The 56,275-nt window shown below is 59.6% G+C and carries 55 protein-coding genes, 1 other RNA gene and 1 pseudogene (1 of these 57 cut by a window edge); 39 read left to right on the top strand and 18 right to left on the bottom strand.

The annotated features are described in order from the left end of the window. Positions 1-1,424: the 3' portion of a tRNA(Met) cytidine acetyltransferase TmcA gene (locus RRF55_RS12785; RefSeq protein ID WP_064153611.1), read on the top strand. 580 nt of this gene lie to the left of the window's left edge; only the last 1,424 of its 2,004 coding nucleotides appear in the window; its start codon lies beyond the left edge, outside the window; it ends in the stop codon at positions 1,422-1,424. A gap of 76 nt (positions 1,425-1,500) precedes the next feature. Continuing rightward, positions 1,501-2,196: an esterase gene (ypfH, locus tag RRF55_RS12780; RefSeq protein ID WP_002913770.1), complete on the top strand. Its 696-nt coding sequence runs from the start codon at positions 1,501-1,503 to the stop codon at positions 2,194-2,196. Positions 2,197-2,244: 48 nt separating this feature from the next. On the opposite strand, the gene RRF55_RS12775 is transcribed toward ypfH, so the two are convergent. The 3 genes from RRF55_RS12775 to RRF55_RS12765 are packed head-to-tail and all read right to left on the bottom strand — an operon-like array spanning position 2,245 to position 3,959. Next, a complete protein-coding gene (locus RRF55_RS12775) occupies positions 2,245-2,448 on the bottom strand; it encodes a YpfN family protein (protein WP_002913768.1) in 204 nt (67 codons plus the stop codon). A gap of 26 nt (positions 2,449-2,474) precedes the next feature. After that, on the bottom strand, positions 2,475-3,602 hold the full coding sequence (dapE, locus tag RRF55_RS12770; RefSeq protein WP_002913766.1) for a succinyl-diaminopimelate desuccinylase: 1,128 nt from the start codon (positions 3,600-3,602) through the stop codon (positions 2,475-2,477). A gap of 3 nt (positions 3,603-3,605) precedes the next feature. Then, positions 3,606-3,959: an ArsC family reductase gene (locus tag RRF55_RS12765; RefSeq protein WP_002913764.1), complete on the bottom strand. Its 354-nt coding sequence runs from the start codon at positions 3,957-3,959 to the stop codon at positions 3,606-3,608. A gap of 365 nt (positions 3,960-4,324) precedes the next feature. Between RRF55_RS12765 and ypfM the strand changes: the two genes are divergently transcribed. Then, on the top strand, positions 4,325-4,384 hold the full coding sequence (ypfM, locus tag RRF55_RS12760; protein ID WP_100181659.1) for a protein YpfM: 60 nt from the start codon (positions 4,325-4,327) through the stop codon (positions 4,382-4,384). 127 nt (positions 4,385-4,511) lie between these two features. Here ypfM and acrD read toward each other — a convergent pair whose 3' ends face one another. After that, the gene (acrD, locus tag RRF55_RS12755; RefSeq protein WP_032415298.1) at positions 4,512-7,625 is read right to left on the bottom strand and encodes a multidrug efflux RND transporter permease AcrD; all 3,114 of its coding nucleotides are present in this window, start codon (positions 7,623-7,625) and stop codon (positions 4,512-4,514) included. Positions 7,626-7,997: 372 nt separating this feature from the next. Here acrD and aegA point away from each other — a divergent pair, with 372 nt between their 5' ends. The 3 genes from aegA to RRF55_RS12740 all read left to right on the top strand — a co-directional run bounded on the left by aegA (position 7,998) and on the right by RRF55_RS12740 (position 11,745). Beyond that, positions 7,998-9,980: a formate-dependent uric acid utilization protein AegA gene (aegA, locus tag RRF55_RS12750; protein WP_004145639.1), complete on the top strand. Its 1,983-nt coding sequence runs from the start codon at positions 7,998-8,000 to the stop codon at positions 9,978-9,980. Between the two features lie 58 nt (positions 9,981-10,038). After that, entirely contained in the window at positions 10,039-10,635 is a 597-nt protein-coding gene (gene nudK / locus RRF55_RS12745; RefSeq protein ID WP_002913754.1) for a GDP-mannose pyrophosphatase NudK, read from the top strand. A gap of 63 nt (positions 10,636-10,698) precedes the next feature. After that, a complete protein-coding gene (locus tag RRF55_RS12740) occupies positions 10,699-11,745 on the top strand; it encodes a DUF1176 domain-containing protein (RefSeq protein ID WP_004149270.1) in 1,047 nt (348 codons plus the stop codon). Here the strand turns inward: RRF55_RS12740 and tkt are convergent. Together tkt and tal are read right to left on the bottom strand one after the other, a co-directional pair. Next, positions 11,735-13,729, bottom strand: coding sequence for a transketolase (gene tkt, locus RRF55_RS12735; RefSeq protein ID WP_004149269.1), 1,995 nt, complete (start codon positions 13,727-13,729; stop codon positions 11,735-11,737). The genes RRF55_RS12740 and tkt overlap by 11 nt on opposite strands. A gap of 16 nt (positions 13,730-13,745) precedes the next feature. Beyond that, the gene (gene tal / locus RRF55_RS12730) at positions 13,746-14,702 is read right to left on the bottom strand and encodes a transaldolase (protein ID WP_025862051.1); all 957 of its coding nucleotides are present in this window, start codon (positions 14,700-14,702) and stop codon (positions 13,746-13,748) included. Between the two features lie 294 nt (positions 14,703-14,996). Between tal and maeB the strand changes: the two genes are divergently transcribed. From maeB to eutR, 18 genes are all read left to right on the top strand, one after another. Then, the gene (gene maeB, locus RRF55_RS12725; protein ID WP_439419134.1) at positions 14,997-17,276 is read left to right on the top strand and encodes an NADP-dependent oxaloacetate-decarboxylating malate dehydrogenase; all 2,280 of its coding nucleotides are present in this window, start codon (positions 14,997-14,999) and stop codon (positions 17,274-17,276) included. Between the two features lie 218 nt (positions 17,277-17,494). Further along, positions 17,495-17,830, top strand: a complete 336-nt coding sequence (gene eutS / locus RRF55_RS12720) for an ethanolamine utilization microcompartment protein EutS (RefSeq protein ID WP_025862050.1) — start codon at positions 17,495-17,497, stop codon at positions 17,828-17,830. 12 nt (positions 17,831-17,842) lie between these two features. Next, the gene (eutP, locus tag RRF55_RS12715; RefSeq protein WP_002913727.1) at positions 17,843-18,322 is read left to right on the top strand and encodes an ethanolamine utilization acetate kinase EutP; all 480 of its coding nucleotides are present in this window, start codon (positions 17,843-17,845) and stop codon (positions 18,320-18,322) included. Next, on the top strand, positions 18,300-18,989 hold the full coding sequence (gene eutQ, locus RRF55_RS12710; RefSeq protein ID WP_004185056.1) for an ethanolamine utilization acetate kinase EutQ: 690 nt from the start codon (positions 18,300-18,302) through the stop codon (positions 18,987-18,989). Before eutP ends, eutQ begins: the two co-directional genes overlap by 23 nt. Further along, positions 18,986-19,792 carry an ethanolamine utilization cob(I)yrinic acid a,c-diamide adenosyltransferase EutT gene (gene eutT, locus RRF55_RS12705; RefSeq protein WP_002913723.1) on the top strand — a complete coding sequence of 269 codons (807 nt, stop codon included), beginning with the start codon at positions 18,986-18,988 and terminating at the stop codon, positions 19,790-19,792. The genes eutQ and eutT overlap by 4 nt, the downstream gene beginning before the upstream one ends. After that, positions 19,782-20,798, top strand: a complete 1,017-nt coding sequence (pta, locus tag RRF55_RS12700) for a phosphate acetyltransferase (protein WP_064153613.1) — start codon at positions 19,782-19,784, stop codon at positions 20,796-20,798. The genes eutT and pta overlap by 11 nt, the downstream gene beginning before the upstream one ends. Before the next feature lie 38 nt (positions 20,799-20,836). Then, on the top strand, positions 20,837-21,127 hold the full coding sequence (eutM, locus tag RRF55_RS12695) for an ethanolamine utilization microcompartment protein EutM (RefSeq protein WP_000387720.1): 291 nt from the start codon (positions 20,837-20,839) through the stop codon (positions 21,125-21,127). A 128-nt stretch (positions 21,128-21,255) separates the two neighbouring features. Then, positions 21,256-21,543: an ethanolamine utilization microcompartment protein EutN gene (gene eutN / locus RRF55_RS12690; protein WP_002913719.1), complete on the top strand. Its 288-nt coding sequence runs from the start codon at positions 21,256-21,258 to the stop codon at positions 21,541-21,543. Between the two features lie 11 nt (positions 21,544-21,554). After that, complete coding sequence (locus RRF55_RS12685) at positions 21,555-22,958, top strand: aldehyde dehydrogenase family protein (RefSeq protein WP_004152003.1); 1,404 nt, start codon at positions 21,555-21,557, stop codon at positions 22,956-22,958. 9 nt (positions 22,959-22,967) lie between these two features. Beyond that, a complete protein-coding gene (gene eutJ / locus RRF55_RS12680) occupies positions 22,968-23,807 on the top strand; it encodes an ethanolamine utilization protein EutJ (RefSeq protein ID WP_064153615.1) in 840 nt (279 codons plus the stop codon). Next, positions 23,797-24,984 carry an ethanolamine utilization ethanol dehydrogenase EutG gene (gene eutG / locus RRF55_RS12675; RefSeq protein ID WP_004174897.1) on the top strand — a complete coding sequence of 396 codons (1,188 nt, stop codon included), beginning with the start codon at positions 23,797-23,799 and terminating at the stop codon, positions 24,982-24,984. The genes eutJ and eutG overlap by 11 nt, the downstream gene beginning before the upstream one ends. Positions 24,985-25,183: 199 nt before the next feature. Further along, positions 25,184-26,416 carry an ethanolamine utilization protein EutH gene (gene eutH / locus RRF55_RS12670; protein WP_004180838.1) on the top strand — a complete coding sequence of 411 codons (1,233 nt, stop codon included), beginning with the start codon at positions 25,184-25,186 and terminating at the stop codon, positions 26,414-26,416. After that, positions 26,413-27,816, top strand: coding sequence for an ethanolamine ammonia-lyase reactivating factor EutA (gene eutA / locus RRF55_RS12665; RefSeq protein WP_021312790.1), 1,404 nt, complete (start codon positions 26,413-26,415; stop codon positions 27,814-27,816). Before eutH ends, eutA begins: the two co-directional genes overlap by 4 nt. A gap of 11 nt (positions 27,817-27,827) precedes the next feature. Then, a complete protein-coding gene (gene eutB, locus RRF55_RS12660) occupies positions 27,828-29,189 on the top strand; it encodes an ethanolamine ammonia-lyase subunit alpha (RefSeq protein WP_032438085.1) in 1,362 nt (453 codons plus the stop codon). Positions 29,190-29,209: 20 nt separating this feature from the next. After that, positions 29,210-30,109, top strand: coding sequence for an ethanolamine ammonia-lyase subunit EutC (gene eutC / locus RRF55_RS12655; protein ID WP_130974934.1), 900 nt, complete (start codon positions 29,210-29,212; stop codon positions 30,107-30,109). A gap of 9 nt (positions 30,110-30,118) precedes the next feature. Continuing rightward, the gene (eutL, locus tag RRF55_RS12650) at positions 30,119-30,778 is read left to right on the top strand and encodes an ethanolamine utilization microcompartment protein EutL (protein WP_004174905.1); all 660 of its coding nucleotides are present in this window, start codon (positions 30,119-30,121) and stop codon (positions 30,776-30,778) included. An 11-nt stretch (positions 30,779-30,789) separates the two neighbouring features. Then, the gene (gene eutK, locus RRF55_RS12645) at positions 30,790-31,275 is read left to right on the top strand and encodes an ethanolamine utilization microcompartment protein EutK (RefSeq protein ID WP_004151997.1); all 486 of its coding nucleotides are present in this window, start codon (positions 30,790-30,792) and stop codon (positions 31,273-31,275) included. A gap of 45 nt (positions 31,276-31,320) precedes the next feature. Continuing rightward, positions 31,321-32,373, top strand: a complete 1,053-nt coding sequence (eutR, locus tag RRF55_RS12640; RefSeq protein ID WP_040236055.1) for an HTH-type transcriptional regulator EutR — start codon at positions 31,321-31,323, stop codon at positions 32,371-32,373. A 43-nt stretch (positions 32,374-32,416) separates the two neighbouring features. Here eutR and hemF read toward each other — a convergent pair whose 3' ends face one another. Then, complete coding sequence (gene hemF / locus RRF55_RS12635) at positions 32,417-33,316, bottom strand: oxygen-dependent coproporphyrinogen oxidase (protein ID WP_002913641.1); 900 nt, start codon at positions 33,314-33,316, stop codon at positions 32,417-32,419. Continuing rightward, entirely contained in the window at positions 33,316-34,188 is an 873-nt protein-coding gene (gene amiA / locus RRF55_RS12630) for an N-acetylmuramoyl-L-alanine amidase AmiA (protein ID WP_439419133.1), read from the bottom strand. Before amiA ends, hemF begins: the two co-directional genes overlap by 1 nt. 211 nt (positions 34,189-34,399) lie before the next feature. On the opposite strand from amiA, the gene RRF55_RS12625 reads away from it, so the two are divergent. The 4 genes from RRF55_RS12625 (at position 34,400) to RRF55_RS12610 (ending at position 36,892) form a co-directional block, all read left to right on the top strand. Then, the gene (locus tag RRF55_RS12625; protein ID WP_439419132.1) at positions 34,400-34,825 is read left to right on the top strand and encodes a GNAT family acetyltransferase; all 426 of its coding nucleotides are present in this window, start codon (positions 34,400-34,402) and stop codon (positions 34,823-34,825) included. Next, positions 34,812-35,261 carry a DUF2919 domain-containing protein gene (locus RRF55_RS12620; protein WP_002913635.1) on the top strand — a complete coding sequence of 150 codons (450 nt, stop codon included), beginning with the start codon at positions 34,812-34,814 and terminating at the stop codon, positions 35,259-35,261. Before RRF55_RS12625 ends, RRF55_RS12620 begins: the two co-directional genes overlap by 14 nt. A 61-nt stretch (positions 35,262-35,322) precedes the next feature. After that, the gene (locus RRF55_RS12615) at positions 35,323-35,898 is read left to right on the top strand and encodes an RpoE-regulated lipoprotein (RefSeq protein WP_002913630.1); all 576 of its coding nucleotides are present in this window, start codon (positions 35,323-35,325) and stop codon (positions 35,896-35,898) included. 94 nt (positions 35,899-35,992) lie between these two features. Further along, the gene (locus tag RRF55_RS12610; protein WP_004145614.1) at positions 35,993-36,892 is read left to right on the top strand and encodes a Dyp-type peroxidase; all 900 of its coding nucleotides are present in this window, start codon (positions 35,993-35,995) and stop codon (positions 36,890-36,892) included. A gap of 95 nt (positions 36,893-36,987) precedes the next feature. Here RRF55_RS12610 and RRF55_RS12605 read toward each other — a convergent pair. Further along, a pseudogene (locus RRF55_RS12605) lies at positions 36,988-37,331 on the bottom strand (endonuclease domain-containing protein). A gap of 200 nt (positions 37,332-37,531) precedes the next feature. Here RRF55_RS12605 and cysP point away from each other — a divergent pair. The 5 genes from cysP (at position 37,532) to cysM (ending at position 42,370) form a co-directional block, all read left to right on the top strand. Beyond that, a complete protein-coding gene (cysP, locus tag RRF55_RS12600) occupies positions 37,532-38,548 on the top strand; it encodes a thiosulfate/sulfate ABC transporter substrate-binding protein CysP (protein ID WP_002913628.1) in 1,017 nt (338 codons plus the stop codon). Continuing rightward, a complete protein-coding gene (gene cysT / locus RRF55_RS12595) occupies positions 38,548-39,381 on the top strand; it encodes a sulfate/thiosulfate ABC transporter permease CysT (RefSeq protein WP_002913626.1) in 834 nt (277 codons plus the stop codon). Before cysP ends, cysT begins: the two co-directional genes overlap by 1 nt. Continuing rightward, positions 39,381-40,256 carry a sulfate/thiosulfate ABC transporter permease CysW gene (cysW, locus tag RRF55_RS12590; protein ID WP_002913625.1) on the top strand — a complete coding sequence of 292 codons (876 nt, stop codon included), beginning with the start codon at positions 39,381-39,383 and terminating at the stop codon, positions 40,254-40,256. The genes cysT and cysW overlap by 1 nt, the downstream gene beginning before the upstream one ends. Continuing rightward, on the top strand, positions 40,246-41,340 hold the full coding sequence (gene cysA, locus RRF55_RS12585) for a sulfate/thiosulfate ABC transporter ATP-binding protein CysA (protein ID WP_002913623.1): 1,095 nt from the start codon (positions 40,246-40,248) through the stop codon (positions 41,338-41,340). Before cysW ends, cysA begins: the two co-directional genes overlap by 11 nt. A 118-nt stretch (positions 41,341-41,458) precedes the next feature. Beyond that, positions 41,459-42,370 (top strand): cysteine synthase CysM, encoded by a 912-nt coding sequence (gene cysM, locus RRF55_RS12580; RefSeq protein ID WP_004145610.1) that lies wholly within the window; start codon positions 41,459-41,461, stop codon positions 42,368-42,370. Here cysM and RRF55_RS12575 read toward each other — a convergent pair. Both RRF55_RS12575 and ptsJ read right to left on the bottom strand, forming a co-directional pair. Beyond that, positions 42,367-42,762 carry a YybH family protein gene (locus RRF55_RS12575; RefSeq protein WP_004174913.1) on the bottom strand — a complete coding sequence of 132 codons (396 nt, stop codon included), beginning with the start codon at positions 42,760-42,762 and terminating at the stop codon, positions 42,367-42,369. The genes cysM and RRF55_RS12575 overlap by 4 nt on opposite strands. Before the next feature lie 140 nt (positions 42,763-42,902). Beyond that, positions 42,903-44,201: a transcriptional regulator PtsJ gene (gene ptsJ / locus RRF55_RS12570; RefSeq protein ID WP_016947274.1), complete on the bottom strand. Its 1,299-nt coding sequence runs from the start codon at positions 44,199-44,201 to the stop codon at positions 42,903-42,905. Positions 44,202-44,283: 82 nt separating this feature from the next. Between ptsJ and pdxK the strand changes: the two genes are divergently transcribed. Both pdxK and RRF55_RS12560 read left to right on the top strand, forming a co-directional pair. Beyond that, a complete protein-coding gene (gene pdxK, locus RRF55_RS12565; RefSeq protein WP_004174917.1) occupies positions 44,284-45,150 on the top strand; it encodes a pyridoxine/pyridoxal/pyridoxamine kinase in 867 nt (288 codons plus the stop codon). Beyond that, entirely contained in the window at positions 45,147-45,386 is a 240-nt protein-coding gene (locus tag RRF55_RS12560; protein ID WP_002913605.1) for a hypothetical protein, read from the top strand. The genes pdxK and RRF55_RS12560 overlap by 4 nt, the downstream gene beginning before the upstream one ends. Positions 45,387-45,426: 40 nt before the next feature. Here the strand turns inward: RRF55_RS12560 and crr are convergent, their stop codons facing one another. The 5 genes from crr to cysZ form a co-directional block, all read right to left on the bottom strand. Continuing rightward, positions 45,427-45,936 (bottom strand): PTS glucose transporter subunit IIA, encoded by a 510-nt coding sequence (gene crr / locus RRF55_RS12555; protein WP_000522253.1) that lies wholly within the window; start codon positions 45,934-45,936, stop codon positions 45,427-45,429. 42 nt (positions 45,937-45,978) lie between these two features. After that, positions 45,979-47,706: a phosphoenolpyruvate-protein phosphotransferase PtsI gene (ptsI, locus tag RRF55_RS12550; RefSeq protein WP_002913506.1), complete on the bottom strand. Its 1,728-nt coding sequence runs from the start codon at positions 47,704-47,706 to the stop codon at positions 45,979-45,981. A 44-nt stretch (positions 47,707-47,750) separates the two neighbouring features. Next, positions 47,751-48,008, bottom strand: a complete 258-nt coding sequence (gene ptsH, locus RRF55_RS12545) for a phosphocarrier protein Hpr (RefSeq protein WP_002913505.1) — start codon at positions 48,006-48,008, stop codon at positions 47,751-47,753. A 380-nt stretch (positions 48,009-48,388) separates the two neighbouring features. Next, entirely contained in the window at positions 48,389-49,360 is a 972-nt protein-coding gene (gene cysK / locus RRF55_RS12540) for a cysteine synthase A (RefSeq protein WP_002913498.1), read from the bottom strand. A gap of 176 nt (positions 49,361-49,536) precedes the next feature. After that, on the bottom strand, positions 49,537-50,298 hold the full coding sequence (gene cysZ / locus RRF55_RS12535) for a sulfate transporter CysZ (protein WP_004174922.1): 762 nt from the start codon (positions 50,296-50,298) through the stop codon (positions 49,537-49,539). A gap of 230 nt (positions 50,299-50,528) precedes the next feature. Between cysZ and zipA the strand changes: the two genes are divergently transcribed. The 3 genes from zipA to RRF55_RS12520 all read left to right on the top strand — a co-directional run bounded on the left by zipA (position 50,529) and on the right by RRF55_RS12520 (position 53,895). Then, on the top strand, positions 50,529-51,590 hold the full coding sequence (gene zipA / locus RRF55_RS12530; RefSeq protein WP_064153617.1) for a cell division protein ZipA: 1,062 nt from the start codon (positions 50,529-50,531) through the stop codon (positions 51,588-51,590). 69 nt (positions 51,591-51,659) lie between these two features. Continuing rightward, entirely contained in the window at positions 51,660-53,675 is a 2,016-nt protein-coding gene (ligA, locus tag RRF55_RS12525; RefSeq protein WP_004180820.1) for an NAD-dependent DNA ligase LigA, read from the top strand. 1 nt (position 53,676) lies between these two features. After that, on the top strand, positions 53,677-53,895 hold the full coding sequence (locus RRF55_RS12520) for a DUF3820 family protein (RefSeq protein WP_002913440.1): 219 nt from the start codon (positions 53,677-53,679) through the stop codon (positions 53,893-53,895). Here the strand turns inward: RRF55_RS12520 and RRF55_RS12515 are convergent. After that, complete coding sequence (locus RRF55_RS12515; protein ID WP_064153619.1) at positions 53,892-54,890, bottom strand: bile acid:sodium symporter family protein; 999 nt, start codon at positions 54,888-54,890, stop codon at positions 53,892-53,894. The genes RRF55_RS12520 and RRF55_RS12515 overlap by 4 nt on opposite strands. An 88-nt stretch (positions 54,891-54,978) precedes the next feature. Between RRF55_RS12515 and RRF55_RS12510 the strand changes: the two genes are divergently transcribed. Next, positions 54,979-55,905: a LysR family transcriptional regulator gene (locus RRF55_RS12510; RefSeq protein WP_002913438.1), complete on the top strand. Its 927-nt coding sequence runs from the start codon at positions 54,979-54,981 to the stop codon at positions 55,903-55,905. An 84-nt stretch (positions 55,906-55,989) separates the two neighbouring features. Here RRF55_RS12510 and RRF55_RS12505 read toward each other — a convergent pair. Further along, positions 55,990-56,127, bottom strand: a non-coding RNA gene (locus tag RRF55_RS12505) — RtT sRNA. Between the last annotated feature and the right edge of the window lie 148 nt (positions 56,128-56,275).

Genomic DNA, 56,275 nt, shown 5'->3' with positions numbered 1-56,275 from the left:
CGGTGACGGCGGAGCGTGGACGGGGGAAGTCTGCGCTGGCGGGCATGCTCCTGCGCCAGCTTGGGGGCGAGGCCATCGTCACCGCCCCAACGCGTAGCGCTGTCGAGGTGCTGGCCAGCTTTGCCGGGGAGACGTTGCGCTTTATGGCGCCCGATGCGCTGCTGGCGTCGAAAGAAAAGGCGGCGTGGCTGATAGTCGATGAGGCCGCGGCTATCCCGGCTCCGCTTCTCCGGCAGCTGGTGAGCCGTTTTCCCCGCACGCTACTCACCACGACGGTGCAAGGGTACGAGGGCACCGGTCGCGGGTTCCTGCTGAAATTTTGCGCCAGTCTGCCCCATCTGCAATCGTTCACCCTGAGCGCCCCGATCCGCTGGGCGGCGGGCTGTCCGCTGGAGTCAGCCATCAGTCAGTTGCTTATCTTTAATGATGAGGCATTTCGCGACGCGCCGATGGGGGAGTTAGCCCTGGAGGCGGTCAATCAGTCCTGCTGGCAAACGCAGCCAGCGCTACCGGAGGCGATGTACCAGCTATTGTCCGGGGCGCATTACCGAACTTCCCCGCTCGATCTGCGGCGCATGATGGATGCTCCGGGCCAGGCTTTCCGCTGCGCTCGCGCCGGCGGCGAGGTGGCGGGCGCCCTGTGGCTGGTGGCCGAGGGGGGGCTTTCTCGCGAACTGAGCCGGGCGGTATGGGCGGGTTTTCGCCGGCCGCGCGGGAATCTGGTCGCCCAGTCGCTGGCGGCGCACGGCGGCAGTCCCCTGGCGGCGACGCTGCGCGGGCTGCGGGTCAGTCGGATCGCTGTCCATCCCACCCGCCAGCGGGAAGGCCTTGGGCGGAGGATGATCGCCGATATCGCCGCCGATGCCGCTGGCTATGACTATCTCTCCGTCAGCTTCGGCTATACCGCTGAGCTGTGGCGCTTCTGGCAACGCTGCGGGTTTACCCTCGTACGGCTGGGTACCCATCGCGAGGCCAGCAGCGGCTGCTATACGGCGATGGCCCTCTATCCGTTGACCGCGGCAGGGCGCCAGCTGGCGCAGCGGGAGGCGCAGCGGCTGCAGCGCGATGAATACTGGCTTCGCCCGTGGCGAGAGGAATCCGCGCCGCTGCCGGCCGTCGCAGACGCTATGCTTAGTGATGAGGACTGGCTGGAAGCGGCGAGCTTTGCCTTCGCCCACCGCCCGCTGGCCGCGGCGCTGGGCTGCCTCAACCGCCTACAGATGCAGGCCGACATGCCGTTGCCGGCCCTGCGGGGACGACTGCAGGGCAAAGAGGAGGCCGCACTCTGCGCCGTGCTGCAGCTGACGGGGCGAAAAGCCTTGCAGGCGAGATGGCGTCGGGAGGCCGCTGACGCCTTGCGCTCCCTTGATGCAGCGCGCGCTGATGCGCTGCGTCAGCAGGTGGCGCATCTGCAATTTTTTTAACTAACTCATTCAGTTAAATGGCATGGTCATATCTGGCGAGCGGCGTACACTGCCCGCAAACACTAAGGAGACAGCCATGAAACACGATCATTTTATTGTTCAAAGTCCTGCGACGCCTGCGCAACAGCTGTTGCTGCTGTTTCATGGCGTAGGGGATAACCCGGTCTCCATGGGGCAAATCGGCAGCTGGTTCGCGCCGCAGTTTCCCGATGCGCTGATCGTCAGTATCGGCGGGGTGGAACCTTGCGGCCCCAACGGTCGGCAGTGGTTTTCACTGCAGGGGGTGACGGAAGAGAATCGTCAGCAGCGCATCGACGCCATTATGCCGACCTTTATTGAAATTGTACGCTACTGGCAGGAAAAGAGCGGCGTCAGTCCACTGGCCACCGCGCTGATCGGTTTCTCTCAGGGGGCGATTATGTCGCTGGAGAGTATCAAAGCGGCGCCGGATCTGGCTTCGCGGGTCATCGCCTTTAATGGCCGCTATGCGACGCTGCCGGAGACGGCAACGACGGCCACCACCATTCACCTGATCCACGGTGGTGAAGATCGGGTTATCGACCTGGCGTGGGCGGTGTCGGCCGAGGAGGCGTTACAGCAGGCGGGCGGCGACGTGACCTTAGATATTGTCGACGATCTCGGGCATGCCATTGACGATCGCAGTATGCAGTTGGCGATCGAGCGTCTGCGTTATACCGTGCCGAAGCACTATTTTGATGAGGCGCTGAGCGGCAGTACGCCAAAAGGGGATGATATCATCGAAATGCTGTAACCCCGGTGAGCGGGGTTACAGGCGGGCGGTACCGCGATAAAGGCAAACTTACGGTTTCTTCGACTGGTCGTGCTTCGGCCAGTCGTCGTCGTCGTCCCATTTATCGTTAAAATCACGGTGCGGCGGCAGATCGGGTTTGTTGTTGAGGAATTTTTTGTGGTCAACGCGATTCAGATCTTTAATCACGTTGATAATTACCCCCACCAAAAAGACCAGCACCAGAATCCACCAGTGTTTAATAAGCCATTCCATGCGCGCTTCCTCTTTACGTCAATTCGTCAGGCGACCAGCTGTTCCATGACGCGTTGATACATCCGCGCCAGCAGCTGCAGGTCGGCGGCGTTCACACATTCATTAATTTTGTGAATCGTTGCGTTTACGGGGCCCAGCTCAACCACCTGCGCCCCCATGCGCGCGATAAACCGTCCGTCTGAGGTGCCGCCGTTGGTTAACAGCTGCGGTTTGATCTCATTATAGTGCTCAATCGCGTTGACGACCGCATCCACCAGCTTGCCCCGTCCGGTGAGAAACGGCTGGCCGGAGAGCCACCACTCCACGCTGTAACGCAGCTGGTATTTTTCCAGCAGGGCGATCACCCGGGATTTGATCATCTCGTCCGTCAGCTCCGTACTGAAACGGAAGTTGAACTGGACGAACATATCGCCGGGGATCACGTTATTGCTGCCGGTGCCGGACTGCACGTTGGCGATCTGCATGCTGGTCGGCGGGAAGAACTCATTGCCTTTATCCCACTCGATATTGACCAGTTCCGCCAGCATCGGCGCCGCGCGGTGGACAGGGTTATCGGCAAGGTGCGGATAGGCGACATGCCCCTGCACGCCGTGAATAGTCAGGTTGCAGGTCAGCGAGCCGCGGCGGCCGTTTTTCACCACATCGCCGACCACTTCGGTACTGGAAGGTTCGCCGACCAGACAATAGTCCAGACGCTCGTTACGCGCCATCAGCGTCTCCACCACTTTGACGGTGCCGTTTTTGGCGCTGGCCTCTTCATCAGAGGTGATCAAAAACGCCAGTCGGCCCCTGTGGTTCGGGTACTGCGCGACAAAACGCTCTGCGGCAACCACCATCGCCGCCAGCGAGCCTTTCATATCCGCCGCTCCGCGGCCAAACAGCATCCCGTCGCGGATGGTCGGTTCGAACGGGGGATTGATCCAGCGGTCGGCGTCGCCTGCCGGGACTACGTCGGTGTGGCCGGCGAAGGCCAGCGTCTCGCCGTGGCCGCGCCAGGCCCAGAAATTCTGCGTATCGCCGAAATCCATCGGTTCAACGGTAAAGCCGATCGCACGCAGGCGTTCAATCATTAACGCCTGGCATCCCGCATCATCGGGGCTAAGGGAAGGGCGGCGAATAAGCTGCTGAGCCAGCTCAATGACCGGGCAAGACATAGACTATACCTCGTTAAACTGCTGATAACTTGCTTCACTAAAACCCAGCAGCATAGGACGACCGGGCGCGCAGAGCAATGGGCGTTTGATAATTGCCGGCATTTCCAGCATCAATGCGGCAGCGGCGTCGGCATTATCGATGCTGTTGCGCAGCGACTCGTCGAGTTTGCGCCAGGTGGTGCCACGGGTGTTCAGCAGCGCCTGCCAGCCCAGCTCGGCAATAAAGGTATCCAGTTGCGCGCGCTCAAGGCCATCGGCGCGGTAATCATGGAAGCGATACTCAATCTGATGCGCTTCCAGCCAGCGGCGGGCTTTTTTAATGGTATCGCAGTTTTTAATTCCGTACATGGTGAGCATAGATAAACCTTTTACATTCAATTAAGCGGTTAACTCAGATATTTCCGAATATATAAGTCTTACTGAAATAATACGTGATTCAGATGAATAAATATAACTTTTTACCGGGGATCTCATTCGATATATCGGGTGGTTAAATGTTGGCCACCTGTGGGCATGATGTGAGGGCTTTAACATTATTGCAAAAATGTTGTCTGAGGTTGCTCTACGTCACATTATGTTTACATACGAAGCGGCATAGTAGCGACAACCAGAGGTTTTATCTCTGTCAGCGGTCCATAAGACAATCAGAGCAATAGGGGAGCACAACTTCCCATCGGTAATGAAGTTATATAGAATCGACCATAATAATAAGAGAGGCTATTATGATTGAACATGAACTGGGGAACTGGAAAGACTTTATTGAAGGCATGCTTCGTAAATAAATTTCCGCAATGTGAGCAGGGGAATAACGCGAAGTAAATAAGCGCGCTAGGGTTCTGAACACATAAAGAAGGCGACCACCGTGGTCGCCTTTTCTGTTATTACGCCTCGCCGCCGAAGCTCGTCGGTTTATTGCGGACGCTCCTTTAGCGGAAAACGGCGACGCACCAGCACAAAGAACAGCGGCACGAAAAAGATCGCCAGCACGGTGGCGGAGATCATCCCGCCCATCACTCCGGTGCCGACCGCATGCTGGCTGCCGGAACCGGCGCCGGTGCTGGTCGCCATCGGCAGCACGCCGAAGATGAACGCCAGCGAGGTCATCAGGATGGGGCGCAGGCGCTGACGGCAAGCCGACAGCGTGGCGCTGAGCAGATCCTGGCCCTTCTCGTTGAGCTCATTGGCGAACTCGACGATCAGAATGGCGTTTTTCGCCGACAGGCCGATCACCGTCAACAGACCCACCTGGAAGTACACGTCATTCTCCAGCCCGCGCATCCAGGTCGCCAGCAGGGCGCCAATCACCCCCAGCGGCACCACCAGCATCACAGAGAACGGCACCGACCAGCTCTCGTACAGCGCCGCCAGGCACAGGAACACCACCAGCAGAGAAATCGCGTACAGGGCCGGCGCCTGAGCGCCAGAGAGGCGTTCCTGGTAGGACATGGCGGTCCATTCGAGGCCAAAGCCGGTGGGTAACTGCGCGGCCAGCTTCTCCATCATGTCCATCGCGGTACCGGTACTGATACCCGGCGCCGCCTCACCGACGATCTCCACCGCTGAGTAGCCATTGTAGCGCTCCAGCCGCGGCGAGCCGGTCTCCCAGCGCGAGGTGGCGAAGGCCGAGAATGGCACCATCGTACCGCTGCTGTTGCGCACGTACCAAAGATTGATATCGTCAGGCAGCATCCGGTATTTCGCCGCCGCCTGGACGTAGACTTTCTTTACCCGGCCGCGATCCATAAAGTCGTTGACGTAGCTCGACCCCCATGCGGTTTGCAGCGTATCGTTGATGTCGTCAATGGAGACGCCAAGCGCCTGCGCTTTACGCTGATCGATATCGACCTGCAGCTGCGGGCTGTCATCGAGCCCGTTATGCCGGACGCGGGTCAACAGCGGATTTTTCCCGGCCAGCTCAAGTAGCGTATCGCGCGCCGCCATCAGCGCATCGTGCCCCTTCCCGGCATGATCCTCCAGCTCCATATCGAAGCCTGCCGAACTGCCGAGGCCGCTGATCGCCGGCGGGCTGCTGGCGATAACCCGCGCTTCGTTAATCTGATTAAACGCTTTGGTGGCGCGTTCAATAATGGCAAAGGAGGTGCCGGTTTGCGGGTCGCGCTGGTCCCAGTCTTTGAGACGAACGAACATACGGGCCACGTTCTGCCCATTGCCGCCGGGGCCGGAGCCAACGGTAGCGAACACCGACTCGACGTTCTGCTTCTCGTTATTGAGGAAGTAATCTTCCGCCTTCTGCACCACCTTCAGCGTCTGCTGCTGGGTGCTGCCGCTCGGCAACTGGACCGAGGTGGTGAACATCCCGCGATCCTCCAGCGGCAGGAACGAGGTCGGCAAATGCAGAAACAGGAACACCATCCCGCCGAGCAGGAGGACGTAGATCAGCATCCAGCGCAGCGAGCGGTGCAGGATTTTGCCGACGAAGGTTTCGTAGCGGCTGGCGCTGCGGTTGAAGGTGCGGTTGAACCAGCCGAAGAAGCCTGTTCTTTCATGGGATTCACCTGGCTTAACCGGCTTAAGCAGCGTGGCGCAAAGGGCAGGGGTGAGGATCATGGCCACCAGCACCGAGAGGACCATCGCCGCGACGATAGTGATTGAGAACTGGCGATAGATGGCGCCGGTGGTGCCGCCGAAGAAGGCCATCGGCACAAATACCGCCGACAGCACCATCGCGATCCCTACCAGCGCGCCCTGAATTTGTCCCATCGATTTGCGGGTCGCCTCGCGTGGCGACAGGCCCTCCTCGCTCATGATGCGCTCGACGTTCTCCACCACCACGATGGCGTCATCCACCAGCAGGCCGATCGCCAACACCATCGCGAACATCGTCAGGGTGTTGATGCTGTAGCCACAGGCATACAGCACCGCGAAAGTGCCCATCAGCACCACCGGCACGGCGATGGTCGGGATCAGGGTGGCGCGGAAGTTCTGCAGGAACAGATACATCACGAGGAAGACCAGCAGGATCGCCTCCAGCAGGGTTTTCACCACGTCGGTGATGGAAGCCTTCACGAAGGAGGTGGTCTCGTAGGCGACCTTATATTCCAGACCGTGGGGGAAAAACTGCGCCAGCTCATTGAGGCGATTGATCACGCGCTCCGCGGTGGCCATTTCGTTGGCGCCGGAAGCCAGCTTGATCCCGAGGCCTGAGGCCGGCTGGCGGTTGTAGCGGCTAAGATAGTCGTACTTCTCCGCCCCCATCTCGACGGTGGCGACATCGCCCAGCGTCACCTCTGAACCATCCTGATTGACGCGCAGAGTGATATTGCGGAACTGCTCCGGGGTTTGCAGCAGAGATTGCGAGTTGATGGTGGCGTTCAGCGCTTGCTTATCGACCGAAGGCGTCCCGCCAAGCTGGCCGACGGCAATCTGGGCGTTCTGCGAACTGATGGCGTCGGTAACATCCTTGGTGGTCATCTGGTAGCTGTTGAGCTTCGCCGGGTCGAGCCAGATGCGCATTGAGTATTGCGAACCGTAGGCGTCGATATCCCCCACGCCGTTGACGCGGCTGAGCGGGTCCTGGATGTTACTGGCGACGTAGTCGGCGATATCTTGTTTATCCATACTGCCGTCAGTGGAGACGAAGGCGAGCGTCAGGATATTGGTATCACCGGTCTTGCGCACCGTCACCCCCTGGTTTTGCACCGCCTGCGGCAGCTTACGCATCGCCGACTGTAGCTGGTTCTGAACCTGCTGCACGGCTTCATCCGGGTCGGTACCGGCGGTAAAGCTGAGGGTGATCGTCGCCTGGCCGGTGGCGCTGCTCTGGGAGGACATATACATCAGGTTATCGAGGCCGGTCATATTCTGTTCGATAACCTGAGTGACGGTATTCTCCAGGGTTTGCGCGGAGGCGCCGGGATAGTTGGCGGTGATCCGCACATTCGGCGGGGCGAGGTCGGGATACTGTTCAACCGGCAGCGACAAAATGGCAAGGGTGCCCGTCAGGCATAACAGGATTGCCAGCACCCATGCAAAAATGGGGCGATCGATAAAGAAATTCGCCATCAGAATAAAAACCTCATATGCACATTTTCTTGTTATTGCACAGCCTGTGCCACTTTAGCGCCAGCCTCTCCGGCAATCGTGGAGAAATTAAGGAGATAGTGTAATTTATCATGTTGCTTTTGCCGTATCGTAAAGAAACCTCGAGCTTTCCTGCCAGCAGGTAGCGAGTCTGCTTCGTCACCGCAGACCGGCGCATTATCCCTTGCCGGTGTGAAACCTCATTTCATTTAAGTCAAAAAAATTGATCCAAAACGGATTCTCTCCAGAAAAAGTTTATCCTGGGCAATTGGACATTGTTCCGGCGTCATCTTGTCGGGTAATAAATAGGCATGCGCATTGAGGGGTTATTCACCAAGAAGACAAAAGGAAGCCATGAACCACTTTATTTTGAGCGATAGCCGAAAGTGCATCGGCTGCCAGGCCTGCGAAGTGGCCTGCGTGATGGCGCATAACGAGGAGCAACACGTGCTGACCCCGCAGCGCTTTTTGCCACGTATCACCGTGATCAAAGCGGAGGGCCAGCGTAACGCCATCACCTGCCGCCACTGCGAGGACGCCCCCTGCGTCCGCAGTTGTCCCAACGACGCCATCGCCCAGTCCGGCGACAGCGTTCAGGTCCGTCAGGAGAAATGCATTGGCTGTAAATCCTGCATGGTGGCCTGCCCGTTCGGGGTGATGCAGGTGGTGGTGACGCCGCAGGCCGCAGGCCTGGTGAAAGCCAGCGCGCACAAGTGCGATCTATGCCAGGGCCGCGAGGCGGGGCCGGCCTGTGTGGAAAACTGTCCCGCGCAGGCGCTGACCCTCGCCGACGATGAGACGTTGATCACCCTGGCGAAGCAGCGGCGACTGCGCTCGGCATGCCAGGAGGTACAGCCGTGGCAGCGCGCTACGCCGCTCTGCAGCCAGCCCAATGCTGGCGCGAAGGTCAGGCAAATGGCGATGACGCCCCCGCGCGGGGAGCCGGATAAGCTGGCGGCGGAGGTGCGTAAGAGCCACTTTGAGGAGATCTATCAGCCGTTCACCCCGCAGCAGGCGCAGCAGCAGGCCGCCCGCTGTCTCACGTGTGGGGAGCACAGTATTTGCGAATGGACCTGCCCGCTGCATAACCATATCCCGCAGTGGATCGAGCTGGTTAAAGCGGGGAATATCGCCGCCGCGGTCGCGCTTTCCCATCAGACCAACTGCCTGCCGGAGATCACCGGCCGCGTCTGTCCCCAGGACCGGCTGTGTGAAGGCGCCTGCACCCTGCGCGATGAAAGCGGGGCAGTCACCATCGGCAATATTGAGCGCTATATTTCCGACCAGGCGCTGGCCAGCGGCTGGCGTCCGGACCTTTCGCAGGTTAAGCCGAGCGGCAAGCGGGTGGCGATTATCGGCGCCGGGCCTGCCGGGCTGGCCTGCGCCGATATGCTGGTGCGCCACGGCGTCCAGCCGGTGGTCTTCGACCGTCATCCGGAGATTGGCGGTCTGCTGACCTTCGGCATTCCGGCGTTCAAGCTGGATAAATCGCTATTGGCCCGGCGGCGGGCGATCTTCAGCGAGATGGGTATCCGCTTTGAGCTCAATTGCGAGGTGGGGAAAGATATCTCCATGGCGACACTGCTGGCCGATTATGACGCAGTGTTCGTCGGCGCCGGAACCTATCGCTCCATGAAGGCGGGGCTACCGAACGAAGAGGCCCCCGGGGTCTACGATGCGCTGCCGTTCCTCATCGCCAACACCAAACAGGTGATGGGGCTGGCGGCATCGGCGCAAGAGCCTTATGTCAACACCGCCGGGCTGAACGTGGTGGTGCTGGGCGGCGGCGATACGGCGATGGACTGCGTGCGCACCGCGCTGCGCCACGGCGCCCGCCAGGTGACCTGCGCCTATCGGCGAGATGAAGCCAACATGCCGGGCTCGAAAAAAGAGGTCAAAAACGCCCGCGAAGAGGGGGCGCTCTTTGAGTTTAACGTCCAGCCGGTGACGCTTGAGCTGGACGAGAACGGGCGGGTTAACGGGGTACGCTTTTTGCGCACCGAGCTGGGCGCTCCGGACGCCGGGGGAAGACGCCGTCCGACGCCGATCCCCGGCAGCGAGTTTGTTATGCCGGCAGATGCGGTGATCATGGCCTTTGGCTTCCACCCGCACCGCATGCCCTGGCTGGAGGCGGCGGGGGTGGCGCTGGACAGCCAGGGGCGTATTAAAGCCGGAGTGGAGAGCCGTTACCGTTATCAGACCAGTCAGGAGAAGATCTTTGCCGGCGGCGATGCCGTGCGCGGCGCAGACCTTGTAGTGACGGCGATGGCGGAAGGCCGTCACGCGGCGCAGGGGATCCTGGACTATCTGGCGCGGAAAACGACGCCGCTTCACTGACGACAAACCCGGCTCCGCAGCGTAGTATGAGGGCGTCCTTTTACGCTGTGGGGTCGGTATGTCACTCAATATTCACGTCATTAAAGATAAAATCCTCTCTGAGAACTGGTTCGTACTACGCAACATGACCTATGAGCTGACGCGGGCGGACGGCAGCGTCGTGCGCCACAAGCGCGAGGTCTACGATCGCGGCAATGGCGCCACCGTGCTGCTGTATAACCGCCATAAGCAGACGGTGGTTCTGGTGCGTCAGTTCCGTGTCGCCACCTGGGTCAATGGCAATCATGACGGCATGCTGATTGAAACCTGCGCCGGGCTGCTGGACAACGACGAGCCGGAAGCCTGCATTCGTAAAGAGGCGGTGGAAGAGACCGGCTACGAAGTGGGCGAGGTGAGAAAGCTGTTTGAGCTGTTTATGTCGCCAGGGGGCGTCACCGAGGTAGTGCATTTCTTTATCGCCGAGTACAGCGACGCGCAGCGAACCACCAGCGGCGGCGGGGTGGATGATGAAGCCATCGAGGTGCTGGAGCTGCCTTTTAGCCAGGCGCTGCAGATGGTCGCTGACGGGGAGATCCGCGACGGTAAGGCGGTCATTCTGCTGCAATATCTGCAAACCTCCGGCCTGATGTCGGGGAACTCTGACAAATCCGATTGAGTAACCCGCTGCCGTTGTCCAGGATAGGCGCCGTGGTCGGGTTTATCTGGGGTCGGGCGGTTCATGCTTTTTCGCGTCATCTTTTTCCTTTTTCTGGCGGTGCTGCCTTGCTCGCAGGCATGGTCGGCACCGACGCAGCAGCGCTTCAACGACTGGCTGGTCACCTGTAACAACCAAAATTTCTGCGTCACCCGTAACGTGGGGCTGCATCATGGCCTGGTGATGACCCTCAGCCGCAGCGCTGGGGCAGTCACTGACGCCAGTCTGCGTATCGAGCTGGGCGGCACCGGCAATCCAGTGGCGACGCTCGCGCCGATAGCGCCGCGCCTGCTGCTGGATGGTAAACCGCTGTCCCTGACCGACAAGCGCTGGCACATTGAAGATAAGCTCATTAAAACCGCCGACAGCGTGACGATCGATGCGTTTCTCCAGCAGGTTCAGGAGGGTAAAGCGCTCTCGCTGGCCAATGGCCTGCAGACCATCTCCCTGCAGGGGTTGAAAGCGGCTCTGTTTTTTATCGACGATCGGCAAAAGCGGGTAGGTAGCGAAACGGCCTGGGTCGGCAAAGGGGAAGAGCCGCCGCTCAGCGTACCGCCGGCGCCGGCGCTGCGCGCGGTGGCGAGCGCGGAAACGGCGCAGTCGCCGCTGGGGCGTGAGGAGCTCAACGATCTGATGGACTACGGTAATGAGCGGATGACCAACAGCCACTGCTCCCTCGATCCCTTCCGCCGTGAAATTCGCGTTACTGCGCTGACGGATGACAAAGTGCTGCTGATGACCAGTTGCGAATCCGGCGCCTACAACACCGTCTGGCTGGCCTGGCTGGTCTCCCGCCAGCGCCCCTATGTCGCCCGTCAGGTGCGGCTAACGTTGCCATTCCAGCCGCCGGGCGAGGCGCCGCGTGAGATTGAGCTGATCAACGCCAGCTATGATGACCGCCGCCATGAGCTGGTGACCCTGGATAAAGGCCGCGGGGCCGGCGATTGCGGGATCCAAACCCGCTGGCGTTTTGACGGCCAGCGGTTCAGCCTCTCCCGCTACGCGCAGCAGCCGACGTGCGACAACTGGCAGGGGCCAGATGCCTGGCCCACGCTGTGGATCACCCGTTAAGCACCTGTTCGGCGGTGGCGACGATATGGTCGACCGTAAAGCCAAAGAACGGGAACAACTGCTCTGCCGGGGCGGATTCGCCATAGCCGGTCATGCCGACGATCTTGCCTTTTAAGCCGACATATTTATACCAGTAGTCCGCTATCCCGGCTTCGACCGCCACCCGGGCGCTGACGTCCGACGGCAGCACCGATTCGCGCCAGGCCTCATCCTGGGCGTCAAACACATCAGTGGAAGGGAGCGAGACGACCCGCACATTTACCCCTTTGGCCAACAGTTTTTCCGCGGCCAGGACGGTGATCTCCACTTCCGAGCCGGTGGCGATGAGGATCAGGTCGGGCTTGCCGCCGGCATCCTTCAGCACGTAGCCACCCCGGGCGATATCCTGCACCTGTTCCGGGGTACGCGGCATCTGCGCCAGGTTTTGTCGCGACAGGATCAGCGCCGTCGGCCCGCCCTGTCGCGCGATAGCCGCCTGCCAGGCGACGGCGGTCTCCACCTGGTCGCAGGGGCGCCAGGTGCTGAAGTTGGGCGTCAGCCGCAGACTGGCCAGCTGTTCCACCGCCTGGTGCGTCGGCCCGTCTTCCCCAAGACCGATCGAGTCATGGGTATAGACCATGATCTGCCGGGCCTTCATCAGGGCCGCCATGCGCGCGGCGTTGCGGGCGTACTCCACAAACATCAGGAAGGTCGAGGTATAAGGAATAAAGCCCCCGTGCAGGGCAATGCCGTTGGCCACCGCGGTCATGCCAAACTCGCGCACCCCGTAGTGGATATAATTGCCCGCAGGATCTTCTTTAATCGATGTCGATCCAGACCAGATGGTCAGGTTACTCGGCGCAAGATCCGCAGAACCGCCCAGCAGTTCCGGAAGGTGCGGGCCGTAGGCGTTCAGCGCGTTTTGCGAAGCCTTGCGGCTGGCGATTTTCGCCGGCTCGGCCTGCAGTTTCGCCACGTAGTCGCGGGCGGTCGCGGCAAAGTCTTCCGGCAGGGCGCCATTCATACGTCGGGTCAGCTCAGCGGCCAGCTCCGGGAACTGCTGCTGGTAGGCGGCGAATTTCTCGTTCCAGGCGTGCTCCGCTTTTTCCCCGCGCGGACGCGCATCCCAGCCCGCGTAGATCTCTTTCGGGATCTCGAACGGAGGATATTTCCAGCCAAGCTGCTGGCGGGCCAGCGCTACCTCTTTTTCGCCAAGCGCCGCCCCGTGAGACTCCTCTGAGCCGGCTTTGTTGGGCGAACCGAAGCCGATGATGGTCCGGCAGATAATCAGTGACGGCTTATCTTTCACCGCCTGCGCTTCCGTTATCGCCTGTTTGATAGCCTGCGGATCGTGGCCGTCGATATCGCCTATGACGTGCCAGTGATAGGCGCGGAAGCGTTCCGCCGTATCATCGGAAAACCAGCCTTCGGTTTTGCCGTCGATGGAGATGCCGTTGTGATCGTAAAAACCGATCAGCTTGCCCAGTCCGAGCGTGCCGGCCAGCGAACAGGCCTCATGGGAGATCCCCTCCATCAAACAGCCATCGCCCATGAACACCCAGGTGTGATGGTCAATGATCTCATGGCCAGGGCGATTAAATTGCGCCGCCAGCGTCCGTTCGGCGATGGCCATCCCAACGGCGTTCGCCAGCCCCTGGCCCAGCGGGCCGGTGGTGGTTTCCACCCCAGGGGTATAGCCATGCTCCGGGTGGCCGGGCGTTTTAGAGTGCAGCTGACGGAACTGCTTCAGTTCAGACAGCGGCAGATCGTAGCCGGTCAGGTGCAGCAGACTGTAGAGCAGCATCGACGCGTGGCCGTTGGACAAGATGAAACGGTCGCGGTCCACCCAGTCAGGGTTCTGCGGATTGTGCTTGAGAAAATCGTTCCACAGCACTTCGGCAATATCAGCCATCCCCATCGGCGCACCGGGATGGCCGGAGTTGGCTTTCTGCACGGCGTCCATACTCAGGGCGCGGATGGCGTTGGCAAGCTCTCTTCGGGACATATTTTTCTCCGTGAGACTAAAGTGACAGTTTGGCGGCAAGCAGATCTTCCAGTTTGCGCTGATCGACGGCGAACAGGCGGATCCCCTCCGCTAGCTTTTCGACCGCCATCGGATCCTGATTATGTTCCCAGCGGAACTCCGCTTCACTGAGCGGCACCGGACGCGGCAGGATCTGGCTGGCAGGGATCAGTTTGCGCACCACCGGGGTATCGCTGGCCTGCAGCTCTTTTAATAAAGGCGGGGCGATGGTCAACCGGTCGCAGCCGACCAGCGCCAGGATCTGCTCGGTGCGGCGGAAGCTGGCGCCCATCACGATGGTGTTGTATTTATGCTGTTTGAAATAGTCATAGATATTGCGCACCGATTTCACCCCCGGATCTTCCTCAACCACGTAAGGATCCAGCGGTTTGCGCGCCTGATACCAGTCATAAATACGCCCAACGAACGGGGAGATGAGATAAACCCCGGCCTCGGCGCAGGCCCGGGCCTGGGCGAAGGAAAACAGCAGCGTCAGGTTGCAGTGGATCCCCTCTTTCTCCAGCACCTCTGCGGCGCGGATCCCCTCCCAGGTGGATGCCAGCTTGATCAGGATCCGCGACTTATCAATGCCCATCTCCTGATACAGCGCCACCAGGTGGCGAGCCTTCTCGATACTTTTCTCGCGGTTGAAGGAGAGCCGGGCGTCCACCTCGGTGGAGACCCGCCCGGGAATGCTTTTGAGGATCTCCGCGCCAAAATTGACCGCCAGCTTATCGCAGGCGTGAGTCACCTGCGCTTCGCGGCCGCCACCCTGTTTTTTGGCCCAGGCGATAGCGTCGTCGATGAGGCCGCTATAGGACGCCAGGCCGGCGGCCTTCAGCAGCAGAGAGGGGTTGGTGGTGGCGTCTTCCGGATGGTAGTGGCGGATGGATTCGATGTCTCCGCTGTCGGCGACCACCGTGGTGAACTGCTTAATGCTGTCTAACTGATTCATGGATAAGTCCTCCTGGAACAAGGTGTTACATGAGTGCTTGCCGGTATACGGTATAAACATTGATGAGGTACATAACCAAAAAGCATAGCAGACAGGGCTATTATTGGCGGCGATTCCGGGTAACATAACCGCTATAAATTGATAACAACAAAATCATAACGATGGCCAGAGTTTGGCGGTGTTCAAAGTTTATCGCCCCGCCAGGAGGGATACTGTCTGCCACTGAAAGGTGAACGACAGGATGGTCATCACGCTTTTCCCCTACGAACGATACGTGAAAGAAAGGAATAGAAAATGGATGAGCAGTTAAAACAGAGCGCCCTCGACTTCCACGAATTTCCGGTTCCCGGAAAAATCCAGGTCTCGCCGACCAAACCTCTCGCCACCCAGCGCGATCTGGCGCTGGCCTACTCGCCGGGCGTCGCAGCCCCCTGCCTGGAAATCGAAAAAGATCCGCTGGCCGCCTACAAATACACTGCCCGTGGCAACCTGGTGGCGGTCGTCTCCAACGGCACCGCGGTGCTGGGGCTCGGCAACATCGGCGCGTTGGCCGGTAAGCCGGTAATGGAGGGCAAAGGCGTCCTGTTTAAGAAATTTGCCGGTATCGATGTGTTTGATATCGAAGTCGATGAGCTGGATCCGGACAAATTCATTAACGTCGTCGCCGCCCTCGAGCCGACCTTCGGCGGTATCAACCTGGAAGATATTAAAGCGCCGGAGTGTTTCTACATCGAGCAGCAGCTGCGCGAGCGGATGAATATCCCGGTCTTCCATGACGATCAGCACGGCACGGCGATCATCAGCACCGCGGCGATCCTCAACGGTCTGCGCGTCGTCGAGAAGAATCTGTCCGACGTGCGGATGGTGGTCTCCGGCGCGGGCGCGGCGGCGATCGCCTGTATGAATCTGCTGGTGGCGCTGGGGATGCAAAAGCACAACATCGTGGTCTGCGATTCGAAAGGCGTTATCTATAAAGACCGTGAGCCGAACATGGCGGAAACCAAAGCCGCCTATGCGGTGGAAGACGATGGCAAACGCACCCTCGATGACGTGATCGACGGCGCCGACATTTTCCTCGGCTGCTCTGGCCCGAAAGTGCTGACTCAGGAGATGGTGAAGAAGATGGCGCGGGCGCCGCTGATCCTCGCCCTGGCCAACCCGGAGCCGGAAATCCTGCCGCCGCTGGCGAAGCAGGTCCGCGATGACGCCATCATCTGTACCGGCCGCTCCGACTACCCTAACCAGGTCAACAACGTACTTTGCTTCCCGTTCATCTTCCGCGGCGCGCTGGACGTCGGCGCGACGGCGATCAACGAAGAGATGAAGCTGGCGGCGGTGCATGCGATTGCCGAGCTGGCCCATGCCGAGCAGAGCGAAGTGGTGGCCTCCGCCTACGGCGATCAGGATTTAAGCTTTGGTCCGGAGTACATCATTCCGAAACCATTCGACCCGCGGCTGATCGTCAAGATCGCCCCCGCGGTGGCGAAGGCGGCGATGGACTCCGGTGTGGCGACGCGCTCGATCGCTGATTTTGACGCCTATATCGAGAAACTGAGCGAGTTCGTCTATAAAACCAACCTGTTTATGAAGCCTATCTTCTCTCAGGCGCGCAAAGAGCCGAAGCGCGTGGTGCTGGCGGAAGGGGAGGAGACTCGGGTGCTGCACGCCACCCAGGAGCTGGTGTCTCTGGGACTGGCCAAACCGATTCTGGTGGGGCGCCCGAGCGTGATTGAAATGCGCATCCAGAAGCTGGGCCTGCAGATCAAGGCCGGCGTTGACTTTGAGATCGTCAATAATGAATCCGACCCGCGGTTTAAAGAGTACTGGAGCGAGTACTACCAGCTGATGAAGCGCCGCGGCATTACCCAGGAGCAGGCGCAGCGGGCGGTGATTAGCAACACCACGGTGATTGGCGCCATCATGGTGCATCGCGGTGAAGCGGATGCGATGATCTGCGGGACTATTGGCGAGTACCACGATCACTACCGCGTGGTGCAGCCGCTGTTTGGCTATCGCGACGGCGTCAGCACCGCCGGGGCGATGAATGCGCTGCTGCTGCCGAGCGGCAACACCTTTATCGCCGATACCTATGTCAATCACGATCCGTCGCCGGAAGAGCTGGCGGAGATCACCCTGATGGCGGCGGAAAGCGTGCGACGCTTTGGTATTGAACCGCGCGTGGCGTTGCTGTCGCACTCCAACTTTGGCTCTGCCGACTGTCCGTCAGCCAGCAAAATGCGTAAAACCCTGGAGCTGGTGAAGGCCCGCGCCCCGGAGCTGATGATCGATGGCGAAATGCATGGCGACGCCGCGCTGGTGGAAAGCATCCGCAACGATCGCATGCCGGACAGCCCGCTGAAGGGGGCGGCCAATATTCTGGTGATGCCGAATATGGAAGCCGCCCGGATCAGCTATAACCTGCTGCGCGTCTCCAGTTCGGAAGGGGTGACCGTCGGGCCGGTGCTGATGGGGGTGGCGAAGCCGGTGCATATCCTGACGCCGATCGCCTCCGTACGCCGGATCGTTAATATGGTGGCGCTGGCGGTTGTTGAAGCGCAAACCGAACCGCTGTAATTTTCTATTTCCCCCGTTAACGCGCGGATCCGTTTCCGCGCGCAATATCAGGCAGGCCGGTGAGTAAAAAACGCTGAGCCTGCCTTTTTAATTCCGCCGCAATATTATTTTCTCTCCTGAGTGATCCACTTCACCTTTTAACCCCACTTGCCGAAATTTGTTATTTGCCGCGCTGAAATGTCGTCACCATGAGGACAGATTTCAGGGGGCAATCAGTCATGGATAAAGAACGCATTATTCAGGAATTCGTACCAGGCAAACAGGTCACGCTGGCGCATCTGATTGCCCACCCGGGAGCGGAGCTGGCGAAAAAGATCGGCGTACCCGAATCCGGCGCGATCGGCATTATGACGCTGACGCCGGGAGAAACGGCGATGATCGCCGGCGATCTGGCGATGAAGGCCGCCGACGTGCACATCGGTTTTCTCGACCGGTTTAGCGGCGCGCTGGTGATCTACGGCTCGGTCGGCGCGGTGGAGGAGGCGCTTCTGCAGACCATCTGCGGATTAGGCCGCTTATTAAATTATACCTTGTGCGAATTAACGAAAAGTTAATTGAGAGCGACCATGAAGCGTATTGCGATTGTCGGCGCCGTCGGTGCAGGAAAAACCACGTTATTTAATGCCCTGCAGGGGAATTATTCCCTCGCCAGAAAAACGCAGGCGCTGGAATTTAACGATCGTGGCGACATCGATACACCCGGGGAATATTTCAGCCATCCGCGCTGGTATCACGCCTTAATTACCACCTTGCAGGATGTGGACACCCTGATTTATGTCCATGCGGCCAATGATACCGAAAGTCGCCTGCCACCCGGGTTGCTGGATATTGGCAGCCGAAAGCACCTTATCGTGGCGATCAGCAAAACGGATCTGCCGGATGCCAACGTCGCCGCGGTGCGGCAGCTGCTGGACGGGATGGGGTTTCAGGCGCCGGTTTTCGCCCTCAACGGTTGCGATCCGCAAAGCGTTGCGCCGCTGGAAAATTACTTGAGTGAGCTCAGCCAAAAGGAGGAAGGGCCAGGTGAAGAAACTCATTACCGCTAACGATATTCGTGCCGCCCACGCGCGCGGCGAACAGGCGATGTCAGTAGTTCTGCGCGCCAGCATTATCACCCCGGAAGCGCGCGAAGTCGCCGAGCTGCTGGGATTCACTATCACCGAAGACGATGGCGCCGCGCCGGCGGCGACAGCGGCGGACAGCGACAAAACGGAAAGCCAGCGGATCCGGGAAACCATCCTGGCGCAGCTACCGGAAGGCCAGTTTACCGAAAGCCTGGTCGCGCAGCTGATGGAAAAGGTGATGAAGGAGAAGCAGTCCCTGGAGCAGGAGGCGATGCAGCCGGGATTTGAGGCAGTGACCGGCAAAGGCGGCATCAAAGTGATCGACGGCAGCAGCGTGAAGTTTGGCCGCTTCGACGGCGCCCAGCCGCACTGCGTTGGCTTAACGGACCTGGTGACTGACCAGGATGGCAGCAGCATGGCGGCCGGATTTATGCAGTGGGAGAACGCCTTCTTCCCGTGGACGCTGAACTACGACGAAATCGATATGGTGCTGGAGGGCGAGCTGCATGTGCGCCATCAGGGGGAAACGCTGGTCGCCAAAGCGGGGGACGTCATGTTCATCCCGAAAGGCTCCAGCATCGAATTCGGTACCCCGTCGACGGTGCGCTTCCTGTACGTCGCCTGGCCGGCAAACTGGCAATCGCTATGAACGATTTCATTACCGAAGCGTGGCTCAGAGCGAATCATACGCTCAGCGAAGGCGGTGAAATCCATCTTCCTGCCGATGCCCGCCTGACGCCCTCGGCGAGGGAACTGCTGGAAAGTCGGCATCTGCGGGTCAAATTTCTCGACCGCCAGGGGCGCCTGTTTGTCGAGGATGACGAACAGACGCCGCAGCCGGTGCATGTCCTGACCAGCAGCGACCATCCGCCCCAGGCCTGCTGCGAGCTTTGTCACCAGCCGGTGGGCAAAAAGCCGGACACCTTAACTCATCTGACGGCCGATACCCTGGTGGCGAAAAACGATCCGCGGCTGGCCTTCCGCGCGGTGCTGGACAGCACCATCGCCCTGACGGTGTGGCTGCAAATTGAACTGGCGGAGCCCTGGCAGCCGTGGCTGACGGACATCCGTTCGCGGCTGGGCAACATCATGCGCGCCGATGCGCTGGAGGAACCGCTGGCGGCGCAGTCGATAGCCGGATTCAGCGAGGCGCAGCTGCATCGTCTGTCCCATCAGCCGCTGCGTTACCTGGGTCACGATCACCTGGTGCCGGAGGCCCGCCATGGGCGCGATGTCGCGCTGCTTAATTTGCTGCGCGGCAAAGTGCGCGAGGCGGAGGTGACCGCGGCGCAGGTGTTTATTACGCCGCAATTTGCGGTCCAGCGTGCCGATATTCTGCAGGCGCTCAACCGCCTTTCCAGCGCGGTCTACGTGATGATGATCCTGGGCGTGACGGACGCGCCGCCGGCGCTCAGCCAACTGCAGCAGCTGGGAGGTGAAGATGATCATTGACCAGTGTCGCAAACTGGCGCTGCGCGCCCCCGCCAGGGTGGTGTTCCCGGATGCGCTGGACGTCCGCGTGTTGAAGGCGGCGCATTATCTGCAGCAGCAGGGCCTGGCGCATCCGATCCTCGTCGCCAGCCCCTTCGCGCTGCGGCAGTTCGCCCTTGGCGAACGTCTGCCGCTGACCGGGGTGCAGGTCATCGATCCGCACAGCAACCTGGCGATGCGCGAGACGTTTGCCGCCGCCTGGCAGGCGCGCGCCGGCGATAAAGCGCCCGCTGACGCGGTCGACAAGCTGGCCGACCCGCTGATGTTCGCCGCGGCGATGGTCAGCGCCGGGCAGGCCGAGGTGTGTATCGCCGGAAATCTCTCGTCAACCGCCAGCGTGCTGCGCGCTGGTCTGCGCCTTATCGGCCTGCAGCCGGGGTGTAAAACGCTCTCTTCGCTGTTTCTGATGCTGCCGCAGTATACCGGACAGCCGCTGGGGTTTGCCGACTGCAGCGTGGTGCCGCAGCCGACCGCGGCGCAGCTGGCGGATATCGCGATTGCCAGCGCTGAGACCTGGCAAGCGATCGCTGGCGAAGCGCCGCGGGTGGCAATGCTGTCCTTCTCGACACACGGCAGCGCCCGGCATCCCTGTGTGGCTAACGTCCAGCAGGCCACGGAGATCGTGCGTCGGCGGGCGCCGCAGCTGATGGTCGATGGCGAGCTGCAGTTTGACGCCGCCTTTGTACCGGACGTCGCTGCGCACAAAGCGCCCGGCAGCCCGCTGCAGGGCCGGGCCAATGTGCTGGTCTTCCCGTCGCTGGAGGCGGGCAACATCGGCTACAAAATCGCCCAGCGGCTGGGCGGATATCGCGCCATCGGGCCGCTGATCCAGGGCCTGGCCGCCCCGCTTCACGACCTCTCGCGAGGCTGTAGCGTAGAGGAAATTATCGAACTGGCGCTGGTGGCGTCGGTACCGCGCCAGACGGACGCAAGCCGGATCCCCGACTCGTCCACGCTGGTTGAATGAATGGTCCCCTTCAGGACCCCTTATGAGAGGAAAACACAATGGAAGCATTAGGAATGATTGAAACCCGGGGCCTGGTTGCACTGATTGAGGCCTCCGACGCCATGGTCAAAGCGGCCCGCGTCAAGCTGGTGGGAGTGAAACAGATCGGCGGGGGCCTGGTGACCGCCATGGTGCGCGGCGATGTCGCGGCGTGCAAAGCCGCGACGGATGCCGGGGCGGCGGCGGCTCAGCGTATCGGTGAGCTGGTCTCTGTACATGTCATCCCGCGCCCGCATGGCGATCTGGAAGAGGTCTTCCCGATTAGCTTCAAGGGCGACAGCAACATCTAACGGGGGAGGGGGTGCCGGAAAATTCTGGCCGGATAAGACGCCAGCGCGTCGCTATCCGGCCATGAAAAGGCATGAATGCCGGATGGCGTTGCGCTTTTCCGGCCTGCACATCACACGCGGAGACGGACATGAAGCTGGCTGTGGTAACCGGATATGTGGTCTGCACCGTACGCCATGAAGGTCTGGCCCACGACAAACTGCTGATGGTGGAGATGCTCAATGCCCGCGGCGAGCCCGACGGGCAATGTGCGGTCGCCATCGACAGCATCGGCGCGGGATGCGGAGAGTGGGTACTGCTGGTCAGCGGCAGCTCGGCGCGACAGGCGCACGCACACGGCGCCTCTCCGGTCGATCTGTGCGTGATTGGTATCGTGGATGAGGCTGCGGCCGATGGTCAGGTGCTCTTCCATAAGTAGGGTGAAAAATCATGAATCAACAGGACATTGAACAGGTAGTGAAAGCGGTACTGCTGAAAATGAAAGACAGCAGCCAGCCTGCCGGCACCGTTCATGATATGGGCGTTTTTGCCTCACTGGATGACGCTGTCGCGGCGGCAACGGTGGCCCAGCAGGGATTAAAGCGGGTGGCGATGCGTCAGCAGGTGATTCAGGCCATTCGTGAGGCGGGTGAAAAGTATGCCCGTGAACTGGCGGAGCTTGCGGTGACGGAGACCGGCATGGGACGCGTTGAAGATAAGTTTGCCAAAAACGTGGCGCAGGCGCGCGGCACGCCGGGCGTGGAGTGTCTGACTCCGCAGGTGCTCACCGGCGATAATGGCCTGACGCTGATTGAAAATGCGCCCTGGGGCGTGGTGGCCTCGGTGACGCCGTCCACCAATCCGGCGGCGACGGTGATCAACAACGCCATTAGCCTGATAGCCGCCGGCAACAGCGTGGTCTTCGCCCCCCATCCGGCGGCGAAAAAGGTCTCGCAAAGGGCAATTACCCTGCTTAACCAGGCGGTAGTGGCCGCCGGCGGCCCGGCCAACCTGCTGGTGACCGTGGCGAACCCGGATATCGACACCGCCCAGCGGCTGTTTAAGTACCCTGGCATCGGCCTGCTGGTGGTGACCGGCGGCGAAGCGGTGGTCGAGGCGGCGCGCAAACATACCAACAAACGCCTGATCGCCGCCGGGGCTGGCAACCCGCCGGTGGTGGTGGATGAGACCGCCGATCTACCGCGCGCCGCGCAGGCGATCGTCAAAGGCGCCTCTTTTGATAACAACATTATCTGCGCTGACGAGAAGGTGCTGATCGTGGTCGATAGCGTTGCCGACGAACTGATGCGCCTGATGGAAGGCCAGCAGGCGGTGAAACTCACGGCGGCGCAGGCCGAACAGCTCCAGCCGCTGCTGCTGAAAAATATTGACGAGCGCGGCAAAGGCACGGTCAGCCGCGACTGGGTCGGTCGCGACGCGGGCAAAATCGCCGCGGCGATTGGCCTGCAGGTGCCGGCGCAAACCCGTCTGCTGTTCGTGGAAACCCCCGCCAGCCATCCGTTTGCGGTGACTGAACTGATGATGCCGGTGCTGCCGGTGGTGCGGGTGGCGAACGTCGAGGAGGCCATCGCCCTGGCGGTGCAACTGGAAGGCGGCTGCCACCATACGGCGGCGATGCACTCGCGCAATATCGACAACATGAACCAGATGGCGAACGCCATCGACACCAGCATCTTCGTCAAAAACGGGCCGTGCATCGCCGGGCTTGGGCTGGGCGGCGAGGGCTGGACCACCATGACCATCACCACCCCAACCGGGGAAGGGGTGACCAGCGCGCGGACCTTCGTTCGTCTGCGCCGCTGCGTGCTGGTGGATGCGTTTCGAATCGTATAAGGGATGAACATGGCGCACGACGAACAACGCTGGCTTTCGCCGAGACTGCAAAAAGCCGCTGCCCTGTGTAACCAGGCGCCCGCCGCCAGCGAGTCGCCGCTGTGGCTGGGCATCGATTTGGGCACCTGCGACGTGGTGTCGATGGTGGTTGACCGTGACGGCCAGCCGGTTGCGGTATGCCTTGACTGGGCCGACGTGGTGCGCGACGGCATTGTCTGGGATTTCTTTGGCGCCGTCACCCTCGTGCGCCGACATCTTGCGACTCTCGAGCAGCAGCTGGGCTGCCGCTTCACCCATGCGGCGACCTCGTTTCCGCCCGGCACCGATCCGCGCATTTCGATCAATGTCCTGGAGTCCGCCGGGCTGGAGATCAGTCATGTGCTGGATGAGCCTACTGCGGTGGCCGATCTGCTGCAGCTCGATAACGCCGGGGTGGTGGATATCGGCGGCGGCACCACCGGGATCGCCATCGTTAAACAGGGCGGGGTGACGTATTCGGCGGATGAAGCCACCGGCGGCCACCATATCTCCCTGACTCTGGCCGGGAATCGCGGCATCGGGCTTGAGGAGGCGGAGCAGTACAAGCGCAGCCACGCCGGGGAGATCTGGCCGGTGGTTAAGCCGGTGTACGAGAAGATGGCCGAAATTGTCGCCCGACATATTGCCGGACAAGGGATTGTCGATTTGTGGCTGGCAGGCGGCGCCTGTATGCAGCCGGGCGTGCATGAGCTGTTTCGTCAGCGCTTCCCGGCATTACCGGTGCATTTGCCGCAGCACAGCCTGTTTATGACCCCGCTGGCAATCGCCAACAGCGGGAGGGAAAAAGCGGAGGGGATGTATGCAAGCTGAACTGCAGACGGCGCTGTTCCATGCCTTTGATACGCTGAATCTTCAGCAAATGAAAAGCTTCAACGTTCCGCCGGTGACGCTGCACGGCGTCGGCGCGCTGGCGGCCTGCGGTCCGCAAGCGCAGTCCCGGGGCCTTAGGCATCTGTTTGTCATGGTTGACAGTTTTCTCCATCAGGCGGGAATGACCGCCGGGCTGGAGCGTAGCCTGGCGATGAAAGGGATTGCTATGACTCTCTGGCCCTGTCCCGCCGGCGAACCCTGCGTCACCGATGTCTGCGCCGCCGTCGCCCAGCTGCGGGACGCGCGCTGCGACGGCGTGGTGGCCTTTGGCGGTGGATCGGTACTGGATGCGGCGAAGGCGGTGGCGCTGCTGGTCGCCAATCCTGAGCAGACGCTGGGGGAGATGACGGAGCACAGCGAGTTGCGTCCACGTCTGCCGCTGATCGCGGTGCCGACCACCGCTGGCACCGGGTCTGAAACCACCAATGTAACGGTGATTATCGATGCGGTGAGTGGACGCAAACAGGTGCTGGCGCATGCCTCGCTGATGCCGGATGTGGCGATCCTCGACGCCGCGCTGACCGAGGGCGTCCCGCCGCATATCACGGCAATGACCGGGATTGATGCGCTGACCCACGCCGTCGAGGCCTACAGCGCCCGCCACGCCACGCCGTTTACCGACAGTCTGGCGATGGGGGCGATAGCCATGATCGGCGAGGCGCTGCCGAAAGCGGTGGGCTGCGGTCAGGATCTGGCTGCGCGGGAGAACATGCTGCTGGCTTCCTGCATGGCGGGGATGGCGTTTTCCAGCGCCGGGCTGGGGCTATGCCATGCCATGGCGCATCAGCCGGGGGCGGCGCTGCATATTCCGCACGGTCTGGCCAACGCCATGCTGCTGCCAACGGTGATGGAGTTTAACCGCATGGTGCGCCGGGCGCGCTTCAGCCAGATCGGCCGGGCGTTAACCGGCAAGAAAACCGATGACCGCGAGGCTATCGCCGCCGTGCGCGAGCTGATCGCCGAGGTCGGTCTGACGATGCGGCTGACGGAGGCTGGCGCGACGTCCGCGCACTACGCCGCCTGGGCGCAAGCGGCGCAGGAGGACATCTGTTTGCGCACCAATCCACGCACCGCCAGCCGGGTGCAGATTATCGAGCTGTACGCGGCGGCGCAATAAATGCCGATTTTCCCGGAGGCGTGTGGCTGTGGCTTTCCCGGCTCGCGCTGCGCTTAGCCGGGCTACAGGATCACAGCCGTCTGCTATGCCGTAGCCCGGGTAAGGCGTTCACGCCGCGGCCCGGGAAAGTCGCCTGAGTGCGGCTAATGTCCCGGTATTCACAGTATCTACAAATCATAAATGACAGGGAGTAAGGGCTATGGGAATTAACGAAATCATCATGTACATCATGATGTTCTTTATGCTGATTGCCGCCGTGGACAGGATCCTGTCGCAGTTCGGCGGCTCGGCGCGCTTTCTCGGCAAACTGGGGAAAAGCATTGAGGGATCCGGCGGTCAGTTTGAAGAAGGGTTTATGGCGATGGGCGCGCTGGGCCTGGCGATGGTCGGGATGACCGCCCTGGCGCCAGTGCTGGCTCATCTGCTTGGTCCGGTGATTATTCCGCTGTATGAGATGCTCGGCGCCAACCCGTCGATGTTCGCCGGCACGCTGCTGGCGTGCGACATGGGCGGTTTCTTCCTCGCTAAAGAACTCGCGGGCGGCGACGTGGCGGCCTGGATGTACTCAGGCCTGATCCTCGGCTCTATGATGGGTCCGACCATTGTGTTCTCCATTCCGGTGGCGCTCGGCATTATCGAACCAACCGATCGCCGCTGGCTGGCGCTCGGCGTGCTGGCGGGCATTGTCACCATTCCCATCGGCTGTATCGCCGGCGGTCTGGTGGCGATGTATTCCGGGGTGGAGATCAACGGCCAGCCGGTAGCGTTTACCTTCGCGCTGATCCTGATGAATATGATCCCGGTGATCATCGTCGCCGTGCTGGTGGCGCTGGGGCTGAAGTTTATTCCGGAAAAAATGATCAACGGCTTCCAGATCTTCGCCAAATTCCTCGTGGCGCTGATCACCATCGGCCTGGCGGCGGCGGTGATCAAGTTCCTGCTCGGCTGGGAGCTGATCCCGGGGCTCGATCCGATCTTTATGGCGCCTGGCGACCAGCCCGGCGAGGTGATGCGCGCCATCGAAGTCATTGGCTCTATCTCCTGCGTGCTGCTCGGCGCTTATCCGATGGTGCTCCTGCTGACCCGCTGGTTTGAAAAGCCGCTGATGCGCGTTGGTAATCTGCTAAAAATCAACAATATGGCTGCCGGCGGCATGGTCGCTACCCTGGCGAACAATATCCCGATGTTCGGCATGATGAAGCAGATGGATACCCGCGGAAAAGTGATCAACTGCGCCTTCTCGGTGTCAGCGGCGTTCGCCCTCGGCGACCATCTCGGTTTTGCGGCGGCCAACATGAACGCCATGATCTTTCCGATGATTGTCGGCAAACTGGTCGGCGGCGTTACCGCGATTGGCGTGGCAATGCTGCTGGTGCCAAAAGATGAAAACGTACCGGCGCCTGCCAACAACGAAGCGGAGGCGCACTCGTGAACACGCGCCAGCTGTTGAGCGTCGGTATTGATATCGGCACCACCACCACGCAGGTGATCTTCTCGCGCCTCGAGCTGGTGAACCGCGCGGCGGTTTCCCAGGTGCCGCGTTATGAATTCATCAAACGCGACATTAGCTGGCAAAGCCCGGTCTTCTTTACGCCGGTTGATAAGCAGGGAGAACTGAAAGAGGCCGAGCTTGAGGCGCTGATTCTGGCTCAGTACCGGGCCGCAGGGATCGCTCCACAAGCGGTGGATTCCGGGGCGATCATCATCACCGGCGAAAGCGCGAAAACCCGCAATGCCCGCCCGGCGGTGATGGCGCTCTCGCAGTCGCTGGGCGATTTTGTCGTCGCCAGCGCCGGGCCGCACCTGGAGTCGGTCATTGCCGGACACGGCGCCGGGGCGCAGACCCTGTCCCGGCAGCGGATGTGCCGGGTGCTTAATATCGATATTGGCGGCGGTACCTCGAACTATGCCCTGTTTGACGCCGGAAACGTCAGCGCCACCGCCTGCCTCAACGTCGGCGGCCGCCTGCTGGAAACCGACGCTCAGGGGCGCGTGGTCCACGCGCACCCGCCGGGGCAGCGGATTGTCGATGCGCTGTTTGGCGCCGGCACTAACGCCCTGGCGCTGACCGCCGGGCAGCTGGCGCAGGTGGCGAGCCGGATGGCGGCGCTGATCGTCGAGGTGATCGACGGCACCCTCTCACCGCTGGCGCAGGGGCTGATGCAAACCGAAGTACTGCCTGCGGGTGTTCAGCCGGAGGTGATTACCCTTTCCGGCGGAGTGGGGGAGTGCTACCGCCATCAGCCCGCCGATCCTTTCTGTTTTTCCGATATCGGGCCGCTGCTGGCCACGGCCCTGCATGAGCATCCGCGCCTGCGTGAGATGAACGTGCAGTTCCCGGCGCAAACCGTGCGCGCCACGGTGATTGGCGCCGGGGCGCATACGCTGTCCCTGTCCGGGAGCACCATCTGGCTGGAGGGGGTTCCATTGCCGCTGCGCAATCTGCCGGTGGCTATCCCGCAGGATGCCGCCGATCTGCCGAACGCCTGGCTCCAGGCGCTGACGCAGCTCGATCTGGCCCCCGAGGCGGACGCTTACGTGCTGGCGCTTCCCGCTTCACTTCCGGTGCGCTACGCCACCTTACTGACCGTAATTGACGCCCTGCTGGCGTTTGTCGCCCGCTTTCCCAATCCCCGTCCGCTGCTGCTGGTGGCCGAGCAGGATTTTGGCAAAGCGCTGGGCATGCTGCTGCGGCCACAGCTTCCACACCTTCCGCTGGCGGTCATCGATGAGGTGAGCATCCGGGCGGGAGACTATATCGACATTGGTACGCCTCTTTTTGGCGGATCGGTTGTGCCGGTGACGGTGAAATCACTCGCATTTCCTTCCTGAGGGAACGACTTATGAAACTAAAGACCACATTGTTCGGCAATGTTTATCAGTTTAAGGATGTAAAAGAGGTGCTGGCGAAAGCCAACGAACTGCGTTCGGGGGATGTGCTGGTGGGGGTAGCGGCGGAGAGTTCGCAGCAGCGCGTGGCCGCCAAGCAGGTGCTCTCCGATATGACGGTGGCCGATATCCGTAATAACCCAGTGATCCCGTATGAGGAGGACTGCGTTACGCGCCTGATCCAGGATGACGTGAACGAAACCGCCTATCAGCGGATTAAACACTGGACCATCAGCGACCTGCGGGAATACGTGCTCAACGACGAGGTCACCAGCGACGATATCGCCTTTGTCCGCAAAGGGCTGACCTCCGAGGTGGTGGCTGCGGTGGCCAAGATCTGCTCCAACGCCGATCTGATCTACGGCGGTAAAAAAATGCCGGTGATCAAAAAAGCCAATACCACCATCGGTCTGCCGGGGACCTTTAGCTGCCGCCTGCAGCCGAACGATACCCGCGACGACGTGCAGAGTATTGCCGCGCAAATCTATGAAGGGCTCTCCTTCGGCGCGGGCGACGCGGTGATTGGCGTCAACCCGGTCACTGACGACGTGGAGAACCTGAGCCGGGTGCTGGATACGGTGTACGGGGTGATCGACAAGTTTAACATCCCGACCCAGGGCTGCGTGCTGGCGCACGTCACCACCCAGATTGAAGCCATCCGCCGCGGCGCGCCGGGGGGGCTTATCTTCCAGAGCATCTGCGGCAGTGAAAAAGGGCTTAAAGAGTTCGGCGTCGAGCTGGCGATGCTCGATGAAGCGCGGGCGGTGGGGGCGGAGTTTAACCGCATCGCCGGGGAGAACTGTCTTTACTTTGAAACCGGGCAGGGCTCGGCGCTTTCCGCTGGCGCTAACTTCGGCGCCGACCAGGTGACCATGGAAGCGCGTAACTATGGCCTGGCGCGGCACTACGATCCGTTCCTCGTCAACACCGTGGTGGGCTTTATCGGGCCGGAGTATCTCTATAACGACCGGCAAATCATTCGCGCCGGACTGGAAGACCACTTTATGGGCAAGCTGAGCGGCATCTCAATGGGCTGCGACTGCTGCTATACCAACCATGCCGATGCCGACCAGAACCTCAACGAAAACCTGATGATCCTGCTGGCGACCGCAGGCTGCAACTACATCATGGGCATGCCGCTCGGCGACGACATCATGCTCAACTACCAGACCACCGCCTTCCACGATACCGCGACCGTGCGCCAACTGCTGGGCCTGCGGCCGTCGCCGGAGTTTGAACGCTGGCTGGAAACGATGGGCATTATGGCAAATGGTCGCCTGACCAAACGGGCGGGCGATCCGTCACTGTTCTTCTGATGACGCGGGGATGACACATCATGGATCAAAAACAGATTGAAGACATTGTACGCAGCGTAATGGCGTCGATGGGACAACCACAGTCGCAGCCGCAGGCCCCCGCAGCGTCGACGCCGGCCTGCCATGCCGCCTGCGCCAGCGAAGCGGTAGTGGAAAGCTGCACGCTGGACCTGGGCTCAGCGGAAGCGAAAGCCTGGATTGGGGTACAACATCCGCACCGCGCCGAAGTACTGACTGAACTGAAACGCAGTACCGCGGCGCGCGTTTGCACCGGCCGCGCCGGCCCGCGTCCGCGCACTCAGGCGCTGCTGCGCTTCCTGGCCGATCACTCGCGCTCGAAAGACACGGTGCTCAAAGAGGTGCCGGAAGCGTGGGTGAAAGCGCAGGGGCTGCTGGAAGTGCGTTCCGGGATTAGCGCTAAGAACCTCTACCTGACGCGTCCGGATATGGGCCGTCGCCTCAGTCCGGAAGCGATTGATGCGCTGAAGGCGCAGTGCGTGATGGATCCGGATGTGCAGGTGGTGGTCTCCGATGGTCTGTCGACGGATGCCATCACCGCCAACTACGAAGAGATCCTGCCGCCGCTGCTTGCGGGCCTGAAACAGGCGGGTCTGAAGGTCGGGACGCCGTTCTTCGTGCGCTATGGCCGCGTCAAGATTGAAGATCAGATCGGCGAGATCCTCGGCGCGAAGGTGGTGATCCTGCTGGTTGGCGAGCGCCCGGGGCTCGGCCAGTCGGAGAGCCTCTCCTGCTACGCGGTGTACTCCCCGCGGGTGGCGACCACCGTCGAGGCCGACCGGACCTGTATCTCCAATATCCACCAGGGCGGCACCCCGCCGGTAGAAGCCGCCGCGGTGATCGTGGATTTAGCCAAACGCATGCTGGAGCAGAAAGCCTCCGGCATCAACATGAGCCGTTAAGGAGGCATCATGCCAGCATTAGATTTGATTCGACCCTCGGTCACCGCGATGCGCGTGATTGCCTCGGTGAATGACGGTTTCGCGCGCGAGCTTAAATTACCGTCGCATATACGTAGCCTCGGACTCATCACGGCAGATTCTGACGATGTGACGTATATTGCCGCCGACGAAGCGACAAAGCAGGCGATGGTGGAGGTGGTCTATGGCCGCTCCCTCTACGCCGGCGCGGCCCATGGTCCGTCGCCTACCGCCGGCGAAGTACTAATCATGCTTGGCGGCCCGAATCCGGCGGAAGTTCGCGCCGGGCTGGATGCCATGATGGCGCATATTGAAGGTGGGGCGGCATTCCAGTGGGCTAACGACGCGCAAGATACCGCGTTTCTGGCGCACGTGGTGTCGCGTACCGGCTCTTATCTTTCATCGGCCGCTGGCATCGCGTTGGGCGATCCGATCGCTTATCTGGTGGCGCCGCCGCTGGAGGCGACGTTTGGTATCGATGCGGCGATGAAGTCGGCCGACGTTCAGCTGGTGACCTACGTCCCGCCGCCATCGGAAACCAACTATTCGGCCGCCTTTTTGACGGGAAGCCAGGCCGCCTGTAAAGCCGCCTGCAATGCCTTTACCGATGCCGTTCTCGATATTGCCCGTCATCCTGTACAGCGTGCGTAATGGAGGGAGCGATGATCAATGCGCTGGGATTGCTCGAAGTGGAGGGCATGGTCGCGGCTGTAGACGCTGCGGATGCCATGCTTAAGGCGGCCAATGTGCGCCTGCTCAGTCATGAAGTGCTCGACCCGGGCAGGTTAACGCTGGTGGTGGAGGGCGACCTGGCGGCCTGCCGCGCCGCGCTGGATGCCGGGGCCGCCGCTGCCCGGCGGACCGGCTGCGTGATCAGCCGTCGGGAAATTGGCCGCCCGGAAGAGGATACCCAGCGGCTGATCGGCGGTTTTCAGCCACCGCCGCCAGCGCCCATGCCGCCTGCTGACCCGGCTTCATCGGAAGCCTTACTGACGCTGCTGGCTTCAGTTCGTCAGGGCATGACGGCCGGCGAGGTCGCCGCGCATTTTGCCTGGCCGCTGGATAAGGCCCGCCAGGCGCTGGAGCAGCTCTTTTCCGCAGGGACGCTACGAAAACGCAGTAGCCGCTATCGTCTCAAAAATCCATAACCTGTCGGAGGTGCCGGGAGCGGCTTGCCCCCGGCTTTAACGATTATGAAAAAGCGTCGTTCTGCAAATTTGCACCATCTCTGTTGCGAGGCGTTGCCGGAAAACACCAGGCTGACGCCTCAGGTTGAAATTGACAATATTCATCAACGACACACAACCGATGTGTATGAGCACGCCCTGACCATTACCGCCTGGCAACAGATCTACGATCAGCTGCATCCGGGGCAGTTTCGCGGCGAGTTTACCGAAATCCTGCTCGATGAGATCCAGGTCTTCCGCGAATATACCGGGCTGGCGCTGCGCCAGTCCTGCCTGGTCTGGCCGAACTCCTTCTGGTTTGGCATTCCGGCGACCCGGGGTGAACAAGGTTTTATCGGCTCGCAGTGTCTGGGCCGGGCAGAAATCGCCACCCGTCCCGGCGGTACGGAGTTCGAGCTCAGCACGCCGGATGATTACACCATTCTCGGAGTAGTGATTTCGCAGGAGGTGATTGCGCGTCACGCCAGTTTCCTGCACCACCCGGAACGGGTGCTACATATGCTACGCAACCAGTCAGCGCTGGCGGTCCGCGAGCCGCATAAGGCCGCGCTGTGGGGGTTTGTCCAGCAGGCGCTGGCCACCTTTAGCGAGCATCCGGATACCCTTCATCAGCCGGCCGTGCGTAAAGTCCTGCGGGATAATCTGTTGCTGGCGATGGGCACGATGCTGGAAGAAGCGCAGCCGATGGTAAGTGCAGAGAGCGTCAGCCACCAGAGCTACCGCCGCCTGCTGGCGCAGGCGCGCGAATATGTGCTGGAAAACAGCGCGGAGCCGTTAACCGTTCTCGATCTGTGCCAGCAGCTGTACGTCAGCCGTCGCACCTTGCAAAACGCCTTCCATGCGATACTGGGGATTGGTCCTAACGCCTGGCTCAAACGGATCCGCCTGAACGCCGTGCGTCGGGAGCTGATAAGCCCCTGGTCAGAGCGCGAGACGGTCAAGGAGGCGGCCATGCAGTGGGGATTCTGGCATTTGGGGCAGTTCGCCACCGACTATCAGCAGCTGTTTGCTGAGAAACCGTCGATGACGCTGCACCATCGCCTGCGCCAGTGGGTGTGAGGGAAGAGACTCCGCTACCGGGTGGCCAGCCGCCATCCGGCCGTTACAGCCAGTCGCGCACCTGAATAAACTCGCTCAGCGCCGCCTCGGGGCTGCCGGGCTCGGGCTGATAATCATATTCCCAGCGCACCAGCGGCGGCATCGACATCAGAATCGACTCCGTACGCCCGCCGGTCTGCAGACCGAACAGGGTGCCGCGGTCCCAGACCAGATTGAACTCGACATAGCGGCCGCGACGGTAGAGTTGAAAGTGGCGCTCGCGTTCGCCGTACGGCGTGGCTTTCCGGCGTTCGACGATAGGTAAATAGGCGTCAGCATAGCCGTTCCCGACCGCCTGCATAAAGGCGAAGCAGTGGTCAAAATCCGGGGTGTTCAGGTCGTCAAAGAACAGACCGCCGATGCCGCGCTGCTCCTGGCGGTGCTTGAGATAGAAGTAATCATCGCACCATTTTTTATAGCGCGGATAGACTTCCTCGCCGAACGGCAGACACAGATCGCGGGCGGTACGATGCCAGTGGACGGCATCCTCTTCAAAGCCGTAGTAAGGGGTTAAATCAAAGCCGCCGCCGAACCACCACACCGGGTCGGCGCCAGGCTTTTCGGCAATAAAGAACCGCACGTTGGCATGGCTGGTGGGCACGTAGGGGTTCAGCGGATGAACCACCAGCGAGACGCCCATGGCTTCAAAACTGCGTCCGGCCAGCTCCGGGCGGTGCGCGGTGGCGGAGGCAGGCATGGCGTCGCCATGGACGTGGGAAAAGTTGACCCCCGCCTGCTCGAACACCCGGCCTTCGCGCAGCACCCGGCTGCGTCCGCCGCCACCGCCTTCCCGCTGCCAGGCATCTTCAATAAACGGCGCGCCATCCACGGCGCTCAGCTGCTGACAGAGGTTGTCCTGGAGCTGGAGCAGAAAAGTTTTTACCTGCGCGGCATCGGGTTTCATTAACGTCTCTTCGAATGGGCTTTCTGGTTATCGAACCAGTGGAAATAGCTGATAATGCCGTTGGCAATCGCGGTGGCGATTTTCTGCCGGAAGGCGGTGGTGCCGAGCAGTTTCTCTTCGTTCGGGTTGGTGATAAACGAGGTTTCCACCAGCACAGACGGTATGGATGGTGACTTCAGCACCACGAACGCCGCCTGCTCGGTATTGCGGCTGTGTAGCTTATGTACCGGCTTGATCTTTTTCAGGATATGCGAGCCCAGCGTCAGGCTGTTTTTGATGGTGTCGGTCTGCACCAGATCGAACAGTACCTGCTGCAGCAGATGGTCTTTATCCGTCGCTTTCTTACCGGCGACCTCATCGGCGCGGTTTTCGCGATCGGAGAGGTATTTCGCCATGGCGCTACTGGCGCCGCGGTTTGACAGGGCGAACACCGAGGCGCCGGCGGCGCTCGGGTTGGTAAAACCATCGGCGTGGATTGACATAAACAGATCGGCGCCGTGCTGATGGGCGATCTCCACGCGGTCGTACAGCGGGATAAAGGTATCCCCGGTGCGGGTCAGGCGGGCGTCGATGCCGTTGCTGCGCAAAATGCTGCGCACGTTCTTAGCGATCGCCAACACCACATGCTTCTCTTTCGAGCCGTTATGGCCGATAGCGCCGGTATCGATGCCGCCGTGGCCCGGATCTAACATTACAATCCGGCGACCCCCGGCCTTTTTGGCGGCGGGTTTGCTATGTCCATTTGACGTTTTCAGTGGCTGTTCTTTTGCGCTGACCTGTGAGGCGACGCCGCTCAGCGTCATCGCAGCCACCCCGGCTTTCAGCACCTGACGGCGCGAAGCAAGTATTTTTAAGGGTTTAAAAGTGCTCATTCGGCCTGAATTGTAAACAAGTGATGTCCAATGTTATATCGTATCGCGTTTGCCGTTACGACCATTCAAAATAAGAATTGTTTTACTTTTCATTTCAATACATGACAAAGTCATATTATGCCATTTTTTGTCGCTGATTTCGCCTGATATTGGCTATCAGTTATATTCGCGCCATAATCACTGTTTTTAACCGTCAATGGTGGGGAATACCATGGAGATTCGCGTTTTTCGCCAGCAGGATTTCGAAGAGGTTGTGACGCTGTGGGAGCGCTGCGATCTGCTGCGCCCGTGGAACGATCCGGAGATGGATATTGAGCGCAAGCTGAATCACGACGTCAGCCTGTTTCTGGTGGCGGAAGTGAATGGCGAAGTGGTCGGCACGGTGATGGGCGGATATGACGGTCATCGCGGATCGGCCTATTATCTCGGCGTCCATCCGGAATATCGCGGCCGGGGTATCGCGAACGCGCTGCTCAACCGTCTGGAGAAAAAGCTGATTGCCCGCGGCTGCCCGAAAATCAACATTATGGTCCGTGAAGACAATGACGTGGTGCAGGGAATGTACGAGCGGTTGGGCTATGAGTACGCCGATGTCCTGACCCAGGGCAAGCGCCTGATCGAAGATGAAGAATACTGAGTTTATCCCCGCCGATTTTGATGCCCATGGCCGTCTGCGCCTGCCTTTGCTTTTCTGGTGCGTGCTGTTGTTGCAGGCCCGCACGTGGGTGCTGTTTTTGATGGCCGGCGCATCGCGCCAGCAGGGCGACGCGATTCTTAATCTGTTCTATCCCGATCACGAGCGCTTCTGGCTTGGTTTACTGCCAGGCGTGCCGGCGGTGCTGGCCTTTCTGCTTAGCGGCTATCGTCAGCGCCTGCCGCGCCTGTGGCGGGCGATGCGCTGGCTGCTGGTGCTATCGCAAGTGCTGCTGTTGCTGTGGCAGCCGATGCTATGGCTGAGCGGCGAATCTCCCTCCTCGTTGACCATTGCGCTGCTGGTCGCGGATGGCTATGCCCTGTGGTGGCTGTTAACCAGCCGTCGCCTGGGCGCCTGTTTTCACCAGACCACCTTTTAATGGCACTTTTTGCCGATCGTGAACTCCAACATGCGTTGAATGACTCAGAAAGGATTGAGATATGAAATCGCTACGTGTAATGCTCTGTGCGCTTCCGCTGGCGCTGACCGGCTGCTCCACGATGAGCGCAGTCAACTGGTCGGCGGCCTATCCGTGGAACTGGTTTGGCGCTTCCACCGAGGTGACCGAGCAGGGAGTGGGTAAACTGACGGCTTCCACGCCGCTCAATGAACAGGCGATTAGCGATGCGCTGGGCAGCGACTACCGTTTACGCAGCGGAATGAAGACCGATAAGGGCAATATCGTCCACTACTTTGAAGCGCTGAAAAACAACAGCGTGGCGCTGACCATCAATGGCGACAACGGTGCTATCAGCCGGATTGACGTGCGTGATGCGGATATCAAAACCGCCAGCGGCGTGAAAATCGGCACACCGTTTAGCGACCTGTACAGCAAAGCCTTCGGCAACTGCCAGAAAGGCAGCCATGACAACGGGGCGGTCGTCGAGTGTCAGGCCGAGGGGAGCCAGCATATCAGCTATGCCTTCACTGGCCACTGGAGCGGTCCGGACGAGCTGATGCCCTCCGACGATACGCTGAAAAACTGGAAGGTCAGCAAGATTATCTGGCGTCGCTAAATTGATCTGAAGAGACACGACAGCTCTGAAAAACGGTTACAATGGCGCGTTAGCAACGCGACAGCGTTGTGGTTGCATCATTTCAGGAGGAGCGATGTCTCAGGTTCAGAGCGGCATTTTGCCGGAACATTGCCGCGCGGCGATTTGGATTGAAGCCAATCTCAAAGGGGACGTTAACGCCCTGCGCGAAGCGAGCAAAATTTTTGTCGATAACGTGGCCACCTTCCAGGCTAAATTCCCCGACGCCAAACTCGGTGCGGTGGTGGCGTTCGGCAATAACGTCTGGCGTCAGCTGAGCGGCGGCGAAGGGGCGGATGAGTTAAAAGATTTCCCGGTCTATGGCAAAGGGCTGGCGCCGTCCACCCAGTATGACCTGCTGATTCATATTTTATCCGCCCGTCATGAAGTTAACTTCTCGGTGGCGCAGGCCGCGCTGGCCGCCTTTGGCGACGCTATCGACGTGAAAGAAGAGATCCACGGCTTCCGCTGGGTGGAAGAGCGTGACCTCAGCGGCTTCGTCGATGGCACCGAAAACCCGGCGGGGGAAGAAACCCGCCGCGAAGTGGCGGTCATTAAAGACGGCGTGGATGCGGGCGGCAGCTACGTGTTCGTCCAGCGCTGGGAGCATAATCTCAAACAGCTGAACCGCATGAGCGTGCCGGATCAGGAGATGATGATCGGCCGTACTAAAGACGCTAACGAAGAGATCGATGGCGATGAACGTCCGGTCACGTCGCACCTGAGCCGCGTGGACTTAAAAGAAGATGGCAAAGGGCTGAAAATCGTCCGTCAGAGCCTGCCGTACGGCACCGCCAGCGGCACCCATGGCCTCTATTTCTGCGCCTACTGCGCGCGCCTGTATAACATCGAGCAGCAGCTGCTGAGCATGTTTGGCGATACCGACGGTAAACGCGACGCGATGCTGCGCTTCACCAAACCGGTGACCGGCGGATATTACTTCGCGCCGTCGCTGGAGCGTATCCAGGCGCTGTAATTTTTCCCCTCACCCTAACCCTCTCCCCAAAGGGGAGAGGGGACGGTAAGGTGCGGCTATGGGATCTGCGTGCGGATTCTTTTACTCCCTCTCCCTCAGTCAGAGGGGAGGGGTGAGGGCATTGGCGGCTCAGGTGCTTCAAGTATCGCCTCCATCACCGCATCTTCATGCTCTTCAAACTCATTATTCCAGAAGCGTAAAACACGCCATCCCTCGCTCTGTTGCCAGCGGGTGCGGCGTCATCGTGTTGGCCGCCGTCCAGTTCAATCGCCAGCCGTATTGCGCAGCAGGCAAAATCGAGAATATAGGGGCCAACGGGGTGCTGACGGCGAAACGTGTCGCTAGCAAAACGGCGGTTGCCCAGTCAGTACCCTGGTCGACGTTCTGCGGGCGTTAAGCTACGTCTGAGCTGACGAGCAAATATCTGTGTGTTTTTCATATAAACACAGTGCACGCCTGGCTGCCGTTTGTCACAATGACCCGTCTAATCTGCGAGCCGCTTTCAGCTATGCTTTGCCAGTTGCTTATTCTCTTTTCGACTTCCAAATCGCCAAACGGTATATAAAACCGTTACTCCTTTCGTACCCGTTATAAATATGATGATCATCAGAAAATGTTCAACGTTGATAAGGGTGCGCAATGGCCGTTAAATCACTGAAAAAAGGATATCTGGCGCTGGCGGCTTCCATGCTGCTGGTGGCGCAGGCGCAGGCGACGGAGCTGCTGAACAGCTCCTATGATGTCTCCCGCGAGCTGTTTGCCGCCCTTAACCCGCCTTTTGAGCAGCAGTGGGCGAAAGACAATGGCGGGGACAAGCTGACCATCAAGCAGTCGCATGCCGGTTCATCCAAGCAGGCGCTGGCTATTTTGCAGGGCCTGAAGGCGGACGTGGTCACCTACAACCAGGTGACGGACGTGCAGATCCTGCATGACAAAGGCAACCTGATCCCGGCCGACTGGCAAAGCCGTCTGCCGAACAACAGCTCACCGTTCTATTCGACGATGGGTTTCCTGGTGCGTAAAGGCAATCCGAAAAACATTCATGACTGGAACGACCTGGTTCGCTCTGACGTTAAGCTGATCTTCCCGAATCCGAAAACCTCGGGTAACGCCCGATACACCTACCTGGCGGCATGGGGCGCGGCGGATAAAGCTGATGGCGGCGATAAAGCTAAAACCGAACAGTTTATGACTCAGTTTCTCAAGAACGTCGAAGTCTTTGACACCGGCGGGCGCGGAGCGACCACCACCTTCGCCGAGCGCGGCCTCGGCGATGTGCTGATTAGCTTCGAATCGGAAGTGAATAATATTCGCAAGCAGTATGAGGCGCAGGGATTTGAAGTGGTTATCCCGAAAACCAACATTCTGGCGGAGTTCCCGGTAGCCTGGGTCGATAAAAACGTCAAAGCCAATGGCACGGAAAAGGCGGCGAAAGCCTACCTGAACTGGCTCTATACGCCACAGGCGCAAACTATCATTACCGACTACTACTATCGGGTAAACAACCCGAAAGTGATGGATGCTCTGAAGGATAAATTCCCGCAGACCGAGCTGTTCCGCGTGGAAGATAAGTTTGGCTCCTGGCCTGAGGTGATGAAAACCCACTTCGCCAGCGGCGGCGAACTGGACAAACTGCTGGCGGCGGGGCGTAAGTAATGTTTGCTGTGTCGTCCAAGCGCGTGCTGCCGGGTTTTACCCTGAGCCTTGGCACCAGCCTGCTGTTTGTCTGTCTGATTTTGTTATTACCGCTCAGCGCGCTGGTGATGCAGCTGGCGCAGATGAGTTGGGCGCAGTACTGGGATGTGATCACCAACCCGCAGGTGGTGGCTGCCTATAAGGTGACGCTGCTGTCGGCGTTTGTGGCCTCGATTTTTAACGGCGTCTTTGGTCTGCTGATGGCCTGGATCCTGACCCGCTATCGTTTTCCGGGCCGCACGCTGCTGGATGCCTTAATGGACCTGCCGTTTGCGCTGCCGACGGCGGTAGCTGGTCTGACCCTGGCCTCGCTGTTTTCGGTGAACGGTATTTACGGGGAATGGCTGGCGAAGTTCGATATTAAAGTCACCTATACCTGGCTCGGCATCGCCGTGGCGATGGCCTTCACCAGCATCCCGTTTGTGGTACGCACCGTGCAGCCGGTGCTGGAAGAGTTGGGGCCCGAGTATGAGGAAGCGGCGGAAACGCTGGGCGCCACGCGCTGGCAGAGTTTCCGCAAGGTGGTGCTGCCGGAGCTGTCGCCGGCGCTGCTGGCGGGCATTGCTCTGTCGTTTACCCGCAGCCTCGGCGAATTCGGCGCGGTGATTTTTATCGCCGGCAACATCGCGTGGAAGACGGAAGTGACGTCGCTGATGATCTTTATTCGTCTGCAGGAGTTTGACTATCCGGCGGCGAGCGCCATCGCCTCGGTGATCCTGGCCGCCTCACTGCTGCTGCTGTTTTCCATCAATACCCTGCAGAGTCGCTTTGGTCGACGCGTGGTAGGTCACTAATGGCGGAAGTTACTCAATTGAAACGCTACGACGCGCCCCGTATCAACTGGGGAAAATGGTTTCTGATTGGCGTCGGGATGCTGGTCTCCGCCTTCATCCTTGTGGTGCCGATGCTCTACATCTTTATCCAGGCCTTCAGCAAAGGATTGATGCCGGTGCTGGAAAACCTGGCGAACCCGGACATGCTGCATGCCATCTGGCTGACGGTGATGATTGCGTTGATTACCGTACCGGTGAACCTGGTGTTCGGTACCTTGCTGGCCTGGCTGGTGACACGTTTTACCTTTCCGGGGCGCCAGCTGCTGCTGACGTTGCTGGATATCCCGTTCGCCGTCTCGCCGGTGGTGGCCGGTCTGGTGTATCTGCTGTTTTACGGCTCTAACGGTCCGCTGGGCGGCTGGCTTGACGCGCATAATCTGCAAATCATGTTCGCCTGGCCGGGCATGGTGCTGGCGACCATCTTTGTTACCTGTCCGTTTGTGGTGCGTGAGCTGGTGCCGGTGATGATGAGTCAGGGCAGTCATGAAGATGAGGCCGCGGTGCTGCTGGGCGCGTCCGGCTGGCAGATGTTCCGCCGGGTGACGTTGCCCAATATTCGCTGGGCGCTGCTCTACGGCGTGGTGCTGACCAACGCCCGCGCCATCGGAGAGTTTGGCGCGGTGTCGGTGGTTTCCGGCTCGATCCGCGGCGAAACGCTGTCGCTGCCGCTGCAAATTGAACTACTGGAGCAGGATTACAACACCGTCGGCTCGTTTACCGCCGCCGCCCTGCTGACGTTAATGGCTATTCTGACCCTGTTTTTAAAGAGTATGTTGCAATGGCGTCTGGCCAATCAGAAAGAACGCGCGCAACAGGAGGGAAATCATGAGCATTGAGATTGCCAATATTAAGAAATCGTTTGGTCGCACCCAGGTGCTGAATGATATCTCGTTGGATATCCCTTCCGGACAAATGGTTGCGCTGCTGGGGCCCTCGGGCTCCGGAAAAACCACCCTGCTGCGAATTATCGCCGGTCTGGAGCATCAGACCAGCGGTCATATCCGCTTCCACGGTACCGACGTCAGTCGGATGCACGCTCGCGACCGTAAAGTGGGCTTCGTTTTCCAGCACTATGCGCTGTTCCGCCATATGACGGTGTTCGATAACATCGCCTTTGGCCTGACCGTGCTGCCGCGCCGCGAACGCCCCAATGCGGCGGCGATTAAAGCCAAGGTGACCAAACTGCTGGAGATGGTGCAGCTGGCCCATCTGGCGGATCGCTATCCGGCGCAGCTGTCCGGAGGCCAGAAGCAGCGCGTGGCGCTGGCGCGCGCCCTGGCGGTGGAGCCGCAAATTTTGCTGCTGGATGAACCTTTCGGTGCGCTGGATGCGCAGGTGCGTAAAGAGCTGCGCCGCTGGCTGCGTCAGCTGCATGAAGAGCTGAAATTCACCAGCGTGTTCGTCACCCACGATCAGGAAGAGGCGATGGAAGTTGCCGACCGGGTGGTGGTCATGAGCCAGGGCAACATCGAACAGGCCGATGCCCCGGAGCGCGTATGGCGTGAGCCGTCTACCCGTTTCGTGCTGGAGTTTATGGGGGAAGTGAACCGCCTGCAGGGGGTCATCCGCGGTGGACAGTTCCACGTCGGCGCCCACCGCTGGCCGTTAGGCTATACCCCGGCATACCAGGGGCCAGTGGACCTGTTCCTGCGCCCATGGGAAGTGGACATCAGCCGGCGGACCAGCCTGGATTCGCCGCTGCCGGTGCAGGTCCTGGAGGCCAGTCCGAAAGGGCACTACACCCAATTAGTCGTTCAGCCTCTGGGGTGGTATGACGAACCGCTGAGCGTGGTGTTAACGGGCGATGAGGCGCCGTCCCGCGGCGAACGGCTGTTCGTCGGGCTGCAAAACGCGCGGTTGTACAACGGTACCGAGCGTATCGAGCCGCGCGGCGAGCTTGCTCTGGCGGAGTCGGCCTGATAGCTTAAATCAATGTGCTTTTGCCGGGTGAGGCTCTGCTTACCCGGTCTGGAATTATCACGCGTCTGCCAGGCCGGGTAAGCGAAGCGCCGCCCGGCTTTTTTATTGAGTAAAAATCGTGAATACACTCGAACAAACCATCGGCAATACCCCACTGGTCAAACTTCAGCGTCTGGGACCGGACAACGGCAGCGAAGTGTGGGTCAAACTCGAAGGCAATAATCCGGCCGGCTCGGTGAAAGATCGCGCCGCGCTGTCGATGATCGTCGAAGCGGAAAAGCGCGGCGAAATTCAGCCCGGCGACGTGCTGATCGAAGCGACCAGCGGCAACACCGGTATTGCGCTGGCGATGATCGCCGCGCTGAAAGGCTACCGGATGAAGCTGCTGATGCCCGACAACATGAGCCAGGAGCGTCGGGCCGCGATGCGCGCTTACGGCGCCGAGCTTATCCTGGTCAGCAAAGAGCAAGGGATGGAGGGTGCCCGCGACCTGGCTCTGGAGATGGCCCAGCGCGGAGAAGGCAAACTGCTCGATCAGTTTAACAACCCGGATAACCCCTACGCCCACTACACCACCACCGGGCCGGAAATCTGGCAGCAGACCGCGGGGCGTATCACCCACTTTGTCTCCAGTATGGGGACCACCGGCACCATTACCGGCGTGTCACGTTTTCTGCGTGAACAGAGTAAACCGGTGACCATTGTTGGCCTGCAGCCGGAGGAGGGGAGCAGTATTCCCGGGATCCGCCGCTGGCCGGCAGAGTATATGCCGGGGATCTTTAACGCTTCGCTGGTGGATACGGTGCTGGATATTCATCAGCAGGATGCCGAGAACACCATGCGTCAGCTGGCGGTGCGGGAAGGCATTTTCTGCGGCGTCAGTTCGGGCGGCGCGGTAGCGGGCGCGTTACGCATAGCCCGCGAAAATCCTGGCGCGGTGGTGGTGGCGATTGTCTGCGATCGCGGCGATCGTTACCTTTCCACCGGCGTCTTCGGCGAAGAACACTTTAGCCAGGGGGCGGGCATTTAATCATCAAGCAGGTCGGTGCCGTAGGAGTTATCGACGGTGCACAGCCAGCGTTCGCCCTGCTTCTGAAAGACATAGGTGGCGCGTCGCGTAACCTGGGATATCCCGTCCGCCGTCGGGATATCCAGCCGGGTCTCCATAATCACCAGCGCATTGCCGCCGCCTTCAATAACCTCCATTTTCCCCTGAGTCACCACCAGTCGGTGCTGGAAATAGTCGGCAATGGCGATAAAGGCTTTGCGGATATTCTCTTTCCCTCTGACCACCATGCCCGGTTTGACGACCAGCGCGGCGTCTTCTGCGTAATAACTCATCAGGGTATCGTAATCTTCCTGCGAGATAGCGCGATCGCAGGCTTCAATGACCGCTTTCAGTGCCGGGTCAGCGTGATGCATCTCTGGTGCTCCTTGTTGTGAGCGATTTGTCCGCCTCGGCGATCAGGGCATGCAGGTAAGACTAGCCTGCTGTCGTTTATTTTTCATTAATTTGTCGGCAGCTGCCATCACTCCCCGATACGTTCGGTGGACTGCCTGCGTCAGGGGGCGTCTAAGGCCTGCGCAATATCGGCCGCCAGGCGGGAAATCTCAGCGTCACTCAGACGGCCCAGCGACAGGCGTAGCCCGTGGGAGGGCGTCCGGATGCCAAACACCTCTCCCTCCCGGACCAGCCAGCCGGCGCGGGCCAGGCGTAAGGCGTAGGGCTGGCTCGCCGCTGTCAGCGGCAGCCAGAAATTGAGGCCATCCCCTGGCGTAGCATGGCTGAAGCCGTGCCGGGCCAGCGCCGCCGCCAGTTTCTCATTCTGCTGGCGATAGTGACGACGGGTCTCCGTCATCGAGGCGATAAACGCCTCGTCGGTCAGGCAGGCCAGCGTCAGGTCCTGCAGCAGATGGCTGACCCACTGGCTGCCGGCGTTAAGCCGCAGGCGCAGCGCCGCTGAAGTAGCGGCATCGCTGGCGATAAAGGCCAGCCGTAGGTCTGGTCCGAGGGTTTTTGACATCGAGCGCACCAGCGCCCAGCGTTGGGTGCTTGCAGGAAGAGGGGAGTGCCATGGCGTGGCCGACAGCAGGGCAAAATGGTCATCAACAATCGCCAGTACCTGCGGATAGCGGGCTAGCACCTCCCGCAGAGCATGCGCCCGGGTTTCCGTCAGGCTACAGCCGGTAGGATTATGCGCGCGCGGGGTTAAGATCACCGCCCGTGCTCCGTTGCGTAACGCCTCCTCCAGGCCGTCAGGATCCATCCCTTCGGCATCCACCGCCACCGGGCAGGGGGTAAAACCGGCGTAACGCACCATATTGATGCTGCTGAGAAAACAGGGATCTTCCACCACAACGCCGTCGCCGGGGAGCAGCAGAGCGCACAGCAGGCGCTCCAGGGCGTCTATCGCCCCGCTGGCGAGATTCACCGCAAAGGGAACGGCTATCTCTCTGGCAAACCACGCCTCGGCCCATTGGCCAAGCCGCGGCTCGATGGGCGCATCGCCATACAGGCGGGGCGTGCGGGCAATCTGGCCCAGATAGCGGGGTAAATCAGGCAGTCTGGCCGGATCCGGATTGCCGCTGGAGATATCGTTCAGCGGGGTCGTTGGGTCACCTCCCTCCAGCGCCGGCAGTGTGTCCCGCGCTTTAATGGCTGTACCGTTGCGTCCCTGACTGACGGCCAGCCCGGAGGTCACCAGCCGTTTATAGGCGGCGGCGACAGTGTTGCGATTCACTGCAAGCTGGCTGGCGAGTTCACGTACCGGCGGCAGAACCTCTCCGGGCTGCAACCCGCCGCTCTGCACCAGATGGCGGATGTTATCGAAGATTTCGCTGGCGGTTTTTCCGGCTAACATTATTGACCTATGACAAAATGGAATTTAGCATAGGACGAATCATAATCAGTGCGTGACCCGCTGTCCAGCGGGGGGAGAAAAGATGGGCCAGCAGGATGATATACAATCAGTGCTCTTTCACGACAAAAGCCGGGCGTCGGAAGTGGATATCGTCGCCGTGCAGTCGCAGGTAGTCTATGGCAGCGTCGGCAACAGCATCGCGGTTCCGGCGATTAAACAGCATGGTCTGCGCGTGCTGGCGGTGCCGACGGTGCTGTTCAGTAATACGCCCCATTATGAGACGTTCTATGGCGGCATTATTCCGGAAGAGTGGTTTGTCGGGTATCTGCAGGCGCTGGAGGAGCGCGACGCGCTGCGCGAACTGCGTGCGGTCACCACCGGCTATATGGGCAGCGCAGTGCAAATCGAACGCCTGGCGCAGTGGCTGACGCGCGTACGGGCCCGCCATCCCGGGTTGTGCATTCTGGTGGATCCGGTCATCGGCGATGTCGACAGCGGCATCTATGTCAAGGCTGAGATCCCGGACGCCTATCGTCAGCACCTGCTGCCGCTGGCGCAAGGGATCACCCCCAATCTGTTCGAACTGGAGACGCTGAGCGGCCAGCGCTGTCGCGATCGGCAGGAGGCGGTCGCCGCGGCGCGAAGCCTGCTGTCGGACACCCTCAAATGGGTGGTGATCACCAGCGCGCCGGGAGAGGCCGATTCGACGATCAATGTGCTGGTGGTGACGGCCGATGCAGTGGAAGTGGTGGTTCACCCGCGGGTGGAGACAGACTTAAAAGGAACCGGCGATCTGTTCTGCGCGGAGCTGGTGAGCGGGTTGCTTTCCGGCCTGGCGCTGGGGGCAGCGACGCAGGCTGCTGCCCAGCGCGTGCTGGAGGTGATGAACTGGACTGCCGCCCAGGGTTGTGACGAATTGATCCTACCGCCGCTGGAGCAAAGCAGATGAAAAGCTATCGGTTAGTGATCCGCCAGCAGGGACGCATTGTTGGTCATTTTGATACGACAGGTGAGGCGGCGCTGGAGGATGCCTGCGTGGCGCGGTCGCTGTTCGGCCTGGCCGGTGGATATCAGTGCGAACTGCTGGTCGCTGACAGCGAGCGGCGAATTCTGGAGAGCACCCCGGAGGGATTGCGCGTCTTGTCTCGCGAGAAGTGCTATCGTCCGGTAACCTGCGCGGTATAAAAAAATGGCGCCTTTCGGCGCCATTTTTATGCAGCAAGCATTACTTCTTGATGCGGATTACCGGGGTTTCACCCACGGTCACGCTACCGGACAGTTTGATCAGCTCTTTGATCTCGTCCATGTTGGAGATAACCACCGGCGTCAGAGTCGACTTGGCTTTCTCTTCCAGCAGCGGCAGATCAAATTCGATAACCGGATCGCCGACTTTCACGCGCTGACCTTCTTCAGCGATACGCTTGAAGCCTTCGCCTTTCAGTTCAACGGTATCAATACCGAAGTGAACGAACAGCTCGATGCCGCTATCAGATTCAATAGAGAACGCGTGGTTGGTTTCGAAAATTTTACCAATGGTACCGTCTACCGGCGCGACCATTTTGTTGCCAGTCGGTTTGATGGCAATCCCATCGCCCACAATTTTTTCCGCAAAAACCACATCCGGCACGTCTTCAATGTTGACGATCTCACCGGAGAGGGGAGCAACAATCTCAATAGTTCCGGTGTCTTTCTTGTCATCAGAAACCAGAGATTTCAATTTATCAAACAAACCCATGATCTTCTCCTAAGCAGTAATTTGGGCCGCGCATCTCGTGGATTAGCAGATTGTTTTTTCTTCAATGAACTTGTTAACCAGCGTCATTAACTCGTCCGTTGTCGGTTGAGCAAGAGCCTGCTCTGCTAATACTTTCGCATCTTCGAAGTTCGTATTACGAATAATCTTCTTGATGCGCGGGATGGAAATGGCGCTCATAGAGAATTCGTCCAGCCCCATACCCAGCAACAGAAGTGTAGCACGTTCATCGCCCGCAAGCTCACCGCACATGCCAGTCCATTTACCTTCAGCGTGAGAAGCATCAATAACTTGCTTAATCAGATTCAGTACAGACGGTGACATCGGCTGGTAAAGATGTGAAATCATGTCATTACCACGGTCAACTGCCAGAGTATATTGCGTTAAATCATTGGTGCCGATACTAAAGAAATCAACTTCTTTGGCCAGATGACGAGCAATAGTCGCCGCAGCCGGTGTTTCCACCATCACGCCGATCTCAATGGATTCGTCAAATGCTTTACCTTCGTCACGCAGTTCCTGTTTGTAGATTTCGATCTCTTTCTTCAGCGCACGCACTTCTTCAACAGAGATGATCATCGGGAACATAATGCGCAGCTTACCGAAAGCGGAGGCACGCAGGATGGCGCGAACCTGGTCGCGCAGGATCTCTTTACGATCCATCGCAATACGCACGGCACGCCAGCCGAGGAACGGGTTCTCTTCTTTCGGGAAGTTCATGTACGGCAGCTCTTTGTCGCCGCCGATATCCATGGTACGGACGATAACGGCCTGAGACCCACAGGCCTCAGCCACCGCTTTATAAGCCGCAAACTGTTCTTCTTCAGTTGGCAGCGCGTCACGGTCCATGAACAGGAATTCGGTACGATACAGACCTACGCCTTCGGCGCCGTTGCGCTCAGCACCTTCGACATCGCGAACGGTACCAATGTTGGCGCAGACTTCAACCTGATGGCCGTCGAGGGTAATCGCCGGCAGATCTTTCAGTTTCGCCAGTTCGGCTTTTTCTTCCGCAACCTGAGCCTGCAGACTACGCAGCGCTTCAATTTGCTCGTTAGACGGGTTGATCAGAACCTGGTTGTTCACCGCGTCGAGAATCAGATAGTCGCCGTTTTTCACCTGCGCCGTGATGCTGCCGGTGCCCACGATGGCCGGCAATTCCAGGGAACGCGCCATGATAGAGGTGTGGGAGGTACGACCGCCCGCATCGGTGATGAAACCCAGCACTTTTTTCAGGTTCAGCTGTGCGGTTTCAGACGGGGTCAGATCGGCGGCGACGAGGATGACTTCATCCTGAATCGCACTCAGATCGATGATTGCCAGACCAAGGATGTTGCGCAGCAGGCGCTTACCGATATCACGTACGTCAGCCGCACGTTCTTTCAGGTATTCATCATCCAGCTCTTCCAGGGCAGTGGCCTGACCGTCGATAACTTCATTGGCTGCCGCGTCGGCAGTCATGTGCTTATCTTTAATCAGGGCTATGATTTCCTGCTCAAGCTCCTCATCTTCCAGCAGCATAATATGCCCTTCGAAGATGGCTTCTTTTTCTTCACCGAAAGTTTCACCAGCTTTGGTTTTGATGACCTCCAGCTGGGCGGAGGCCTTGGCGCGGCCGCTCAGGAAACGTTCGACTTCCTGATCAACCTTATCGGCAGAAATTTTCTTCCGGTCGATGACAATTTCATCTTCCTTCAGCAGCAATGCTTTGCCGAAGGCGATACCCGGGGATGCTAAAATGCCTGAAATCATAACCCTACCTTACTTGTGACTGATATGAAAAAGAACCCGTGAACTTACTCGAGTTCAGCCATCAGTTTAACCAGATGCTCAACAGCTTTCTGCTCATCTTCGCCTTCAGCGGAGAGGGTCACTACGGTGCCCTGGGTCAGGCCCAGAGTCTGCAGTTTGAACAGGCTTTTGGCGCTGGCGCTTTTGCCGTTGGAGGTTACAGTGATCTCAGAAGTGAAGCCTTTAGCTTCTTTAACAAACTGAGCAGCAGGGCGGGTGTGCAGACCGTTCGGAGCGGTAATGGTAACTTCTTGCTGGAACATTATATTTCCCCAACTTATAGGTTTAGTGTTGTGGACCTAAAGTCTAGTCTAACGACTCGACTTTAGCCTGTATTGTTAGCGCCGGCGTTACGTTTCCGGCCTTGGCGTCGGCAGCGCCTGGCGCTGCGAAGACCTGCGGGCCATTGACGTCTAGCACGTCATTAAACATTATGCCGCGAAAGGAAGACTTGAACCAAATCATAAAATCGATTCAGCTGGCGGAAATCCTCTTCTGAATAATTTCGCGCATCAAAATAAATGTGCTGGTTAAATACCAGACCCTACGAGGTGAATCAATGCCAGGAGGGGTAAAACTTTGACGTGTGCCACAAAAAAGCACCCGAAAAGGTGCTTTTTTACACATTATTTACAAGCTGGCACTACTGTTGCAGCTCTTTCTCAGTGAAGAGATCGGCGAACAGCGCGGTGCTTAAATAACGCTCACCTGAGGAAGGCAGGATAACCACAATATTCTTATTGGTAAAGGCCTCATCTTCCTGCAGCTTCAGCGCGGCGGCAACGGCGGCCCCGGAAGAGATACCCGCCAGGATGCCTTCTTCTTCCATCAGGCGGCGCGCCGTGGAGATAGCTTCCTCGTTGGTAATGCCGATCACTTTGTCGACCAGCTTCAGATCCAGGTTGCCAGGAATGAAGCCGGCGCCGATACCCTGAATTTTGTGCGGACCCGGCTTGAGCTCTTCCCCCGCCAGCGCCTGGGCGATCACCGGGGAATCGGTCGGTTCAACGGCGACGGTGATCAGATCTTTTTTACCTTTGGTGTTTTTGATATAGCGGCTGACGCCGGTCAGCGTTCCGCCGGTACCTACGCCGGAGATAAACACATCCACCTGACCATCGGTATCTTCCCAGATTTCCGGGCCGGTAGTCTTCTCGTGGATTTCCGGGTTAGCCGGGTTGCTGAACTGCTGCAGCAGCAGGAATTGTTCCGGGTTGCTGGCGACAATCTCTTCCGCTTTCTGGATAGCGCCTTTCATGCCTTTGGCGCCTTCGGTCAGCACCAGGTTGGCGCCCAGGGCTTTCAGCAGCTTACGACGCTCGATGCTCATGGTTTCCGGCATGGTTAGCGTCAGTTTGTAGCCGCGGGCCGCCGCCACGTAGGCGAGGGCGATACCGGTGTTGCCGCTGGTCGGCTCGACCAGTTCCACGCCAGGTTTCAGAACGCCGCGCTTTTCAGCATCCCAGATCATATTGGCGCCGATACGGCATTTTACGCTAAAGCTCGGGTTACGAGATTCTACCTTTGCCAGGATACGGCCATTACCGATGCGGTTCAGTCGTACCAGCGGCGTATGACCGATAGTCAGGGAGTTGTCTTCAAAAATCTTACTCATGGCCCGTCCTTAACTGTATGAAATTTGGGGGTACGGCATCAGCATACCCGCTTAAAGAATATGCGGAAGTAAGGATTTAGCATATCTATATGCGGAAGGGAAATAATGATAAGCAAGAAGGAATAAGCGCGATATAAGGGAGCGGCCTTTGCCGCCCCCAAGTGAAGGTGTTACCGCTATTTCCAGCTGGCGTGTCTATCGCGATAGCAATCGACCCACATGGCGGTGGCGCCGCAGATAGCCACCGGGAGGATCACCAGGTTTAACACCGGGATCATTGTGAACAGGCTGGTGAGCGCCCCAAACTGCATATTCATCACTTTGCGACTGCGCAGCGCTTCGCGCATGGTTTTGAAGGGAACCTTGTGATTATCAAAGGGATAATCACAGTATTGAATCGCCAGCATCCATGCGCTGAACAGGAACCAGAGTACCGGGGCTACCGTCTGGCCAACGCCGGGAATAAAGTAGAGCAGCAACAGCACGATGGCGCGCGGCAGATACCAGGCCAGCTTCTGCCACTCACGCTTCATAATCCGCGGAATATCTTTCATGATGCCAAAGACGCCGACGTCCGGCGGGGTAGCGCCGGTCAGGCGCGCTTCCAGCTGTTCCGCCAGCAGGCCGCTGAACGGCGCGGCTATCCAGTTGGCGATCGTCGAAAAGAAGTAGCCAAACACCAGCAGGATTGAGAGCACTACCACCGGCCACAGCAGGTAGTTTAGCCACTGCAGCCAGTCCGGCACATGGCTCATCAGCGAGGGGATCCAGCTGCCGAGACGGGTAAACAGCCACCAGAAGGCAGCGCCCATCAGCAGCACGTTAACCAGTAAAGGCAGGAAGACATAACGCCGTATGCCCGGCAGCCCGATGAGTTTCCAGCCCTGCGAAAAATAATAAACGCCGCTGCGCGGGGTCGGTGCGGATGATGAAACCATAGCCAGGCATTGCTCCTTTTTTAACATCCGGTGTGAATGCTCGCTTATTTTATCGGGTCGTCAGACAATAACCAGTTAGGAAATGTTCGAAAAAACAGCAAAAAGCACGATTTAGTTCATCTTTATGTGGTGAAAGCGACCGACGCACTTGCACTTGAGGTAATCGGCAAATACTCTTAGTGAGTAAATGTTTGCCGTGGTGGCAAGGTGTTAGAACAACAGAGAATATAATGATGCAGGATTTGCGTCTGATATTAATCATTGTTGGCGCGATCGCCATAATCGCTTTACTGGTACATGGTTTCTGGACCAGCCGTAAAGAACGTTCTTCGATGTTTCGCGATCGCCCACTGAAACGTATGAAGTCGCGCGACGATGAGTCGGAAAACGACGACTTTGATGATAATGTTGAAGGCGTAGGAGAAGTCCGCGTTCATCCGGTGACTCACGCCCCGCACGGCGCGCATGGGGAGAATGAAGCCCCTCGTCAGGCGCCGCAGCACCAGTACCAGCCGCCTTACGAGCGCCAGATGCAGCAGCCTGCGCGTCCTGAAGAACCGGTTCGCCAGCCGCCGCAGCCGCCGCGCCAGGCCCCGGTTCCACCGCAGCAACAGCCTGCGCCGCATGCGGCTCCGCAGACTGGCTGGCAACAGCCGCAACCTGCGCAGCCGCCCGTACAACCGCAACACCAGCCGCAGCCTGTTGTGCAGCAGACTGTCGCGCCGCAACCGGTGACGCCGACCGTCGCTCAGCCGCAGCCAGCCGCCCCGCAGCAGCCTGCGCCACAGCCTGTTGCCGCGTCGCAGCCCGCCGTCGCGGAACCGCAGCCGGTAGAGCCGCAGCAGCCCGCCGCGCCGCAGCCGAAAGAGCGCAAAGAGACGGTCATTGTGATGAACGTCGCCGCGCATCATGGCGCCCAGCTTAACGGTGAAGTGCTGATCAACAGTATCCAGCAGGCCGGCTTTAAGTTTGGTGAAATGAATATTTTCCACCGCCACCTAAGTCCGGACGGCAGCGGTCCGGTGTTGTTCAGTCTGGCCAACATGGTGAAACCGGGAACCTTCAATCCGGACAGCATGGCGGATATGATGACCCCTGGGGTGACTATCTTTATGCAGGTCCCTTCCTACGGCGATGAACTGCAGAACTTCAAGCTGATGCTGCAGTCTGCGCAGTATATCGCTGACGAAGTGGGCGGCGTGGTGCTTGACGATCAGCGTCGCATGATGACGCCGCAAAAACTGCGTGAATACCAGGATCGTATTCGCGAAGTGAAAGACGCGAACGCCTGACGTTCCGCGTTAACTCAATCCTTTCTCAACCCCCGCCTGTCGGGGGTTTTTTATCATTGATGGTGTGATATGGAACCAATCGAACAACAACTGACTGAACTGCGAACCACGCTTCGCCATCATGAATATCTGTACCACGTTATGGACGCGCCGGAAGTGCCGGATGCGGAATATGACCGCCTGATGCGCAAGCTGCGCGAGCTGGAGAGCCAGCACCCGGAGCTGATTACCCCGGATTCGCCAACACAGAGGGTGGGGGCGGCGCCACTCACCGCCTTTAGCCAGATCCGCCATGAAGTGCCGATGCTGTCGCTGGATAACGTGTTTGACGAAGAGAGCTTTCTCGCCTTCAACAAGCGGGTACAGGATCGCCTGAAAAGCACAGATCATCTTACCTACTGCTGCGAGCTTAAGCTCGACGGCCTCGCGGTGAGCATTCTCTACGAAAACGGCGTGTTGGTGCAGGCGGCAACCCGCGGCGACGGCACCACCGGCGAAGATATTACCTCTAACGTGCGAACTATTCGCGCCATCCCCCTCAAGCTGCATGGCGAGAATATTCCTGCACGCCTTGAGGTACGTGGGGAAGTGTTCCTCCCGCAGGCCGGGTTTGAAAAAATCAATGAGGAAGCTCGCCGCACCGGCGGGAAAGTGTTTGCTAACCCGCGTAATGCGGCAGCGGGTTCGCTGCGCCAGCTCGATCCGCGCATCACTGCGAAGCGACCGCTTACTTTCTTCTGCTACGGCGTGGGCGTGCTGGAGGGCGGCGAGCTGCCGGCCAGCCACTCGGCTCGGTTGCTGCAGTTCAAAGCATGGGGGCTGCCGGTGAGCGATCGCGTCACCCTGTGCCATACCCCCGAGGAAGTGCTTACTTACTATCGTAAAGTCGAGGAAGAGCGTCCCCACCTGGGCTTTGACATTGATGGCGTGGTGATCAAAGTCGATTCGCTGGCGCTGCAGGAACAGCTGGGTTTCGTCGCCCGCGCGCCGCGCTGGGCCGTGGCCTTTAAGTTCCCGGCACAGGAGCAGATGACCTTCGTCCGGGACGTGGAGTTCCAGGTGGGCCGCACCGGGGCGATTACGCCGGTGGCGCGTCTGGAGCCGGTCCATGTTGCCGGCGTGTTGGTGAGCAATGCCACCCTGCATAATGCCGATGAAATTGAACGCTTAGGCTTGAAAATCGGCGACAAGGTGGTGATTCGCCGGGCAGGCGATGTGATCCCGCAGGTGGTTAACGTGGTGCTTTCCGAGCGTCCGGCGGATGCCCGGGATGTCGTCTTCCCGACCCACTGTCCTGTATGTCAGTCAGACGTTGAACGGGTGGAAGGCGAGGCGGTAGCCCGCTGTACGGGCGGCCTGATCTGCGGCGCGCAGCGCAAAGAGTCGCTCAAGCACTTCGTCTCCCGTCGCGCGCTCGACGTTGACGGCATGGGCGACAAGATCATCGACCAGCTGGTGGAGAAAGAGTACGTCCATACCCCGGCGGATCTGTTCCGGCTGACGGCGGGGAAACTGACCGGGCTGGATCGGATGGGGCCGAAGTCCGCGCAAAACGTAGTCAACGCCCTCGAGAAAGCCAAAGAGACGACCTTCGCACGCTTCCTCTACGCCTTAGGTATTCGCGAGGTAGGAGAAGCGACGGCGGCGGGCCTGGCGGCGCATTTCGGCACTCTCGAAGCCCTGGAGCAGGCTTCCATTGAGGAGCTACAGAAAGTCCCTGATGTCGGCATCGTCGTCGCTACCCATACCTTCAACTTCTTTGCCGAAGAGAGCAACCGCGATGTCATTGCGCAACTGCTGGCGGAGGGGGTTCGCTGGCCTGCGCCGGTGGTGGTGAAGGCGGAAGAGATTGATAGCCCGTTTGCAGGCAAAACCGTGGTCCTTACCGGCAGCCTCAGCCAGCTGTCGCGCGATGACGCCAAAGCGCGTCTGGTGGCGCTGGGGGCGAAGGTGGCAGGCAGCGTGTCGAAGAAAACCGACCTGGTGATTGCCGGCGAAGCGGCGGGGTCTAAGCTGGCGAAAGCGCAGGAGCTGGGCATCGAGGTGATTGACGAAGCCGAAATGATGCGTCTGCTGGGAGAATAACGTGGATAAAGCGCAGCTGGTCGAGATAGCCAATACCGAAATGCCGTTCGGTAAATACAAGGGACGTCGCTTAATCGATGTCCCGGAAGAGTATTTATTGTGGTTCGCGCGTAAGGATCAATTCCCTGCCGGGCATCTTGGCGAGCTGATGGCGTTGACCCTGCTGATTAAAACTGAGGGGCTGAGCGATCTGGTCCAGCCCCTGAAGAAAGCGCGTTAGGCTTTGGCCGCGTTGGCCTTTTCCTCAGCGAGACGCGCATCGGTTTGCTGCTTGTAGCGCCGCGCCAGCACCGCGCAGACCATCAGCTGGATTTGGTGGAAGATCATCAACGGCAGCACCATGATGCCGAGGATGGAGGTCGGGAAGAGAATATTGGCCATCGGAATGCCGTTGGCCAGGCTCTTTTTCGAACCGCAGAAGACGATGGTAATCTCATCGGCTTTGTTAAAGCCGCAGCGGCGGGCGACAAAGACGTTGACCGCGATGACGATGGCCAGCAGCACCAGGCTGACCACCACGATAAACAGCAGCGATCCCAGACCGACTTTATGCCAGATGCCATTCACCACCGCCTCGCTAAAGGCGGAGTAAACCACCAGCAGAATCGAGGTCTGGTCGGTCTTACCAATCCACTTCTTATGCTTCGCCACCCAGTCGCCAATCCACGGCCGCGATAAGTGACCGAGCACGAAAGGCAGCAGCAGCTGCAGCATAATTTTACCGACCTGCTCCAGACTGCCGCCTGCGCCGTGAAGGTTCATCAGGACCCCCACCAGTAGCGGGGAAACAAAGATCCCCAGCAGGCTGGAGGCCGAGGCTGAGCAAACCGCAGCCGCGACGTTGCCCCCGGCCAGCGAAGTAAAGGCGATAGCGGATTGCACGGTGGCCGGCAGAATGCACAGATAGATAAAGCCGCTGTAGAGCATCGGATCGACATTCACCGGCGCACACCAGGCAAACAGAACCCCGAGTAGCGGGAAGAGAATAAAGGTGCTGCACATCACCCAGAGATGCAAACGCCAGTGGCTGCCGCCGGCGATAATCGCCTCCCGGGAGAGTTTAGCGCCATGCATAAAGAACAGCAGCGCGATGGCGGCGGTGGTCAGATGTTCAAAGAAAGGGACGAAAGCGCCACGGGCCGGGAAGAATGAGGCCAGCAGGACAACGGTGATTAGCGTGGCCGTAAACGGATCGAGAATACGGAAAAGTTTCATAAACGCTCCTGAAAAGAGATGCGCTATTGTGCTTTTTTTCATTTGAGAAATAAAATTGATTTATTGCATCTATTCATGAATAAAAAAGATGAATTACTCTCTGCGTCAGTTAAAAGTATTTGTCACCGTCGCCCGGGCCAGAAGCTTCAGCCGGGCAGGGGAGATGATTGGCTTAAGTCAGTCGGCCGTCAGCCATAGCGTCAAGGAGCTGGAGCATCAGACCGGCGTCCGTCTGCTCGACCGTACTACTCGCGAAGTGGTGCTCACCGAGGCGGGTCAGCAGCTGGCGGGCAGGCTGGAACGTTTGCTTGATGAGTTGACGATTACCCTGCGTGACGCCGGGCGGGTAGGCCAGCAGCTGAGCGGCACCGTCAAGGTCGCCGCCAGTCAGACGATTTCCGCCCACCTTATTCCGCAGTGTATTGCTCACAGCAATCGTCGTTATCCCGATATCGATTTTGTGCTGCACGATCGGCCCCAGCAGTGGGTGCTGGAGAGTATCCGCCAGGGGGAAGTGGATTTTGGCATCGTGATTGATCCGGGCCCGGCGGCAGACCTTCAGTGTGAAGTGGTTCTGGCGGAACCATTTTTGCTGCTCTGCCGGGAGGATCATCCTTTTGCCAGCCTGACAGAAGTGCCGTGGCAGGCGCTGCAGGATGAAAGGCTAATCCTGCAGGATTATGCGTCCGGCAGCCGCCCGCTGATCGATGCGGCCCTCAGCAGACTGGCTATCCGGGCGAACATCGTCCAGGAGATTGGCCACCCGGCAACGCTGTTTCCGATGGTAGAATCGGGAATTGGCATCAGCGTTCTGCCGGCGCTGGCGCTACCGTTACCGCAGGGGAGCCATCTGACGGTGAAACGGCTGACTCCGGTGATGGAGCGGCAGCTGATGCTGGCATGCAGGAAAAATCGCTCGCTGTCGACCGCCGCTCAGGCGTTATGGGAAATTGTGCGTGAAGAAGGGGAGAATTTAACCGCCGCCAGGGTTGAAGATCCGCTATATCAGCGCTGACAGGGGGGATTGCTGCGGAGGGACTCGTGGCAGGGCCATGTTCCGCGCATAGCAAAAAGGCGCCTTTAGGGCGCCTTTTTACATTGGTGGGTCGTGCAGGATGACTCGGCTTCGCCTCGCCCTTCGGGCCGTCGCCGCAAGCGGCTCCGTTGTCTCACTGCGTTCGACCCGAACCTGCTGCAGAGAAACTCGTCTCATCCTGAGACTCGCCCTGCGGGCCAACGCTGCCGCGTTGTTCAAAATTGTTCCCGACAATTTTGTCGAATCGTTGAGTTCTGCGCATAGCAAAAAGGCGCCTTTAGGGCGCCTTTTTACATTGGTGGGTCGTGCAGGATTCGAACCTGCGACCAATTGATTAAAAGTCAACTGC

Origin of the sequence: Klebsiella sp. K47 (genome assembly GCF_051858335.1) — a bacterium.
Classification (GTDB): Bacteria; Pseudomonadota; Gammaproteobacteria; order Enterobacterales; family Enterobacteriaceae; genus Klebsiella; species Klebsiella pneumoniae.
The sequence above is the reverse complement of the archived record's forward strand: the minus strand, read 5'-3'. Positions and strand labels throughout refer to the sequence as shown.

Bases quoted from the DNA above. Each gene is read 5' to 3' on its own strand.
- RRF55_RS12620 (WP_002913635.1), top strand. From the start codon at position 34,812: ATGAAGAATACTGAGTTTATCCCCGCCGATTTTGATGCCCATGGCCGT.
- cysA (WP_002913623.1), top strand. From the start codon at position 40,246: ATGAGCATTGAGATTGCCAATATTAAGAAATCGTTTGGTCGCACCCAG.
- crr (WP_000522253.1), bottom strand. From the start codon at position 45,936: ATGGGTTTGTTTGATAAATTGAAATCTCTGGTTTCTGATGACAAGAAA.
- ptsI (WP_002913506.1), bottom strand. From the start codon at position 47,706: ATGATTTCAGGCATTTTAGCATCCCCGGGTATCGCCTTCGGCAAAGCA.
- cysZ (WP_004174922.1), bottom strand. From the start codon at position 50,298: ATGGTTTCATCATCCGCACCGACCCCGCGCAGCGGCGTTTATTATTTT.
- dapE (WP_002913766.1), bottom strand. From the start codon at position 3,602: ATGTCTTGCCCGGTCATTGAGCTGGCTCAGCAGCTTATTCGCCGCCCT.
- ptsH (WP_002913505.1), bottom strand. From the start codon at position 48,008: ATGTTCCAGCAAGAAGTTACCATTACCGCTCCGAACGGTCTGCACACC.
- eutL (WP_004174905.1), top strand. From the start codon at position 30,119: ATGCCAGCATTAGATTTGATTCGACCCTCGGTCACCGCGATGCGCGTG.
- nudK (WP_002913754.1), top strand. From the start codon at position 10,039: ATGTCACTCAATATTCACGTCATTAAAGATAAAATCCTCTCTGAGAAC.
- aegA (WP_004145639.1), top strand. From the start codon at position 7,998: ATGAACCACTTTATTTTGAGCGATAGCCGAAAGTGCATCGGCTGCCAG.
- eutM (WP_000387720.1), top strand. From the start codon at position 20,837: ATGGAAGCATTAGGAATGATTGAAACCCGGGGCCTGGTTGCACTGATT.
- eutG (WP_004174897.1), top strand. From the start codon at position 23,797: ATGCAAGCTGAACTGCAGACGGCGCTGTTCCATGCCTTTGATACGCTG.
- RRF55_RS12560 (WP_002913605.1), top strand. From the start codon at position 45,147: ATGAAAAGCTATCGGTTAGTGATCCGCCAGCAGGGACGCATTGTTGGT.
- RRF55_RS12515 (WP_064153619.1), bottom strand. From the start codon at position 54,890: ATGAAACTTTTCCGTATTCTCGATCCGTTTACGGCCACGCTAATCACC.
- RRF55_RS12625 (WP_439419132.1), top strand. From the start codon at position 34,400: ATGGAGATTCGCGTTTTTCGCCAGCAGGATTTCGAAGAGGTTGTGACG.
- eutH (WP_004180838.1), top strand. From the start codon at position 25,184: ATGGGAATTAACGAAATCATCATGTACATCATGATGTTCTTTATGCTG.
- pta (WP_064153613.1), top strand. From the start codon at position 19,782: ATGATCATTGACCAGTGTCGCAAACTGGCGCTGCGCGCCCCCGCCAGG.
- RRF55_RS12765 (WP_002913764.1), bottom strand. From the start codon at position 3,959: ATGCTCACCATGTACGGAATTAAAAACTGCGATACCATTAAAAAAGCC.
- cysW (WP_002913625.1), top strand. From the start codon at position 39,381: ATGGCGGAAGTTACTCAATTGAAACGCTACGACGCGCCCCGTATCAAC.
- RRF55_RS12685 (WP_004152003.1), top strand. From the start codon at position 21,555: ATGAATCAACAGGACATTGAACAGGTAGTGAAAGCGGTACTGCTGAAA.
- hemF (WP_002913641.1), bottom strand. From the start codon at position 33,316: ATGAAACCCGATGCCGCGCAGGTAAAAACTTTTCTGCTCCAGCTCCAG.
- ptsJ (WP_016947274.1), bottom strand. From the start codon at position 44,201: ATGTTAGCCGGAAAAACCGCCAGCGAAATCTTCGATAACATCCGCCAT.
- RRF55_RS12615 (WP_002913630.1), top strand. From the start codon at position 35,323: ATGAAATCGCTACGTGTAATGCTCTGTGCGCTTCCGCTGGCGCTGACC.
- eutR (WP_040236055.1), top strand. From the start codon at position 31,321: ATGAAAAAGCGTCGTTCTGCAAATTTGCACCATCTCTGTTGCGAGGCG.
- eutC (WP_130974934.1), top strand. From the start codon at position 29,210: ATGGATCAAAAACAGATTGAAGACATTGTACGCAGCGTAATGGCGTCG.
- pdxK (WP_004174917.1), top strand. From the start codon at position 44,284: ATGGGCCAGCAGGATGATATACAATCAGTGCTCTTTCACGACAAAAGC.
- RRF55_RS12510 (WP_002913438.1), top strand. From the start codon at position 54,979: ATGAATTACTCTCTGCGTCAGTTAAAAGTATTTGTCACCGTCGCCCGG.
- RRF55_RS12610 (WP_004145614.1), top strand. From the start codon at position 35,993: ATGTCTCAGGTTCAGAGCGGCATTTTGCCGGAACATTGCCGCGCGGCG.
- eutP (WP_002913727.1), top strand. From the start codon at position 17,843: ATGAAGCGTATTGCGATTGTCGGCGCCGTCGGTGCAGGAAAAACCACG.
- acrD (WP_032415298.1), bottom strand. From the start codon at position 7,625: ATGGCGAATTTCTTTATCGATCGCCCCATTTTTGCATGGGTGCTGGCA.
- eutK (WP_004151997.1), top strand. From the start codon at position 30,790: ATGATCAATGCGCTGGGATTGCTCGAAGTGGAGGGCATGGTCGCGGCT.
- cysP (WP_002913628.1), top strand. From the start codon at position 37,532: ATGGCCGTTAAATCACTGAAAAAAGGATATCTGGCGCTGGCGGCTTCC.
- tal (WP_025862051.1), bottom strand. From the start codon at position 14,702: ATGAATCAGTTAGACAGCATTAAGCAGTTCACCACGGTGGTCGCCGAC.
- RRF55_RS12775 (WP_002913768.1), bottom strand. From the start codon at position 2,448: ATGGAATGGCTTATTAAACACTGGTGGATTCTGGTGCTGGTCTTTTTG.
- eutT (WP_002913723.1), top strand. From the start codon at position 18,986: ATGAACGATTTCATTACCGAAGCGTGGCTCAGAGCGAATCATACGCTC.
- zipA (WP_064153617.1), top strand. From the start codon at position 50,529: ATGATGCAGGATTTGCGTCTGATATTAATCATTGTTGGCGCGATCGCC.
- eutB (WP_032438085.1), top strand. From the start codon at position 27,828: ATGAAACTAAAGACCACATTGTTCGGCAATGTTTATCAGTTTAAGGAT.
- RRF55_RS12740 (WP_004149270.1), top strand. From the start codon at position 10,699: ATGCTTTTTCGCGTCATCTTTTTCCTTTTTCTGGCGGTGCTGCCTTGC.
- ypfH (WP_002913770.1), top strand. From the start codon at position 1,501: ATGAAACACGATCATTTTATTGTTCAAAGTCCTGCGACGCCTGCGCAA.
- ligA (WP_004180820.1), top strand. From the start codon at position 51,660: ATGGAACCAATCGAACAACAACTGACTGAACTGCGAACCACGCTTCGC.
- maeB (WP_439419134.1), top strand. From the start codon at position 14,997: ATGGATGAGCAGTTAAAACAGAGCGCCCTCGACTTCCACGAATTTCCG.
- tkt (WP_004149269.1), bottom strand. From the start codon at position 13,729: ATGTCCCGAAGAGAGCTTGCCAACGCCATCCGCGCCCTGAGTATGGAC.
- eutS (WP_025862050.1), top strand. From the start codon at position 17,495: ATGGATAAAGAACGCATTATTCAGGAATTCGTACCAGGCAAACAGGTC.
- eutJ (WP_064153615.1), top strand. From the start codon at position 22,968: ATGGCGCACGACGAACAACGCTGGCTTTCGCCGAGACTGCAAAAAGCC.
- RRF55_RS12575 (WP_004174913.1), bottom strand. From the start codon at position 42,762: ATGCATCACGCTGACCCGGCACTGAAAGCGGTCATTGAAGCCTGCGAT.
- cysK (WP_002913498.1), bottom strand. From the start codon at position 49,360: ATGAGTAAGATTTTTGAAGACAACTCCCTGACTATCGGTCATACGCCG.
- amiA (WP_439419133.1), bottom strand. From the start codon at position 34,188: ATGAGCACTTTTAAACCCTTAAAAATACTTGCTTCGCGCCGTCAGGTG.
- cysT (WP_002913626.1), top strand. From the start codon at position 38,548: ATGTTTGCTGTGTCGTCCAAGCGCGTGCTGCCGGGTTTTACCCTGAGC.
- eutN (WP_002913719.1), top strand. From the start codon at position 21,256: ATGAAGCTGGCTGTGGTAACCGGATATGTGGTCTGCACCGTACGCCAT.